The sequence below is a fragment of the Paraburkholderia sp. SEWSISQ10-3 4 genome, from assembly GCF_030464785.1.
GTDB classification, from domain to species: Bacteria; Pseudomonadota; Gammaproteobacteria; order Burkholderiales; family Burkholderiaceae; genus Paraburkholderia; species Paraburkholderia aspalathi.
On record NZ_JALPRI010000001.1, the window covers coordinates 1,264,685 to 1,322,355 of the forward strand.

Annotated in this window: 51 protein-coding genes (2 of these 51 running past the window's edge); 31 read left to right on the forward strand and 20 right to left on the reverse strand. The window is 61.6% G+C overall.

Going from position 1 to position 57,671, the window contains the following annotated elements; genetic code table 11:
* On the forward strand, positions 1-672 hold the 3' portion of the coding sequence (locus M0D68_RS05665; RefSeq protein WP_266223931.1) for a hypothetical protein. 450 nt of this gene lie to the left of the window's left edge; only the last 672 of its 1,122 coding nucleotides appear in the window; its start codon lies beyond the left edge, outside the window; its stop codon occupies positions 670-672.
* Positions 673-722: 50 nt separating this feature from the next.
* Here the strand turns inward: M0D68_RS05665 and M0D68_RS05670 are convergent, their stop codons facing one another.
* The 4 genes from M0D68_RS05670 to M0D68_RS05685 all read right to left on the reverse strand — a co-directional run bounded on the left by M0D68_RS05670 (position 723) and on the right by M0D68_RS05685 (position 2,921).
* Entirely contained in the window at positions 723-980 is a 258-nt protein-coding gene (locus tag M0D68_RS05670) for a hypothetical protein (RefSeq protein WP_093635044.1), read from the reverse strand.
* Positions 977-1,393 (reverse strand): VOC family protein, encoded by a 417-nt coding sequence (locus M0D68_RS05675; protein WP_266223932.1) that lies wholly within the window; start codon positions 1,391-1,393, stop codon positions 977-979. Before M0D68_RS05675 ends, M0D68_RS05670 begins: the two co-directional genes overlap by 4 nt.
* Positions 1,394-1,413: 20 nt before the next feature.
* Positions 1,414-1,848: a helix-turn-helix domain-containing protein gene (locus tag M0D68_RS05680; RefSeq protein ID WP_266223982.1), complete on the reverse strand. Its 435-nt coding sequence runs from the start codon at positions 1,846-1,848 to the stop codon at positions 1,414-1,416.
* Positions 1,849-2,036: 188 nt separating this feature from the next.
* The gene (locus tag M0D68_RS05685) at positions 2,037-2,921 is read right to left on the reverse strand and encodes a LysR substrate-binding domain-containing protein (protein WP_200652468.1); all 885 of its coding nucleotides are present in this window, start codon (positions 2,919-2,921) and stop codon (positions 2,037-2,039) included.
* Positions 2,922-3,208: 287 nt separating this feature from the next.
* Between M0D68_RS05685 and M0D68_RS05690 the strand changes: the two genes are divergently transcribed.
* The 9 genes from M0D68_RS05690 to M0D68_RS05730 all read left to right on the forward strand — a co-directional run bounded on the left by M0D68_RS05690 (position 3,209) and on the right by M0D68_RS05730 (position 12,700).
* Complete coding sequence (locus M0D68_RS05690; RefSeq protein WP_266223983.1) at positions 3,209-3,940, forward strand: ABC transporter permease; 732 nt, start codon at positions 3,209-3,211, stop codon at positions 3,938-3,940.
* 4 nt (positions 3,941-3,944) lie between these two features.
* On the forward strand, positions 3,945-4,991 hold the full coding sequence (locus tag M0D68_RS05695; RefSeq protein WP_266223933.1) for an ABC transporter ATP-binding protein: 1,047 nt from the start codon (positions 3,945-3,947) through the stop codon (positions 4,989-4,991).
* Between the two features lie 30 nt (positions 4,992-5,021).
* Positions 5,022-6,122 carry an extracellular solute-binding protein gene (locus M0D68_RS05700; protein ID WP_266223934.1) on the forward strand — a complete coding sequence of 367 codons (1,101 nt, stop codon included), beginning with the start codon at positions 5,022-5,024 and terminating at the stop codon, positions 6,120-6,122.
* Positions 6,123-6,132: 10 nt separating this feature from the next.
* The gene (locus M0D68_RS05705) at positions 6,133-6,963 is read left to right on the forward strand and encodes an ABC transporter permease (protein WP_266223935.1); all 831 of its coding nucleotides are present in this window, start codon (positions 6,133-6,135) and stop codon (positions 6,961-6,963) included.
* A 58-nt stretch (positions 6,964-7,021) separates the two neighbouring features.
* Positions 7,022-7,510, forward strand: a complete 489-nt coding sequence (locus M0D68_RS05710) for a lysine decarboxylase (RefSeq protein ID WP_266223984.1) — start codon at positions 7,022-7,024, stop codon at positions 7,508-7,510.
* A gap of 106 nt (positions 7,511-7,616) precedes the next feature.
* Complete coding sequence (locus tag M0D68_RS05715) at positions 7,617-8,816, forward strand: porin (protein ID WP_266223985.1); 1,200 nt, start codon at positions 7,617-7,619, stop codon at positions 8,814-8,816.
* A gap of 283 nt (positions 8,817-9,099) precedes the next feature.
* Entirely contained in the window at positions 9,100-10,560 is a 1,461-nt protein-coding gene (locus M0D68_RS05720; protein ID WP_266223986.1) for a trypsin-like peptidase domain-containing protein, read from the forward strand.
* A 169-nt stretch (positions 10,561-10,729) separates the two neighbouring features.
* Positions 10,730-12,187 (forward strand): NCS1 family nucleobase:cation symporter-1, encoded by a 1,458-nt coding sequence (locus tag M0D68_RS05725; protein ID WP_211699728.1) that lies wholly within the window; start codon positions 10,730-10,732, stop codon positions 12,185-12,187.
* Positions 12,188-12,316: 129 nt separating this feature from the next.
* Complete coding sequence (locus M0D68_RS05730) at positions 12,317-12,700, forward strand: hypothetical protein (RefSeq protein ID WP_054034881.1); 384 nt, start codon at positions 12,317-12,319, stop codon at positions 12,698-12,700.
* A 14-nt stretch (positions 12,701-12,714) separates the two neighbouring features.
* Here M0D68_RS05730 and M0D68_RS05735 read toward each other — a convergent pair whose 3' ends face one another.
* The 3 genes from M0D68_RS05735 to M0D68_RS05745 form a co-directional block, all read right to left on the reverse strand.
* Entirely contained in the window at positions 12,715-13,173 is a 459-nt protein-coding gene (locus tag M0D68_RS05735) for a hypothetical protein (protein WP_266223936.1), read from the reverse strand.
* Between the two features lie 214 nt (positions 13,174-13,387).
* The gene (locus M0D68_RS05740; RefSeq protein ID WP_234487823.1) at positions 13,388-15,475 is read right to left on the reverse strand and encodes a TonB-dependent siderophore receptor; all 2,088 of its coding nucleotides are present in this window, start codon (positions 15,473-15,475) and stop codon (positions 13,388-13,390) included.
* 209 nt (positions 15,476-15,684) lie between these two features.
* Positions 15,685-16,713, reverse strand: coding sequence for a questin oxidase family protein (locus tag M0D68_RS05745; RefSeq protein ID WP_234487813.1), 1,029 nt, complete (start codon positions 16,711-16,713; stop codon positions 15,685-15,687).
* Between the two features lie 110 nt (positions 16,714-16,823).
* Here M0D68_RS05745 and soxR point away from each other — a divergent pair, with 110 nt between their 5' ends.
* Both soxR and M0D68_RS05755 read left to right on the forward strand, forming a co-directional pair.
* Positions 16,824-17,312: a redox-sensitive transcriptional activator SoxR gene (gene soxR, locus M0D68_RS05750; RefSeq protein ID WP_266211461.1), complete on the forward strand. Its 489-nt coding sequence runs from the start codon at positions 16,824-16,826 to the stop codon at positions 17,310-17,312.
* Positions 17,313-17,393: 81 nt separating this feature from the next.
* Entirely contained in the window at positions 17,394-17,825 is a 432-nt protein-coding gene (locus M0D68_RS05755; RefSeq protein WP_200617274.1) for a hypothetical protein, read from the forward strand.
* 17 nt (positions 17,826-17,842) lie between these two features.
* Here M0D68_RS05755 and M0D68_RS05760 read toward each other — a convergent pair whose 3' ends face one another.
* On the reverse strand, positions 17,843-18,751 hold the full coding sequence (locus tag M0D68_RS05760) for a LysR family transcriptional regulator (protein ID WP_093635060.1): 909 nt from the start codon (positions 18,749-18,751) through the stop codon (positions 17,843-17,845).
* Between the two features lie 192 nt (positions 18,752-18,943).
* Here M0D68_RS05760 and M0D68_RS05765 point away from each other — a divergent pair, with 192 nt between their 5' ends.
* The 3 genes from M0D68_RS05765 (at position 18,944) to M0D68_RS05775 (ending at position 21,068) form a co-directional block, all read left to right on the forward strand.
* Positions 18,944-19,522, forward strand: coding sequence for a YceI family protein (locus tag M0D68_RS05765; protein ID WP_200652479.1), 579 nt, complete (start codon positions 18,944-18,946; stop codon positions 19,520-19,522).
* 70 nt (positions 19,523-19,592) lie between these two features.
* Positions 19,593-20,498, forward strand: coding sequence for an NmrA/HSCARG family protein (locus M0D68_RS05770; protein WP_200652480.1), 906 nt, complete (start codon positions 19,593-19,595; stop codon positions 20,496-20,498).
* 39 nt (positions 20,499-20,537) lie between these two features.
* Positions 20,538-21,068, forward strand: a complete 531-nt coding sequence (locus tag M0D68_RS05775) for a carboxymuconolactone decarboxylase family protein (RefSeq protein ID WP_200652481.1) — start codon at positions 20,538-20,540, stop codon at positions 21,066-21,068.
* 242 nt (positions 21,069-21,310) lie between these two features.
* Here the strand turns inward: M0D68_RS05775 and M0D68_RS05780 are convergent, their stop codons facing one another.
* Complete coding sequence (locus M0D68_RS05780) at positions 21,311-23,038, reverse strand: tannase/feruloyl esterase family alpha/beta hydrolase (protein ID WP_200652482.1); 1,728 nt, start codon at positions 23,036-23,038, stop codon at positions 21,311-21,313.
* 119 nt (positions 23,039-23,157) lie between these two features.
* Entirely contained in the window at positions 23,158-23,769 is a 612-nt protein-coding gene (locus M0D68_RS05785) for a TetR/AcrR family transcriptional regulator (protein ID WP_200652483.1), read from the reverse strand.
* A gap of 180 nt (positions 23,770-23,949) precedes the next feature.
* On the opposite strand from M0D68_RS05785, the gene M0D68_RS05790 reads away from it, so the two are divergent.
* Positions 23,950-24,984 carry a trans-acting enoyl reductase family protein gene (locus M0D68_RS05790; protein ID WP_266223937.1) on the forward strand — a complete coding sequence of 345 codons (1,035 nt, stop codon included), beginning with the start codon at positions 23,950-23,952 and terminating at the stop codon, positions 24,982-24,984.
* Positions 24,985-25,007: 23 nt separating this feature from the next.
* Here M0D68_RS05790 and M0D68_RS05795 read toward each other — a convergent pair whose 3' ends face one another.
* From M0D68_RS05795 to mug, 5 genes are all read right to left on the reverse strand, one after another.
* The gene (locus M0D68_RS05795; RefSeq protein ID WP_244179374.1) at positions 25,008-26,465 is read right to left on the reverse strand and encodes an efflux transporter outer membrane subunit; all 1,458 of its coding nucleotides are present in this window, start codon (positions 26,463-26,465) and stop codon (positions 25,008-25,010) included.
* Positions 26,466-26,467: 2 nt separating this feature from the next.
* The gene (locus tag M0D68_RS05800) at positions 26,468-29,779 is read right to left on the reverse strand and encodes an efflux RND transporter permease subunit (protein ID WP_093635067.1); all 3,312 of its coding nucleotides are present in this window, start codon (positions 29,777-29,779) and stop codon (positions 26,468-26,470) included.
* On the reverse strand, positions 29,776-32,907 hold the full coding sequence (locus tag M0D68_RS05805; RefSeq protein ID WP_093635068.1) for an efflux RND transporter permease subunit: 3,132 nt from the start codon (positions 32,905-32,907) through the stop codon (positions 29,776-29,778). Before M0D68_RS05805 ends, M0D68_RS05800 begins: the two co-directional genes overlap by 4 nt.
* Before the next feature lie 15 nt (positions 32,908-32,922).
* A complete protein-coding gene (locus tag M0D68_RS05810) occupies positions 32,923-34,176 on the reverse strand; it encodes an efflux RND transporter periplasmic adaptor subunit (RefSeq protein ID WP_200652486.1) in 1,254 nt (417 codons plus the stop codon).
* 557 nt (positions 34,177-34,733) lie between these two features.
* A complete protein-coding gene (gene mug / locus M0D68_RS05815; protein ID WP_200652487.1) occupies positions 34,734-35,315 on the reverse strand; it encodes a G/U mismatch-specific DNA glycosylase in 582 nt (193 codons plus the stop codon).
* Positions 35,316-35,503: 188 nt separating this feature from the next.
* Between mug and M0D68_RS05820 the strand changes: the two genes are divergently transcribed.
* The 9 genes from M0D68_RS05820 to M0D68_RS05860 all read left to right on the forward strand — a co-directional run bounded on the left by M0D68_RS05820 (position 35,504) and on the right by M0D68_RS05860 (position 47,053).
* Positions 35,504-36,469: an ornithine cyclodeaminase family protein gene (locus M0D68_RS05820; RefSeq protein WP_200652488.1), complete on the forward strand. Its 966-nt coding sequence runs from the start codon at positions 35,504-35,506 to the stop codon at positions 36,467-36,469.
* Between the two features lie 223 nt (positions 36,470-36,692).
* The gene (locus tag M0D68_RS05825) at positions 36,693-37,625 is read left to right on the forward strand and encodes a LysR substrate-binding domain-containing protein (RefSeq protein ID WP_093635072.1); all 933 of its coding nucleotides are present in this window, start codon (positions 36,693-36,695) and stop codon (positions 37,623-37,625) included.
* Between the two features lie 217 nt (positions 37,626-37,842).
* The gene (locus M0D68_RS05830; RefSeq protein ID WP_093635073.1) at positions 37,843-39,387 is read left to right on the forward strand and encodes an APC family permease; all 1,545 of its coding nucleotides are present in this window, start codon (positions 37,843-37,845) and stop codon (positions 39,385-39,387) included.
* A 57-nt stretch (positions 39,388-39,444) separates the two neighbouring features.
* On the forward strand, positions 39,445-40,209 hold the full coding sequence (locus M0D68_RS05835; protein ID WP_200652489.1) for an SDR family NAD(P)-dependent oxidoreductase: 765 nt from the start codon (positions 39,445-39,447) through the stop codon (positions 40,207-40,209).
* A gap of 72 nt (positions 40,210-40,281) precedes the next feature.
* Positions 40,282-41,712 (forward strand): aldehyde dehydrogenase family protein, encoded by a 1,431-nt coding sequence (locus M0D68_RS05840; RefSeq protein WP_266223938.1) that lies wholly within the window; start codon positions 40,282-40,284, stop codon positions 41,710-41,712.
* Positions 41,713-41,754: 42 nt separating this feature from the next.
* Complete coding sequence (locus M0D68_RS05845; RefSeq protein WP_234487815.1) at positions 41,755-42,960, forward strand: DSD1 family PLP-dependent enzyme; 1,206 nt, start codon at positions 41,755-41,757, stop codon at positions 42,958-42,960.
* A gap of 53 nt (positions 42,961-43,013) precedes the next feature.
* Positions 43,014-44,192 (forward strand): porin, encoded by a 1,179-nt coding sequence (locus M0D68_RS05850; protein ID WP_200619520.1) that lies wholly within the window; start codon positions 43,014-43,016, stop codon positions 44,190-44,192.
* Positions 44,193-44,883: 691 nt separating this feature from the next.
* Positions 44,884-46,371 (forward strand): catalase, encoded by a 1,488-nt coding sequence (locus M0D68_RS05855; RefSeq protein ID WP_200652507.1) that lies wholly within the window; start codon positions 44,884-44,886, stop codon positions 46,369-46,371.
* A gap of 67 nt (positions 46,372-46,438) precedes the next feature.
* The gene (locus M0D68_RS05860) at positions 46,439-47,053 is read left to right on the forward strand and encodes an ankyrin repeat domain-containing protein (RefSeq protein ID WP_200652491.1); all 615 of its coding nucleotides are present in this window, start codon (positions 46,439-46,441) and stop codon (positions 47,051-47,053) included.
* A 22-nt stretch (positions 47,054-47,075) separates the two neighbouring features.
* On the opposite strand, the gene M0D68_RS05865 is transcribed toward M0D68_RS05860, so the two are convergent.
* From M0D68_RS05865 to M0D68_RS05880, 4 genes are all read right to left on the reverse strand, one after another.
* On the reverse strand, positions 47,076-49,340 hold the full coding sequence (locus tag M0D68_RS05865; RefSeq protein WP_200652492.1) for a molybdopterin cofactor-binding domain-containing protein: 2,265 nt from the start codon (positions 49,338-49,340) through the stop codon (positions 47,076-47,078).
* Positions 49,340-49,789, reverse strand: coding sequence for a (2Fe-2S)-binding protein (locus M0D68_RS05870; protein ID WP_093635079.1), 450 nt, complete (start codon positions 49,787-49,789; stop codon positions 49,340-49,342). The genes M0D68_RS05865 and M0D68_RS05870 overlap by 1 nt, the downstream gene beginning before the upstream one ends.
* A 73-nt stretch (positions 49,790-49,862) precedes the next feature.
* A complete protein-coding gene (locus M0D68_RS05875; RefSeq protein ID WP_093635080.1) occupies positions 49,863-50,174 on the reverse strand; it encodes a high-potential iron-sulfur protein in 312 nt (103 codons plus the stop codon).
* A gap of 16 nt (positions 50,175-50,190) precedes the next feature.
* Positions 50,191-51,189: an aldo/keto reductase gene (locus M0D68_RS05880; RefSeq protein ID WP_200652493.1), complete on the reverse strand. Its 999-nt coding sequence runs from the start codon at positions 51,187-51,189 to the stop codon at positions 50,191-50,193.
* A 157-nt stretch (positions 51,190-51,346) separates the two neighbouring features.
* On the opposite strand from M0D68_RS05880, the gene M0D68_RS05885 reads away from it, so the two are divergent.
* From M0D68_RS05885 to M0D68_RS05900, 4 genes are all read left to right on the forward strand, one after another.
* Positions 51,347-51,781, forward strand: a complete 435-nt coding sequence (locus M0D68_RS05885; RefSeq protein ID WP_200652494.1) for a helix-turn-helix domain-containing protein — start codon at positions 51,347-51,349, stop codon at positions 51,779-51,781.
* A 113-nt stretch (positions 51,782-51,894) separates the two neighbouring features.
* The gene (locus tag M0D68_RS05890; protein WP_200652495.1) at positions 51,895-53,112 is read left to right on the forward strand and encodes an MFS transporter; all 1,218 of its coding nucleotides are present in this window, start codon (positions 51,895-51,897) and stop codon (positions 53,110-53,112) included.
* Positions 53,113-53,186: 74 nt separating this feature from the next.
* Positions 53,187-54,002 (forward strand): AraC family transcriptional regulator, encoded by an 816-nt coding sequence (locus M0D68_RS05895; RefSeq protein WP_266223939.1) that lies wholly within the window; start codon positions 53,187-53,189, stop codon positions 54,000-54,002.
* 40 nt (positions 54,003-54,042) lie between these two features.
* A complete protein-coding gene (locus M0D68_RS05900; RefSeq protein ID WP_234487816.1) occupies positions 54,043-54,330 on the forward strand; it encodes a hypothetical protein in 288 nt (95 codons plus the stop codon).
* 31 nt (positions 54,331-54,361) lie between these two features.
* Here the strand turns inward: M0D68_RS05900 and M0D68_RS05905 are convergent, their stop codons facing one another.
* On the reverse strand, positions 54,362-55,411 hold the full coding sequence (locus M0D68_RS05905) for a substrate-binding domain-containing protein (RefSeq protein ID WP_200652497.1): 1,050 nt from the start codon (positions 55,409-55,411) through the stop codon (positions 54,362-54,364).
* Positions 55,412-55,796: 385 nt separating this feature from the next.
* On the opposite strand from M0D68_RS05905, the gene M0D68_RS05910 reads away from it, so the two are divergent.
* Together M0D68_RS05910 and M0D68_RS05915 are read left to right on the forward strand one after the other, a co-directional pair.
* Entirely contained in the window at positions 55,797-56,933 is a 1,137-nt protein-coding gene (locus M0D68_RS05910; protein WP_234487817.1) for an acyl-CoA dehydrogenase family protein, read from the forward strand.
* Between the two features lie 20 nt (positions 56,934-56,953).
* Positions 56,954-57,671, forward strand: partial view of an AMP-binding protein gene (locus M0D68_RS05915; protein WP_234487818.1) — the start only. It continues 899 nt past the right edge of the window; 718 of the gene's 1,617 nt are visible here — the first part of the coding sequence; it begins with the start codon at positions 56,954-56,956; its stop codon lies beyond the right edge, outside the window.

The window sequence follows — 57,671 nt, forward strand, 5'->3', positions numbered from 1 at the left end:
GATCATCTCGTGATGTACGCGAGTCCTGGAGACTCACCGCCGTTCGTCACGTTCATTTCCACGCTGACACAAACGGTGCTGGTAAAGCTTCCTTTCAACGGTTCGTCGGGGCTGGAAGCATGCACATATGATTCTGCCTCGAAGAGCTTTTTGATCAACAACGACGGGACCGCTGCCAATCCCGAGGGCGAACTTGATGTCATCACGGCCAGCTCCGCGGTGGCGGGAAGTCCTGCTGTCAGCAAGTCGTTTCCATTAGGGAAATGCGGACCGACGGGCATCGTGCTCGGTCCGAATAACGACGTGCTCATTGGATGCGATCCACCCGCCGGCGATCCGCTCATCACGCTGATCCTCGATCGCACGAGTGGCGCAATTCAGGCCGGCCTGCCGTTTGGCGGGGTGGACCAGGTCGGTTACGATCCGGCGTCCAACCGCTATTTCCTGCCGGCCCGGCACTACGTGACGAGCGGGATTGCCGCCGCCTCAGGGTTTAGTCCGCAGATGGGCGTAGTCGATGGTGCATCACGGCAGTTGCTCTTTAAGATTGCGGTGGGCACAGGCGCGCATTCTGTCGCCATCGACAGTTCGCTTGGGCAAGTGTATGTGCCGTTCCAGCCCGGCGCGGCAGGCTTCCCCAACGGCGGCATTTCAGTGTTCTCGACCCACTAGACTTATCACCAACGCCCAGGCAGGCTCAGCTCGCACGATAGGGCCGTTCTTCAGGCGAGCGGCGCCTCCTGGTCTCCAACAGAGCGCTGCGGGCTACGAAGGCTGCGGTCGCGGCTGAAGTACGGCAAAGCAAACAGGTAGAGCCCCGAGAGCAACAGAAGGGCCAGCGGCAGCAGCGGCGCGTAGGTGATCCAGGGCGGCGGGAGACCGCTTCCCCGGGCCATGGCGACAAAGTTGGCGATAACCGTCAGCGTGAAGGCGATGGATATCCACCGGTGAGACCGACGAATCCAGGCGCTGGTATTCATTTCGTGCTCCTCGGCGCCTGGATCATCTTCCAGCCATTGCCGGCAGGGTCGCGGAAACCGGCATCGACGCTGCCGAAGCGGTCTATCGGCTCCTGCGTGAATTCCACGCCGCGGGCTTTCAGCTGGGTGAAGCTGGCGCGACAGTCGTCCACTGAGAGAACCAGGGGCGGCATGGCTCCCTTGGCGACCATGGCGCGCAAGGTTTGCGCAGTAGCGTCGTCGTGGATGGGTGGCCCGGGTGTGAACAGGCCGAGCTGGAACGAGGGCTGATCCGGATGCTGGACCGTGAGCCAGCGGTAGGGACCGTTGCGCACGTCCGTGTGGACGCGGAATCCGAGCTTGTCGACGTAGAACGTGAGCGCTTCGTCCTGGTTATCGACGTACAAGCCCACGACATTTACACCTTGGTTCATGGCACCTCCCTGATTGATGGTCAGAATGTATCTTTGGCCACGCGGCGGCGCTTCTCCAAAACTGCGATGTTGAGGTCGGGGCGCTGCGCGGCCTTGAGGACGCAGGCGGGCACACGGTCGAGCAGAGGCATGTTGGCCCGAGCCTCGAGGCGCAGGGCGCTGGGGCTTTGACCGGTGATGTCGCGGAAGATGCGGCCGAAAGTGCCGAGGCTCTCCCAGCCGGTGGCGAAGGCAATTTCCGTGATGCCGAGCTCGGTGTCGCGCAGGAGGGTGGTGGCCTGCTCGATGCGCCGCGTCAGCAGGTAGCGGTGCGGTGGGAGGCCGAAGGCCCGCTTGAAGGAGCGCGCGAAATGGGCCTCGGAGACGCCGCTGACCTCGGCGAGGCGCTTGACGGGCCAGGCCTCGTGCGAGGCGGCGTCCATGCGGTCCTTGGCGCGTAGCAGGCGGCGCAGCAGGGCCGGGTCTTGCTACGCGTCGGCGCCGACCGGTGCGGCGGACGAGGCAAGCGGCTGGGCGTGATGGTCTTCGCGACGGGGCATGAGGTCCGAGGGGGCCGAAGGTATCCGGCTAGTTTAGGCTCAACACGGGTACCCGCAAAGCGGCGCACTGGCGCCCGCCGATGTGTGTCTCGGCGTATCGACTCTCAGACCTTGGACAACATCCATTCCCGGAACCGCTTCAACCCCGGTTGTGTTTCCATGCGCCCCGGGAAATAGCAGAGATAGTGTCCATGATCGACGTCGATCGGAGCCGTCAGCGGCTCGACAAGCGTGCCAGCGGCGAGATTGTCGCGCACGAGAAAGGCTGGGATGAGCGCTAGTCCCAGACCGGCCTGAGCTGCCTGGATCAGCACGGAGTATTGCTCGAAGCGCGGGCCCGCAAGCACATGCATGTCGCGCACATCGTAGAACTCGGCCCATTGACTCCATACCTGTTCAGCCTGGCTGTGCAGCAGCCGGGGCACGCGCGCGGCATCCTGCAACCGGCGCAACGCATACTTTTGCTGACATTCAGGCGCGCAGACCAACAGAAAAGTACGCCCGTCGATGTAATCGCATTGGACGCCCTCCCAGCTTCCATCGCCATAGCGGATAGCCGCGTCCAGATCCAACGGAAACGGATCGCCGTGCGCCAGGTGCCGGCTGAAGCTGATCGTGAGTCCCGGGGTGCTTGAAAGGAATTCCGGTAGCCGGGGAATCAGCCATTTGGTCGTGAACGTCGGCACGCTCGCGATCGTCAGCACGTCGCTCTGCCCGGCGGCGCTCATGAGTTCGAGCGACGCGTTGCCCAGGTCTCGCAACGGGGTGGCCACGCGCGCGAGGTAAAGGCCGCCCGCCCGGGTGAGCGCAAGATTGCGGCCGTCCCGAATGAAAAGCTGCACACCGAATGAATCTTCCAGGCTGGCGATCTGCCGGCTGACTGCGCTCGGCGTCAGTCCCAGTTCGCGCGCTGCTCTCGAGAAGTTCAGATGCTTGGCGGAGCTCGTGAAGGCGAGTAATTCGGTGAGGTTCGGGTAAAGGTGTTTCATCGTTCTGGCGTCGAAGTATTCCGGATGCGCACAGCGCAATGCGTGTTTTGTACGTTTTTTTCATGACGACGCCATGTCGCATCCGCACACTTGCAAGCAAATCGAAATCTTGCGCCCCGTCCTGTCAGGGCGCGCGGGTTTCCATCCGTTTCACGAGGAAAGCTTGCATGCAAACGCCTGTCGCACCGGTCATCCAGCCCCATGTTCCCGCTCGTCACAGCAGCGGGCGCTTTGCGTCGATCCAGCGCGTCGTCTTTCAGGCCGTAGTGGTGCTCTTCGCGATCTATATGCTGCTGCCGATCGCTCTGCTGCTGATCGGCGCGTTCGGTGAAACGTGGACCAACACAATGCTGCCGACCGGCGTCACCGGACACTGGTTCGCCGACCTTGCCGCCAACGCGAGTTTCCGCCGTGCTTTCGGCGTGAGCCTGATGGTCGCCCTGGCCTGCTGTTGCGCGACTGCCGTGATCGGTTTGCCGCTCGCGTATGCGCTGCACTACCACTCGCTCTCCGGGCGCGGCGTGACCGCGCGGCTGGTCGCGTTGCTGCCGGTCGGGGTGCCGGCGCTCACGCTGGGTTTCGGTTACATCGCCATCTTCAGCGGCGACACGCTGCCCTGGCTCGGATCGTTGTCGTTGCTGATTGCTGCCCATACGGTGCTGACTTTGCCGTACCTCACGCAAACACTGCTTAGCGACTTGCGCCACCTCGACATCGCGCGCCTCGAAGCCTGCGCTGCGACGCTCGGCGCCACGCCGCTGCGGCAGTTCTTCACGATCGTTTTGCCCAACCTCCGGCAGAGCCTGTTCTCGGGACTCGTCATGGTGGCCGCACTGTCGATCGGAGAATTTCAGGTGTCCAACCTGATCGCCGGTTTTCGCTACCGGAACTATCCGGTCGTGTTGCTGCAGGCGTTTTACGGCGCGACCGGCATGGCGTGTGCCGCCACCGTGGTGCTGCTTTGCCTCGCGGTGATCGCGACCCTGGTATCGATCAACACTGTCCAACGACTGAAGTAAAACGATGAGCCTCCATTTCGACAACGTGAGCTTTACTTATCCCGGCGCGCAACACGGTATCGAAGCCGTCACGCTGTCGGTCACGCCGGGAGAACTGGTCGCGGTGATGGGCCGCAGCGGTTCCGGCAAGTCGACGATCCTGCGCTTGACCGCGGGTCTCCTGGACGGCTATCGAGGACGGATCGCGATCGACGGGCGCGATGTGGCGGGCGTTCCGGTGTGGCGCCGCGAGGTCGGCATGGTGTTCCAGCAATACGCGCTTTTCCCGCATCTGAACGTGCTGGACAACGTGGCCTACGGGCTGCGGATGCGCGGCATCGATGCTGCGAAACGCCGGGCTCGCGCGCTCGACATGCTCGAACGGGTCGGTCTTGGCGAACACGCCGCGCGGCGTACGATCTTGCTGTCGGGCGGACAACAGCAGCGCGTCGCGCTGGCCCGTGCGCTGGCATTCGAACCGAAGGTGCTGCTGCTCGACGAACCGCTTGCCGCGCTCGACGCAGGCATCCGCCAGCAGCTACGCGACGAGATTCGCACGCTGCAGCGCGCATGCGGCGCCACAACCCTGCTGGTCACGCACGATCAGGACGAAGCGTTGAGCCTTGCGGACCGCGTGGCCGTGGTCGACGGCGGGCGTGTCTTGCAGGTGGATACGCCTGAACGTCTCTACGAGCAGCCAGTATCGACGCAGGTCGCACGCTTCGTCGGTCATTCGAGCGTGATGCCGGGGCGCGTGATTGCGAACGGCACGGTCGACGTTTCCTTTGCGCTGCTGTCCGCCAATACCCGTGCTTTCCGCCCTGGCGACCAGGTCGAGGTACTGCTTCGCCCCGAGCACGTGCAGCCCGATCCGCCGGCGAACGCGGTCAACCGGCTCGCCGGCCGCCGCGCCGAGGTGCGCTACTTCGGCGCGACGTGCCGCTACGACTTCGTTCCGGATTCCACGCAGAAGCCGCTTCTGTGCGAAGGGCGCCGTCTTGCCGAACACGCTATCGCGATCGACCCCGAGCACCTGCGCGTACTGCCCGCGCGGACCAGTCAATTTTGCTAATTCACCTTCCTTGTTTGACGGAGAACCAGAATGTTTGCAGGGCTTAGTCTTTTGTCGCGAGTCCGCCGCATCGCCACAGTTGTTTGTACGTTGTCGGTACTGACCGCCGCGGCCGGCGCACATGCCGCGCCGGCCGCGCCGCTTTACCCCGGAGAAGACGCGTTGTACGCGAAGGCCGCGGACGAGGGGCTCGTCGTGTCGTTCGACACCGGTCCCGAATGGGCCAACTGGAAGGCGCTGTTCGCCGAGTTCAGAAAGCGCTATCCGAAGGTCGAGATTACGTACAACGATATCGGCTCGGCGGCGACCGTGGTGGCGCTCGACAAGTCGCGGCGGCGTCCGCAGGCCGACACGGCGTACTACTTTGCCGCGTCCGCACTGGACGCCGTCAACAAGGACGTAGTGGCGCCGTTCAAGCCAATCAATTTCGACAAACTGCCGCCGGTGTTTCGCGAGCGCGACGGCCGCTGGTTCACGGTCCATTCATTGAACATTGCCCTGCTGGTCAACCGGAAACTGATCAAGGACGTCCCGCAAGGTTGGGCCGATCTGCTCAAGCCTGCGTACCGTAACTCGGTGGTCTATCTGGATCCGCGTTCGACCGGCCAGGGACAGGTCGCGGTCTTCGCCGCGGCTTATGCGTTCGGCGGTAGCGTCGACAATCCGAAGCCGGGTGCCGACTTTTTCGGCAAGTTGCGCGAAGCGGGCAACGTGATGCGTGTCGAAGGCACCACTCCCTACGCGAAGTTCGTCAAGGGCGAGATTCCGATCCTGATCGGCTACGAAAACGACGGTCTCAAAGCGAAGTACGCCGACGGTATGGGCGACGCCGTCGAAGTCGTGATCCCGAAGGAAGCCACGGTGTCCGCACCGTACGCCATGAGTCTCGTGAAGGACGGCCCGAATCAGAATGCGGCGCGTCTGTGGTTGAACCTCGTCATGAGCGACGTCGGCCAGGCACTGTTCGCGCAAGGGTATGTGCGTCCCGCTGTGGCTGACGTGCAACTCTCCGCGGACATCCGCGCGAAGATGCCCGACGTGCCGCAGATGCATCCGCTCGACGTGGTCAAAGCCGCGGCGAAGAAAGCGGAAGTCGACCAGTTGTGGGCGCAGGCCGCGCTCGCTAAATAAGGGGCGGCAGATGGGGACCTCCTCGATGAACGAAGGGCTGGCGCGGCGCTTCGGCGCGGTTCCGGCGGGCCTTCTTCTCGCCCTGTTCTTCGCGCTGCCGCTCGGCGCATTGCTGGTCTCGGCGGCTGAGGGGAACGGCGCGGCCTTCGTGCGCCTCGCCCATGATCCGCTGGTGGTCAGTGCGCTCGGTCACTCGCTGGCGCTGGCGTGCGCTGCCGGCACCGTGTCGCTGGCGGTGGGGCTGCCGCTTGCGATGGTGCTGGCCGGACAGCCGCCGCGGCGGCGCGGCTGGTTGCTCGCGTTGCTCGGCGTGCCGTTGGCGTTTTCCGGTCTGGTGATTGCATACGGCTTCATTCTCGCCTTCGGCCGCGCCGGCTTCGTGACGAGCATCGTCGCTCGACTCGGCGCCGACCCGGCCACGGTCGGAGCGCTGATCTATACGACCGCGGGACTGGTTGCGGCTTACGCGTACTACCTGATTCCACGCGTAGCGCTGATGCTTTATCCGGCGATCGCCAACCTGGACCGCCGTCCGATCGAAGCCGCGCTGACACTGGGCGCGTCGCCGTTGCGAGCGATCTTCGACGTGGCGTTGCGGGAACTGTGGCCATCGATCGCCGCGGCCTGGTGTCTCGTCACATCGATCGCACTCGGAACCTACGGTACTGCACTCGCGCTCGCCGGGACGCAGATCAACATCCTGCCGCTACTGATGTACCTGAAACTTTCAGACGGACAGACGGATTTCCCGCAGGCAGCCGCGCTTTCGCTGGTGTTGATGGCGGTTTGTACGTGCGTTCTGGCACTAGGAGAATGCCTTGCACGGCAACGACGACACTGAATGGTCCAACGCAGCGTATCTGGCGCTGCAGAGACTTGCGGTTCACCAGACGGGGCCGATGCGGCATGCGATGCCGGTTGGATTGATCGGTCCAAGGGAAGCCACACCGGAACAACTGCAGGCGGCGAGAAGCCTGAGCTACGCGTTAGCGGGAACCGGCATGACGATCCTCTGCGGTGGCAAAGGCGGGGTGATGGCAGCGGCCGCGTTCGGCGCGAAACGCGCGGGCGGCATCGTGGTCGGCCTGCTGCCCGAGGACGATGCGAACGAGGCCAATCCGTTTCTTACCGTGGCGCTGCCGACCGGACTGGGCATCACAAGAAATGCGTTGATTGCGCGCGCTTCGCTCTGTCTCATCGCGATTGGAGGCGGCCTGGGCACACTATCGGAGATGGCGCTTGGCCTGCAATGGAACAAGCCCGTCTTCACCCTGCTAGGCGCACCTTTGGTACGGGGGGCCGAGGTGTTCGACGATGTTGATACGCTCGTCGCCAGTGTGGCGAACTGGCTTGTAGCCGCGAGACAGACGCAAACAGCCAAAGAATGAAACGGAATACGGGCGCGAGTCACCGGCTCGCGTCCGAGGTTCCGATGTAACAGGCATCTCAATCAGTTTGATCACTTCTCTCTAATAAATAGGCATCCTTATCATGATGAAAAAAACCACCGTTACATTACTCGCGATGAGCAGCCTGTCGCTCACCGCACACGCGCAGAGCAGCGTGACCCTGTACGGGATTGTCGATGCGGGTCTTGGCTATACGAGCGGACAACGCGTCGTGCAGACCAAGGGAGCGGCAGGCAAGCCGGCCGTCTACAGCAATGGATCGAGTTATGGGTTTGCGAGCGGTACCTGGTCAGGCGATCGCTGGGGGCTGAAGGGCAACGAAGACCTGGGTGACGGCCTGTCGGCGGTCTTCCAGTTGGAGAACGGCTTTAACATCGGTACGGGGCAGCTCGGTCAGGGCGGCCGCGAGTTTGGTCGTCAGGCATGGATGGGATTGTCGAGCACCAGACTCGGCAAGCTCACGCTGGGTCGCCAGTACGATCCGATCGTCGACTTCGTCGGCACCATCAGCGCGGGCACCTTCCTGACGGGCATGGGCGCGCACCCCGGCGATCTGGATAACATCGACAATCAGGCGCGCGAGAGCAACTCGATCAAGTACACGAGCCCGGTATTTTCGGGGCTTCAGTTCGGCGCACTGTACGGTTTCGGCGGTCAGGCGGGCAGCGTCAAAAACCAGAACACGTGGAGCCTGGGCGGCCAATACACCCATGGCCCGTTCGCCATCGGCGCGGCCTACATGCAGGCAACCAACGCTTACGGGGCCAATGGCGGCGCCTGGACCAGCGCGTATGACGGCACATTCGCTTCGTCGATCAACGAAGGCTTTGCGTCGGCAAAGAGCCAGCAGATCATTGCAGCTGCAAGCACATACCAGATCGGCCAGGTGACGCTCGGCGTGTCGTACAGCAATACGCAATACCAGGCCGGCAGCTTCTCGTTGTTCTCCGGTAAAGAGACGTTCAATTCGGCGGGCGCGACGGTGTCCTGGCAGGCGACGCCGGCGCTGCGTATCGCCGCAGGTTACGACTACACGCAAGGCAGTTCTATCAAGGGTGAGTCGGCGCCGAAGTACAACCAGTTCAACCTCGCCTCGTATTACTTCCTGTCCAAGCGCACGGCACTTTACGGACTCGTCGGCTACCAGAAGGCGAGCGGCAAGACGCTCGACGCATTCGGCAATACGGTCAGTGCGACCGCTTCGGTTGGCGATGTGGGGAACGGAATTTCGTCGGCAAGCAACGTGCAAACACTCGTTCGAGTGGGTATCCGGCAGACGTTCTAAGTGTTCGGCGGCGCGCGTCGCCGCCTCGCCAATCGGCGTCACGTAAACCGGATGTCCGACACGCACTTCAAGCCGAGTCGCGGCGCTGCCGCGACTCGCTGCGCCGGCCGCAACCGGACCCCAGGATTAGCACTCCCTGTAATTTCCCTGGCCTCTCCGCTATAAATCATAGTAGGGGAGGGTCGCGTATTGTCGTACCGGCACGGTCGATACATTCGTGTATCGATCGGCCTGTGATCGCGCGCGCCTGTCCCTGGCATCACGACCGCCATGGAGGTGCATTGTGTTTGCCCCGACTCTCGCGCGCACGTTGCTCCACGCTGCTTTGATAGCGGCGTTTCTCTCCGGTTATCTATGTCTGCCTCCGACGGCGAATGCCGCGGCCGTCGCTCCGCCGCCTGTGAAGGAGAAGCGGGTTCCACCGGCCAGCGCTTCAGCGTCGGTTGACTTCCCTACGATCGTGGAGCGATACGGACCAGCCGTCGTGAATATCAGCGCGACGGCCTCTGAGCAAGCATCGTCGGGACCCGCTCCCGCAGTGATCGATGCTGACGATCCCCTTCTTGCCTTCGTCAAGCATGTGACGCCGAAATCGCAGGCGTCTCAGGACGGTTCGGCGCGCGCCATCACGGGTATGGGCTCAGGTTTTATTGTCACCCCTGACGGCCTCATTCTGACCACCGCTCACGTGGTGGATCAAGCCGACGAAGTGACGGTCCGACTCACCGATCGACGCGAGTTCAAGGCGAAGGTGCTGGCGGTCGACGCCCAGAGCGACGTCGCATTGATTCAGATCGATGCCACGAAGCTGCCGACCGTCAAACTTGGCGACTCGTCGCGGGTGCGCGTCGGCGAATCGGTCCTGGCGATCGGCTCGCCCGACAGCTTCGCGAATACCGTTGCCGCCGGCATTGTCAGCGCCACGTCCCGCACGCTCCAGGATGGAAGCAGTTTTCCCTTCTTTCAAACCGATATCGTGGCCAACCCGGACAATTCGGGCGGCCCGCTGTTCAACCGTGCCGGCGAGGTGGTCGGCATCGACGTGCAGATTTACGCGGACTCGGACAGGTCCCCCAGCCTGGCGCTTGCCATTCCGATCAACATGGCGGCCAAGGTGCGATCGCAGGTGCAAGCCGCGCAAGCGACCTCTCCTGGCGGTCTTGGCGTAGAGGTGCAGGACGTCGGCCCTGGACTCGCCGTGGCCTTCGGCCTGCCGCGACCGGCAGGTGCGCTGGTCAATTCCGTCGCGCCCGGCACAACGGCCGCCGCGAGCGGCCTCAAGCCAGGCGACGTGATCGTCCGGATCGGCGACAAGCCGATTGATCGCTCGACCGACCTCGGCGAGAATGCGGCCGCTTTGCCGCCCGGGACGAAAACCACACTCAAGCTGATCCGCAATCGAAGGCCGATGACGCTCACTGTCATGGTCGGCGTGTCTGCGGAAAGCCCCAAAGCTCGACCCGCCGAAGGCGGTTCAGGGGACCGCCTGGGCTTGAGCATGCATCCGCTGAATGAGGACGAGCGGCGCGCGAACGATCTGGCGGTGGGTCTGATGGTGGACGGCGTTGACGGGGCGGCGGCAAGCGCCGGCATCCAGCCCGGCGATATCGTCCTGTCGCTCAATGACACGCTGGTCGAAACGCAGGCGGACGTGAGCGCGCTGGAAGCAAAGGCTGGGAAACAGGTCGCCGTGCTGATCCAGCGCGGTCGCGCGCGCAGTTTTGTTTCGGTCGCGGTTAGATGACCAGCAGGCTTGCGCCAGCGCGCATTCCAACCAGGGTTAACCCATTCGAAACGAGGCGGCAAAGCACATACAGTTCTGACATACCAGCAGGCTTCAGACGCGGGTAGATCTCCGCCGGGGCGTGTCCGGCGGTGTTTCCTTGGTTCCACGAGATCAAAGGAGATGACAGATGGAAATCCGCGATCCTTCCCCCGGCCTCTACAACGAAGATCTCGCGCCCGCCAGACAGCGCAACTGGGGTGCGTTCAGCATCTTCAACGTCTGGACCTCGGACGTGCACAGCCTCTGGGGCTACTACCTCGCCGCCAGCCTGTTCCTGCTGTGCGGCAGCTTTATCAACTTCGTGCTGGCGATCGGACTCGGCTCGCTGGTGATCTTCGCGCTCATGAACCTGATCGGCTACGCCGGCGAGAAAACCGGCGTGCCGTATCCGGTGCTGGCTCGCGCCTCCTTTGGCGTCTGGGGCGCCAACCTGGCGGCCATGGTGCGCGCCGTGGTGGCCTGCTTCTGGTACGGCGCGCAGACGGCGGCCGCGTCGGGCGCGATGGTCGCGTTGCTGATCCGCAGCGACAGCCTGATGGCGTTCCACAAGGGCACGCAGGTACTCGGCCACTCAGGGCTGGAGGTGATCTGCTACGTGGTCATCTGGGCGCTGCAGTTGCTCATCATCCAGAAGGGCATGGAAACGGTGCGCAAGTTCCAGGACTGGGCCGGCCCGGCGGTGTGGGTCGCGATGCTGATCCTGGCGATCGGTCTGTGCGTGAAGGCCGGCGGTTTCTCGTTCACCCATGGCATTCCGATGGACGTGCTGCTCCAGAAGACCGGCGACGCCGGCGTCAGCGGCGAGCCAGGCTCGTTCTGGGCGCTAACGGCAGTCGGCGCGACCTGGATCACCTACTTCGCGGCCCTGTACCTGAATTTCTGCGACTTCTCGCGCTACGCGAAAAATCGCGACGCAGTGAAAAAAGGAAATCTGTGGGGCCTGCCGGTCAACCTGATCGCGTTCTCGCTGGTCGCCGGCGTGACCACCATCGCCGCCTTCAAGGTGTATGGCGAAGTGCTGCTTCACCCCGAACAGATTTCGGCCAAGTTCGACAGTTGGGTGCTGGCGCTCATCGCGGCACTGACCTTCGCGGTCGCTACGCTGGGTATTAACGTGGTGGCCAATTTCGTCTCGGCGGCGTTCGACATCTCTAACACGTTCCCCAAGCGGATCAGCTTCAAGAAGGGCGGCTACATCGCCGCGGCCATCGCGCTGGTGCTCTATCCGTTCGCGCCGTGGGAAGGCAACGCCGCGCATTTCGTCAATGCCATCGGCGCCACGATGGGCCCGCTGCTGGGGATCATTCTGGTGGACTACTACCTGGTGGCCAAAGGCAATATCAATGTTGCAGCGCTCTACCAGGAGCACGGCGAGTATCGCTACGAAGGTGGCTGGAACGTCAACGCGCTGGTCTCCGCCGCGGTCGGCAGCGTGTTTTCAACTTTCCTGCCTAACTTCACCAATCTGCTGCCCGTCTGGTGGAATACCTATGGGTGGTTCTTCGGCGTGGTGATCGGCGGCGGCATGTATCTGATCATGGCTACGCTGCGGCCGCGAGCGGCGATCGCGCCGACCGGTGCCTGAAGGTTTTCCTGACGCGCCGGTAGGGGCGACTCCCGGCCTCCGGCGCGCGGAACAGGCACGGCAACAATGCTTATGGTTGGCCGTCGCCGGGCATGCTAGGATTTCTCGCAAACAACTCCGGAGACTGCTATGCCGTTCATCTGCGAAAACGTTGAATGTCGCGCCGTGCTGGCCCGCGGGCAGGTTAGATCCATTCACGAGGACGCGGGGTGGTGCTTCTACTGCCCAGACTGCAAAGCGAGGAACGCGTTAAAGGATATCGGTGAGCCGGGCGGTCACGTTGAGTTGGTTCAACCGGAGAGATCCGGTCTCCCGCACAAGGTGATTGCGACGGCTCGACCGCTGGAGGACGGCAAGTACGCGGCGCAATTGCGCGTGCAAAGAGCGCTCGGTATGAAAGGGACTTACGCGGTCGAAGAACACTGGGAACAGCTCGGTGTATTCCCCGACCCGAACCAGGCTGTCGCGCATGCGAAGTCTATTGCGGCAGACCTGTTGGACCGAAAGGCCTAGTCCCGAGCGCAACCTCACGGCGCATCGGCGGGCGCGAGCTTGATAAATAGTTTCGCGGCTTCGTTGCCGTGCGACAAAGCGCGCAGTGCCAGGGAGAGCGCCAGCTGTGCGTCGTGGGCGACCGCACTCCGGTCCTGATCGAAGAGTTTGACGGCGTGGCGCATATGCTGCGCCGCCTGATCGTGAAGCTCAGCCGCCAATGTGTGCTGTTTTGCGGCATTTGTGTTGTCTGCGCCAGAGCCGGTCGATGCCGGTGCGACCGGCGTCGTGTTCGCGCTGTGTGCGCCGGCGTCGTGTGCCTGATCGATCGCGTGCAAGGTGTGACCATGGGCCATCATTGCCTGATGCGCGGCGTGGGCATAGTCTTTACCCGCCTCGAAATGCCGCGACGCCCCGCGGTGAAATCGCGAGGCCTGCTCGTGATGTGACGCTGCAGCTTCAAGATGTTCTTTTTTGTTGTGCTTCGTGCTCATACCGGCTCCTGTAAGTCCATAAGACCAACGCCGATGACGACCGATTCGAAGACCAGTGGCGGGTCGAAAACCACTGGATTCGAATTTACACGCACTTGCACGCCCGGTGACATTTTCGTCGCGCGGAATACTTCAACAACCGACAGCGGGTGAGGGTCGAATACGAATGACCACGGCAAACATGGCGGCAGCCATCGCTATCTATCCTGGTCCCTCAGAACGAGAACGTTGTATTGAGCATCACCAGACGCGCCTCGCCGACCGCAATGATCAGATTGCTGCTGCTTGACGGGTAATACGTCTTGTCGAAGACGTTCTTCACGTTGAGTTGCACACGCGTTGGGATCTTGCCGATCTTCGTTTCGTAGGCGGCGAACAGATCGGCGACGACGTAGCCCGGCAGCGTAAAGCTGTTTGCCGTATCGCCCGGGCGCTTTCCGACCAGCCGCGCACCGCCGCCGAAACGCCATTGCCCCGGCAGATAGGGCAGCATCGTGTCGTACACGGCAAACACGCTGCCGCTATGGCGCGCGGCATTCGCGAGACGCGTGTTGTCTTCGCGGTCGACGGCATCCGTGTAGGCATAACTCGCAATCACGCTGACATGCCGTGTCAGCTGACCGGCGACATCGAGTTCGATCCCGCGTGAACGTGCGCTGCCGATTGTCGACGTCGTATCGCCGACGGTGACCGCGACATTCTGCTTGTCGATCTGATAGACCGCGAGCGTGCCTGTAATGCCGGGCTTCGCTTCGAACTTCAAGCCGGCTTCGTAGACCCTGCCGCGCTCGGGCGCGAGCGGCTCGCTGACCTCCGTGGCGACGTTCGGCACGAACGACTTGCTGAAGTTCGCATAGGCGGACAACGCGGGCGTGAGCTTGTACACGAGCCCGAACTGCGGCAGCCACACTTGTCCGTGCGAGTGATCGGCGATGACGAATGGGCGCCCGACGCCGGAAAGTTGCTGCCAGTTTTCCCAGCGCACACCGCCGATGGCGATCAGGCGGTCGGTCAGGTGGACCGTGTCCTGCGTAAGCAGCGAGTACGTATGGACCTTCGAGAGGCTGTCGCTTTGCGACGCGCTCGCTGTGCCGCCCGTCGAGAGCGTCCCATAGACCGGGTCGTACAGGTCGAATCCGGACACTGCCTTGCCGCGGATCGTGTCGCCACGGAAGGAGCGCTGGCGTTCGTATTCGCCGCCCACATAGACTTCGTGGCGCATACCCGCGAGGTTCAGGTCGCCGACCGCGCCGATCGTGGCGATCTCGTCGGAATCGTTGCGGCCAAGGTTTGCATCCGATGAACGGCTCATGATGCCGGTCGTGCTGTTGAATGCCGTTGCGCGGGTCAGGTACTGATCGTAGCGGTCGCGGCTCCACCCATAGGTGGCACGCATGCGCCACTGATCGGATAACCGGTGTTCGATCTTGGCGCGAAGCGTTTCCTGCTTGCCGGTACTTTGCGCCCATGCTTCTTCGTAACGGGTGTAGCGCAACGCGTCGTCCAGATGACCGTTCACGAGAACCGTCCCGCGGTCGAAGGGCGTCGTGTAATCGACGTACTGGTAGCTCAGATCGATCGAGGTGTTGGCGTCGTGCCACGACAGTGATGGCGCGATTAGCGCGTCGCGCTGCCGTCCGAAGCTGCGCCAGTAACGCGCGGTGTTGTATTCACCGGTCAGCCGGAAGGCTAGCGTTCCTCCCGCCACCTGACCCGGTTGTCCGATCGGGCCGGTGAGGTCGAAGCTGGTTCCGCTGCCACGGTGGCTGGTGTACGTCGCCGATACCGAGCCGTGCAGTTCGTCCTCCGGTTTGCGCGTGATCATGTTGATCACACCGCCCGGTTCCTGAATGCCGTACAGCAGCGAAGCCGGCCCCTTCAATACTTCGACACGATCGATCGTGGCCAGATAGCTGTGCAGGATCGGCGATCGGATGCCGTCGACAAGGATCGAGCCGTCGTTGTTCGAGCCGAAGCCACGCTTGATGAACGCATCGCGTGTTCCGCCGAGCGTGTTGGTCTGGGTGATGCCGCTGACGTTGCCAAGCACATCGTCGAGGCTCCGCGCCTGCTGATCCTGCATCACGCTCGAACTGACTACCGCGACAGACTGCGGAATCTCGCTGATTTTCCGCTCGCCACCGCCGGATATCTGGCTGGTGAGCGGGCGATAACCGACCGTCGGTTCGGGGTCCGGTGCTGCGCGTACGGAAACCGCCGGCAACTCTTTCTCCGTGGGCGTTTGATCGCTGGTGACGTCGGTAGAGGCGCCGATGGCGGAATGCGTCGAAGCTGCGTACATCAGGAAGGCTATGTGCAGACCGAAGCCGAAACGGCGGTAACGACCCGGGAGCGCGGAAATTCGCAGAAAACGCATGTGTCAGGAGACCGCCTGCCAACTCATGCGAGAACGCAGAAAGGTGGTTGTAGCGGTGAGCTAAGGGTTATGAAAGAGATTGGATGTTAATGTAAATGGGAATCGTTATCAATAACGATCAAAAAAATAAGATGTTAGGCAGGCGTTGCGGGTCGGGGCGAATTGCGACGCTGCTGTTTTTCCAGGTCCAACCTGACTATGCGCACCGCTGACGCCAGGTAAAGCGGTGATGGATTACGACGGTCCTCGCAAAGACACGTGTACGCCAACTTGATCGCATGATCGTCGTTTGACGCCACGGCCATCCGGCACACGTCGTCCCAGTCAACGACGGCGTCAGGCGACTCTGTTTCAACGTTCGCAGCCTTGCGGACCGTTGCATACGCCGCGCACAGCGCAATCCACAAACCAGGCAGCAATTGTTTCGCCAACGCGTCAGGCAATTGCGCGAGGAGGATTCGTGCCGCGTGTGTCGCCGTAACCGTGTGAAGCACCGTGAAGTCCGGCGAGCGCCAGTAGGCGTTAATCGTCGCCCGCGCCAGATCATCGAGTAAGGACACAGCGACCGGAGGCGCAAGCACGGCTTGCCTGAACCGCACATCGCCCGCGACGGCGCGCAAACGTGACGTGATCGAGTTGCCCTGTACAACACTGTCGTCTATTGCACGTACGACGTTGTCAAACCCGGCTTCGACGTTTTCCGCCGTGCGGGCCTCATCGAAACGGGCGTCAATCGGCAGATGCGACGAGATTAATGCGGCGAGGCCGGAGGCGATTTCGCCGGGATGTGCCGCCTCGATGCCGTATGCCAAGCGGATAAGCGCGTGAAATGCCTGCGTTGCAGGTGCGAACGGCACCTCTTCCAGCACTGCCGCGATGACCGGGACGGAGCCGGCTTCGGCGATCCAGTCCAGAAAACACAAGCGCAAGGCGCCGAATGCGGCGGCATTGCCGAGCTGCCGCGACCATTCGTGACGGCTGACGATTGTGTCGACAGGCGGCGCGCTTAATGCATATTCGCGTTCCCACATATCGAAGAATTCCTGCAGTCGAGCAGGCGACGCTCCCATCCCGGCCAACGCGACAAGCGCCATTGGACAATGGTTGGTCGTACCTCTGGCCATCAGGTCGAAGCGAGCGTTTGCATCCAGAAGCTTATTCAACTTTTCGTGAGCGGGGTCCTTGCGCATATTGCCGTCTCTCGATCAAAGGAACGAATCCATTCTGAAAGTTCAAGTAGACTTGAAGTCAAGAGAGAATTCGTGGAAACGTGATGAACGAGACGACGATTACAATTGGCGACCTGGCTAGACGCTCGGGCGTAGCGGCGAGTGCGATTCGTTTCTACGAGGAGCAGGGGCTGATCAGCAGTACCCGAACAGAAGGTGGCCATCGGCAGTATCGAAGGGAGGTCCTTCGCCGCGTAGGTTTCATTCGCGCCGCGCAGGCTGTCGGACTGAACCTTTCGGAGATTCGTTCTGCCCTTGAGACGTTGCCCGGGCAACGCACACCGACCAAGCAGGATTGGCAGCGTCTCTCTCGCGCCTGGCAGCCTCTGCTTCAGGAACGCATCGACGGTCTTATTGCATTGCGCGATCAGCTAGCGTCCTGTGTCGGCTGCGGCTGCCTTTCGCTGAAGTCCTGTTCTCTCTACAATCCCGGCGATATTGCCCGACGACGGGGAAGCGGTGCACGATATCTGTCGGGCGACACCGCGCACGCCGTGTTGGCGGACGATATCGCGGATAAGCAGAAAACGTGAGACGACGGAACTGATAACTCATTTGTGAAACGCTCGCACCGGCCTCCTTCGCTGGAGACGCCGCTGAACCCAAAAGGAAGCATGAGACGACTATTCCTCGCTGCGCTCGCAGCCACCTCTTTCGCGACTTGCGTTTACGCGCAAAGCAACGACCCCGGCCCGCTCGTCACGCCTGCGGGCAAACTGCAATTTGAGCGCGTCGACCGTGATTTCGTGGGGACGCTCGACAAGGAAATGTTCGACCGCTTCGGTGCGAACACGCTCTCGCACTTCGACGATGTCGGCAACTCAAATGACACCGTCACCCGCATGCTCGTGCAAACGGATTCCGGCCCGGTGCTGTACGACTTTCGCCACCGTCCGCCGCTTGTGCAGCGTCTGGGAGAGCGCATGACGGTCAAACGCGTGTTCTGGCAAAGCGATGAAGTCGTGATGCAAAGCTCGCAAGGCTGGTTCCGATTCAAACGCGGCGTGCTGACGAAGCTGCAGTCGTCTACGACGACGTACCATTGATTGCGCGCGCACTTCTATCACCCTGACGGGTTTGTCATCGCCTTGTCCAGTTTCTCCAAAAGAAATTCAGCGAAGACCGCCACCGCAGGCGGCACCGGTGGGCGGCTCGTGTAGACGAGCTGCAAGCCGAGGCCGGTACCGGCGCGCCGATAGGTCGGCAGCACGCGCACCAGTTTCCCCTGCGCGATGATTGGTTCAACTATTAACTGCGGCAGCAGCGCAATGCCCAGTCCCGCAATGCAAGCCTGCGCCAGCACGCGCATGTCGTTGACCGCGAACCGGCTGTTGATCGTCACTTCCTGACTACCGCGTGGCCCCTGCAGACGCCACGTGCTGCGACTCTGGCGATTGGAAATCGTCAGACAGTCGTGTTCGGCCAGTTCACGCAGCGTGCGTGGCGCAGCGCGCCGTTCCAGATAGGCCGGACTCGCCGCGAGGATCATTGCGCTCGGCGCCAGCCGACGTACTTTAAGGCCGCTACGGCTCTCAATACCCATGCGCAACGCCAGATCGACGCGCTCGGCGATCAGATCGGTAGGCGTATCGTCGAGCAGAAAGTCGACGCTGATGTTCGGATAGCGCGCGTAGAACTCGACCAACCATTCCATGCGGAAGAATTCGAACAGGCCGGCCATCGCGGTGACGCGAACCGAGCCGGACGGTGTCTGCTCGTCTGCATGGAGCCGGCCGATCTCGAGGATCTGATCAAGCGCCGGCGCATAGCGCTCGAACAGCGCCTGACCTTCCGTGCTCGGTGCGAGCTTGCGAGTCGAGCGATGCAGCAGACGTGTGCCGAGTTGCCCTTCGAGTTGATCGATGCGCCGGCTCAGCGTATTTGCCGGCATCTGCAGACGGCGCGCCGCCTCGGAGAAGCTGCCGGCGCGGACGACCTGAACGAACATCGCCAGATCATTCAGATCGAGCATGACATCTCTCCATAAATGGATGAATCAAATCCAATTTTACCATCTAGTGTGAAGCGTCTTTAATCCCCATACTTGGTGTGTCACGCAGGAAGCGGCCGTAAAAAGCCGTTCTCCCGCTCCACTCTACGGTGGCATTGCATATCCCCGATACCGCGCACGGGCGCGGCAACTTAATGATTCAAGGACATTGATTTGAAGAAGCATCTGATGATTGCGGCTGGTGCACTCGCCGCCTCACTGTCGTTTTCGGCCTTCGCGGACGTATCGACATACCAGCTTGATCCGGAACACACGTACCCGAGTTTCGAGGCCGACCACATCGGCGGCCTGTCGGTCTGGCGTGGCAAGTTCGACAAGTCGCAAGGCACGGTGACGCTCGACCGTGCTGCAGAGACCGGCACGGTTGAAGTGACGACCGGCATTGCGTCAATCCACACGGGTAGCACGAAGCTCGACCAGAACCTGCAGTCGGACCAGTTCTTCGATGCATCGAAGTTCCCGGAAGCAATCTACAAAGGCACGATCAAGTTCAAGGGCGACAAGCCGGCCTCTGTCGTCGGCAATCTGACGATGCATGGCGTGACCAAACCGCTGACGCTGAAGATCGACTCGTTCAAGTGCATGCCACATCCAATGCTCAAGCGCGAAGTGTGCGGCGTCGACGCAGTGGGCGAATTCGATCGCAGCGACTTCGGCGTCGACTTTGGCAAGGCATACGGTTTCAGTATGAAGACCAGGCTGCTCATCTCGGCCGAAGCGCTGAAGCAGTAATTCCATCGGACCGCTGCGCTCGCCGCGCGAGCTAGTACCGTCCCAACAAAATACCCCATGGAGAATAACCATGTCGAACACCCAGAAGCTTATCGCTGTCGTGGGCGCAACCGGCCAGCAAGGTGGCGCCGTTGTGCGCGCGCTGCAGGCAAGCGGTCAATTCAAAGTGCGCGCGTTGACGCGCAATCCGGGCAAGCATCCGAACCTGGGCGACGAAGTCGTTCTGGCGGATTTCAATCGCCCGGAAACGCTTGAAGCTGCATTTGCCGGCGTACACGGCGTTTTCCTGGTGACCAATTCCTGGGAAGCACAAGATGACGAGTCCAAGCAGGCGCTCGCGGCAGTCAACGCGGCGAAAGAAGCCGGCGTACAGCACTTCATCTGGTCGACGCTTCCCAATGTGGAGACGATCAGCAACGGCACGATCAATGTCCCGCACTTTACGGCCAAGGCGAAAATCGAACCCGTCGTGAGTGAAGCCGGATTTCCGTACCACACGTTCGTGATCGCGCCGTTCTATTACCAGAACCTGATAGGCCTGATGGCTCCGCAGAAACAACCGGACGGCGCCTTGGGTTGGGCGCTGCCGCTTGATCCGGAGCGGCGCGTCATCCATATGGGCGACATCACGGAACTCGGTCGCCTCGTAGCCGGCGCGTTCGCGCAGCCGGAACTCGTGGGGCACGGTGAACATTTGGCGCTGGTCGGCGATTTCCTGAGCTTCAACGAGATCGTCTCCGCCCTGAATCAACAAGGAAACACGCTCTCGTTCAAGCAAGTCCCACGCGAGGTTTTTGCCAGCTGGTTTCCGCACGCCGACGGTATCGCGGCGATGCTCGCCTACTTCGAAGCGCACACCTATCTTGGCTCGGATTCGCGCGACGCGATCGCGCTTGCCAACAAAGTTGCCGGAAAGCCGCCGACCAGATTTGCCGAATGGGCCAAGGCGAACTTCGCCATGCCGGCAGCCACCTGAACGAAGTGCACTGATCAAACTACGAACGAGCAAGTACCTATGAGCCGAATTCCTACCCACACAATCGAAAGCGCGCCCGATGCGTCGCGTCCGCTTCTGCAAAAGATTGCCCAGTCTGCGCCGACGGGACGTCCTCTGAACCTGCATGGGCAGATGGCAAATTCCCCGGCGGTGCTGGCGGCGTACGCATCGCTGCGCGCCGCGACTGCCGAGCACGGTACTCTGGATCCGAAGGTGAGCTGGGCACTCAATCTCGCGACTGCGGCCACGATTGGGAACGACTACATGACTGGCATCGCCAGTCGATTCGCCGGCATGAACGGTTGGACCGAAGCACAGATCGCCGCCTTGCGGACAGGCACAACGACGGGCGACACCAAGGTTGACGCGCTGACCAGCGTGGTCAGGGAAGCGACTGCCAATTCGGGAAACGTCACCGACGCCACGTGGAAGGCCGCTCAACAAGCGGGCTGGAGCGATGAAGACCTGACGGAGGCATTCGCGTTCCTGGGGCTGACGATGTTCACGGGATACTTCCTCAACTACGCGCAAACTGATTCGGATATCTGAACAGGCACGTCATCGACGGCGAGCAAAATACCTGCAGAGTGCGCAATGAATGCCGTCATGCAAACTCCGCTCAGCAGCCGCACGATCTCCATCTCGGCTACTACTCGGTGCGTACCCGCCCCGAAGCACTGATCGAGGGCGAGCGCGAAATCGCGTGCATCGGTCGCTCGAGCCCGATCATCGGCTCAGCCTTGCGCGGGTTGCTCCGCGCAAGGCTGAGGGACAAGCCATTGCACACTAGATCACTGCGTTGCGCACGTGAAACTCGACGCAGCGTTTACATCGCCGGAACCGTTATACCTTGGGAAGCTCGGATACTCGCAAAGCGGCCGGGTACGGCCCGGCACACCCGCGGTATCCGCGACGGTCTGCGCAGGCGGCGTCACGCCATTTTCAACCCAGTTTTCCAGCGTCGTGAGTGAGTCCCATGACGCGTTGTACACTGTGCTAACCGCATGCCCATACCCGGGGATCTCGTAGAAGCGCACGAAATTGGCCACGGCTGAGGCGCCCATCGTCGCTTGCAAACGCTGATAGTACTGCTCAGTTGAGCGCGTGCTAACGAGCGCGTCCGCCATGCCGTGCGCCATCAGGATCTTGCCGCCTCTCGCGTTGAACGCGGACAGATCGGTCTTGTTGACATCTTGCAGGCCCGTCAGTTGACTGATACGCGCTTGCAGACTGCCGGGGTTCTGCGGATCGACGGTAAGCGAGTTGTAGTTGGAGTCACGCGTCACGAAGTAGCGGATCCACTGGTCCCAGAACACGCTGAGATAAGGGGCGGTAGTGGGCATCGGCGAGGCCGGTTGCGATGTGCCCAGCGCGAGCGTCGTGACTGTGGGTTGCAAGGCAGATGCATTCGCGACACCAAGGTCCGCGCCGTAAACGTTGAAGCCGGGATACTGCGTCTCACCGCTGGCAAGTGGGTAACCGAAGGTGATCGGTGTGTTGTACACGTTGAGCGCGGAAATCTGTGCGTCCGACAAACAGGTGTCGCCGGTGTCCGCGCCGCCGGCGCAACGTAGCGCTGTACCGTTGACTGTCGCCGTGGCCGGATTGAACGTGGTGTTGCAGGCTGCGACGTTGCTGATCAGCCCGTCGGCGACACCATCAAGCGTATCGCAGGCAGCCAGCACGGCGTTGAGCAGGACTTTGCGCTTGGCTTGATCCAGATAGGCGCCAGGCGCCGCGAGCGCGCGCGTGATGCGGCCGAACTGGAGGTCGAGACTGGCGGCAGCCCAAGCCGGATAGAGGACGATCGAGCCATCCCAGTCTTGCGGCCAGCGTTGCACGACAGCAAGCGCCTCGCGGCCGCCGGACGAGCCGCCCGCGAAGTAGGCGCGTTTCGGCGCCTTGACCGCATAGCGGGCGTCGATCAGATACACGGCTGCGTCGCGGGTCTTCTTCAGCGCGTCGCCGGAGAAGTTTTGAACTGCTTCGTCGTTGACGCCGAACGAGCCGTCCTCGCTGCCCAACGCGTTGGCCTGATGCCCGGAGTCGCTCGCGAATGTCGCGTAGCCGCGTCCGAGCGGAGTGGGTTGCGCCGTGGGGCCTGCCGGCACGTTACCGGTCGGCGCCGGAATCGTTCCGTCATAGCCGCCACCGCCGAACATCATGATTTTATTGTTCCAGACGGTAGGCATCGCAATCTGGAATTTGATTTGGGGCGCAGCCGGATCGACAGGATTGATCGCGCCGCTCACGAGGCAATACTCTCCGGTCGCCTGCGCGCCGGTGCCCGAAGCGGGCATCGTGGTGGCTGCGGTCACGGTCGCGCCGGTGGTGGGCAGGCCAATGGAAGACGCCGGCACGGTCTTGCCGGCAAGCTGTGCACAACTGAGCGGCGTCGCCGCGGGTGGGGCAATGCTGTTGTTACCGCAACCGTTTAGCGACAGCACGGTAAGCACCGATACCACCACTAACGAGGAACCGATGCCGCCGAGTTTTCGGACGGTATGCTTCATTTGCATGGCCTGTCTCCGTTATGAGGGGGCGCGCCCGTCTACGGTTCGTCTGCTTCGCGGATGCAGGTGAGGACGCCACGCAAACTTGAGGCTGCTCAGCCGTCCTGTCAATCCCCCCGCACGGCTCAGCCAGGATTGTCCGCAACCGAGATCAGCGCAAGCGCCGCCGGCACGAGCGGCTGCGCTGCCTCCTTGTTTGCCAACTGCCCATAGACGTACGCGCCGTCGATAAGAAGTGCGATCTGGTTGGCCAGATTATCCGGCCGGGCAACGCCGATTTGCTTCGCTAGCGCACCGAGACGGCGGCGCAGCTCCACCTTATGCCTGAGGGCCACCACCCGCGCGGGATGATCCGGCGCCGGAAACTCCGTTGCCACGTTGAGAAAAGGGCAGCCGCGGTATTTGGGCGCGGCGATGTCGCGAGCGATCCACTTGAGGTGAGCCGTGAGCTCATCTCTTGGCGCGTTCCGGTGGCGCGTCGCGGTCTTGTCCCAGTCGGCCCAATAATTCGCGTCGTCTCGCTCGAGCACCGCAGCGACAAGATCGTCCTTGGTTGTGAAGTGACGATAGAGACTGGTCTTCGCAACTCCTGAGCGTTCGACGACGAGATCGACACCGACGGCCCTGACGCCCTCCTGATAGAACAACTCCGCCGCCGTATCGAGTATGCGTTCCCGGACGCTGCTGGAACTGGCGCTTGCGGCTTCTTTTGCTACGGTAGATGTGCCTCTGCTCATGGCAAGTCCTCTTGAGAGACGGAAACTTTCTGCTTGCCGGTTACTGTACCAACATATCCCTTGACACGCTACAGATCTGTACTCTACTCTTTAAAAAACGCTACAGATCTGTAGCGTCGTTGTATTGCCAAACTGCTGTCTCCCCATGCGAAGAAACACCATAACAACTGGAGGTCTGCAATGCCGTCGAATCAAACCGTGGCCGTCTTCGGCGCCTATGGCCATACCGGCCGCTTCGTGGTGTCTGAACTGCTCAGGCGTGGCTGGAGACCTATCCTTTCCGGACGCGATGCTAGCAAGCTGAACGCTCTCAGCGCGGCTTACCCCGGGCTGGACATTCGGCCCGCATCGGTAGACGACCCGGATTCTCTCGACCGGGCGCTTGCAGGCGCGGCTGCTGTGATCAATTGCGCCGGCCCCTTCGCCAGTACGTCCGCGCCGGTGATCGAAGCCGCGTTGCGTGCACGGATTCCGTATCTGGATGTCGCGGCGGAGTTAGAGGCCAATCTGGATACGTTCAAGCACTACGCTGAACGGGCGCGCGAGGCGGGCGTCGTGATCGTGCCGGGGATGGCATTCTTCGGCGGCCTGGGCGATCTTCTTGCCACGGCGGCAATGGGCGATTGGACGGCAGCGGACGAAATCTGCATCGCCTATGGGCTCAGCAGCTGGAAGCCGACGCTCGGCACAAGAGCGGCAGGCCAAGTCTCGCGGCAGCGTAGAGAGGGGCGGCGCCTTGTCTTTACGAAAGGACAGATGGTGTTCCGCACGGACGCAGCGCCGGTTGGCGAATGGCAGTTCCCTGCACCGCTCGGCAAGCAGCCGGTCATTGGCGAATTCACGATGGCGGATACTGTGACGATCGCGCGCCATCTGAAGACACCCGAGATTCGCTCGTACATGACGGCTGTGGCGGTTAAAGACCTGCTGGAGCCGGATGCGTCGCCGCCTGTCGCGGTCGACGAAAACGGACGCTCCGCGCAAACCTTCCTCGTCGACGTTGTGGTGCGGTCAGGAGGCAATGAACGTCGCATATCGGCAAGCGGTCAGGATATCTACGCAATCAGCGCGCCTCTGGTGGTTGAAGCAGTCACGCGCGTTGTCAATGGGCTGGTCCACGGGGCGGGCGTCTTCACCGCCGGCGAAGCCCTCCACGCGCCTGATTTTCTGGGGTCACTGCGTCGTCAGGAGCATCTGGCATTGGCGATGCCGTGAACGGTGCTCCTGCTCTCAGGCGCTCACTGCGACGCTGCCTGCCGGTCCGGATGCCGCGGATCATGCAACTGGTCCGCCGACCAGCCGCCGCCCAGATCGCCGAATAGCGACGCGGCATCCAGCAAGCGCGTCTCCTGAACATTCAGCGCGGTCTGCTGAGTGGCCAACTGTGTGGCCTGTGCGGTCGCCACGGTCGTGTAGTCCACTGTACCGGCCTCGTACTCGTTGAGCGCGATCTCGGCGCCGCGAGTTGCATCTTGCACGGCTGTATCGAGAACGACCGACTGCTCGGCCAGGATTCGCAACCCGCTCAAATCGTCTTCAACGTTCTGGAACGCCGTCAACACCGTGCCCCGGTAATTGGCGACGGCCGAGTCGTAGGCTGCCTTCGCCGCGTCGACATCGGCGCTGCGCAAGCCGCCGTCGAAAAGCGTTTCGGTGGCGCTGCCGCCGAGCGACCAGACGTAGTTGGCCACTTTGAACAGACCGGACAACGGCGACTGCGTGAGCCCGGCCAGCCCGGAAAGGGAAATCTCCGGGTAGTACGCCGACACCGCTACACCGATTGCCGCGTTTTGCGCAGCCATCTTGCGCTCGGCGACGGCGATATCGGGCCGGCGTTCGAGCAGCGTCGACGGCACGCCGACGGGCACGCCTGGCAGCGTCGGCATCGTGGTGCTGTGCGTAATCGAGAGCTCTTCCGGATTCTTGCCCACCAATACGGCGATCGCGTGCGCGTCTTGAGCGCGCGCCACGCCGAGCGCGATCAGATTGGACTGCGCCGTCTCGAGCTGGGTGCGGGCAGAGATCAAGTCGGACGGCGGGATGGTGCCCGCCTGATCCTGGTCGGACACGACGCTCAGAAAGTGCTGGTAGGCCACGACCGTCTTCTGCAGAAGGTCGATATTGGCGTCACTGGTGCGCAGCTGGATGATCGCTGTGGCCAACGCCACCTGCTCGGCGAGCGTCGCATTGGCGAGCGTCGCTTCGCTCGATTGCGCGGTCGCGGCGTTTTCTTCGATCGTGCGCCGCACCTGGCCCCACAGGTCAGGCGCCCAGCTGACGTTGCCTTCCAGCGAGGCTGAGTTGACCACTCGGGCGGCATTGCCGACCGAGCTGCGCGCCTTGGTGCCCGAACCGGTTACGCCGATGGTCGGGAACAGGCCGGCACGCGCCGCCCGCACTTCTGCCAGCGCTTCCTGATAGTTCGCGTAGTCCGCGCGCACGGTCTGGTTCGACACCGACACCAGCGGTTCGAGCTGGTCCATCAACGGATCGTTGAAGGCCGTCCACCAGTCGCCTTTCGGTTTGTCCGCCGCGGGCTCGGCTTGCGTCCAGCCCGGCAGCTCCGAGTAGGTGGCGGCCACATTGACCTGCGGCCGGTGGTAGTCCGGGCCGACCATGCAGCCGCTGGCCAGCAGGGCCAGCGTCGCGACGGCCAGCGGCCGAAGGTGGCCAAAGCGGTTACGGGAAATCTTCATCGTCATGCCCTCGTATCCGGTTGTCCGGGTTGCTGCGCGTCGCGATTCCATGGCAGGTTGGCGGACCATCTGACCAGCTTGAAACGCAAGCGGTCGAGGTAGAGGTAGATCACCGGCGTCGTGTACAAGGTAAAGACCTGACTCAGGATCAGGCCGCCCATCACCGTGATACCGAGCGGTTGCCGAAGCGACGCGCCCTGGCCAATGCCGATGGCGAGCGGCACCGCGCCGAGCACGGCCGCGAATGTGGTCATCATGATCGGCCGCAGACGGACCACGGCGGCGGAGTGAATCGCGTCCCGCGCCGGCATGCCTTCGGTGCGCTGCAAATGGATCGCGACGTCGACCATCATGATGCCGTTCTTCTTGACGATACCGATCAGCAGGATGATGCCGATCAACGCGATCACCGAGAACGGTGTGCCGAAAATCAGCAAGGCCAGCGTCGCGCCGATGCCCGCGGACGGCAGCGTCGACAGGATGGTCAGCGGGTGGATCGAGCTTTCGTACAACACGCCGAGCACGATATACACCACGCCGAGCGCAGCCAGGATCAGCAGCGGCACCGTCCCCATGGACTGCGAGTAGGCCGCCGCCGCGCCGGCAAACGAGCCGTGGATGCTGGCGGGCATGCCGATCTCGCGGATCGTGTTGTTGATCGCCACGCCTGCCTTGCTCAACGAACCGCCCGCGGGCAGGTTGAACGAAATCGTCGCGGCCACGAGGCCGCTCTGGTGGTTCACCTGGGTTGATGTATGGCTGTTCGAGAACGAAGCCAGCGCTGCCAGCGGCACCATGGTTTCGGCCGCGGTGCTGTCCGCACTGCCGGTCGAACTGCCGCCCTTGCTATTGGCAATGCTGTTGGTGGTCGCGTTGGCTTGCGCGTTCGAGTTGAGCGTGTTCGTGGTCGCACTGGCTTCGGTCGCGACGGTCACGCCCGACACCGTGCCACCCGGCATCTGCGTGCCCGCCGTGCCGGTGGCGTTGCCCGACGCCGTACTCAGGTAAATCTGGTTGAGCGCTTGCGGGTATTGCCAGTAATCCGGCGCCACCTCCATCACCACGAAATACTGGTTGAGCGGGTTGTAGATGGTCGACACCGTGCGCTGGCCGAACGCGTCATACAGCACGCTGTCGACCTGGTTCGGCGCAAAGCCGTAGCGCGCCGCCGTCGAGCGATTGATGGTGACGTAGGTCTGCAGACCGTTTTGCTGCAAGTCGGAGTTCACGTCGAGCAACTGCGCGTGCTCCTTGGCGAGCGCGGCGACGAGCAGCGGTGTCCACTTGAACAGTGCGGCGGAATCGTCGCTGGTGAGCGTGTACTGATACTCGGCGGCGGATTGCCGTCCGCCGATTCGCAGATCCTGCTGTGCCTGGATAAAGAGCCGGGCGCCTGAGACCGCATTGAGCTTGGGCCGCAGGCGGTTCACGACCTCAGTGGCCGAGGCGTGGCGTTGGGCTAGCGGCTTGAGTTCGATGAACACGTTCGCGGTATTGAGCGCGCGGCCGCCCGTAAAGCCGGCTACCGAGGCGACTGCCGGATCCTTCTGCACGATCTCCTGCAATTGCGTGAGCTTCTTTTGCATCGCCGGAAAGGAGATGCTCTGGTCGGCGATGATCTGTCCGATCAGGATGCCCGTGTCCTGCTCAGGAAAGAAGGTGGCCGGCACCAGCTTGAACAGAAACACATTGCCCACCAGCAGACCGATCAACAGCAGGATGACCAGCAGCGCGTGGTCCAGTACGGCCGTGAGCGAACGCGAGTAGGCATTCTTGAAACGATCGAACTGCTTTTCGACCCATATCGCCCAACGCGCTTTCGAATGTCCGGCGTTGTCGCGGCTCAGCACGTAGGCGCACATGGCCGGTGTGACCGTCAGCGAAATCACCAGCGAGATCAGGATGGCGATGGAGAGCGTGACCGCGAACTCATGGAACAGCAGGCCGACCACACCCGGCATCAGCATGATCGGGAGGAACACGGCGATCAGTGAAAGGCTCATCGAGATCACCGTGAAGCCCACTTCGCCGCTGCCTTTCAAGGCGGCCTCTTTCGGGCTGAGCCCCAACTCCATATGACGCACGATGTTTTCCAGCACCACCACCGCATCGTCGACCACGAAGCCGGTGCCGATGGTCAGCGCCATCAGTGAAAGGTTGTCGATGCTGTAGCCGAGCAGGTACATCGGCCCGAAGGTGCCCACGATCGACAGCGGCAGCGCAACGGCCGGCACCAGCGTGGCGCGCGGCGATTGCAGGAAAATAAACACGACGCCCACTACCAGCAGCACGGCGATGAATAGCGTGCGCTCCGTGTCGCCCACCGACGCTCTGACCGACTCCGAACGGTCGATCGCGATGCCCACGTGCACACTGCTCGGCAGTGTCGCCTCGATTGACGGCAGGACCTTGCGAATCTGCGCGACGGTGCTCACGACATTGCTGCCCGGCATCGGATACACGATCACGAGGATGGCGGATTTGCCGTTGAAGAGCCCGGCATTGCGGATATTTTCGTTCGAATCCCTGACCTGGGCCACGTCGCGCAACTGGACCGGCGAGCCGTTGCGGTAGGCGACCACCAGGTCGCGATACGGCGCGGCATGCGTAATCTGGTCGTTGGACGTGACCACGTAGCGCTGGTCGCCCTCGTCCAGATGGCCCTTCGCGCTGTCGGCGTTGGCGGCGCTGATCGCCGCGCGTACGTCTTCCAGACCGATGCCGTAGCTGTTCAGTTTGCCCGGCTGCAATTCCACGCGTACCGAGGGCAACGCGCCGCCGCCGAGTGTGATCTGACCCACCCCCTGGACTTGCGAGAGTTGCTGCTGGATCACCGAATCCGCGGAGTCGTAGAGCTGTGCCTTGGTGAGCGTGTCCGACGTCAGCGAGAGCACCATGATCGGCGCGTCCGCCGGGTTGTACTGGCGATAGCTCGGGTTGCTGCGCAGCGTGGTTGGCAGGTCGGCGCGCGCCGCCTGGATGGCCGCTTCGACGTCGCGCGCGGCGCCGTTGATGTCGCGCTTTAGACCGAACTCGACCACGATCAACGACGAGCCGACGGTGCTGATCGACGTCAGTTCTTCAACGTCGGCAATCGTGGCGAGCCGCCGCTCGAGCGGCTCGGCCACCGTGGTCCCCATGATGGCCGGACTCGCGCCCGCCATGTTCGCCTGCACGACGATGACCGGAAAGGCGATATTCGGCAACGGTGCAACCGGCAGCCGGAAGTAGGCGAGCGCCCCGGAGATCAGGATCGCGACGGCCAGAAGCGTGGTCGCGACAGGCCGCCGGATGAATAGCGCCGAAATGTTCACGGCGTTTCCTCCGCACCGCCAGGAGGCGAACTCTCCGGTTTATTGCGGTTGCGCCAGCGTCTCGTACGCTCGGCCATTCTGTCGAAGAACAGATAGATCACGGGCGTGGTGAAGAGCGTCAGTACCTGGCTTAGCGTCAGACCGCCGATGATCGCGAGACCCAGCGGCCGGCGCAATTCCGAACCCGTGCCGCTGCCGAGCAGCATCGGCAGCGCGCCGAGCATGGCGGCGAGGGTGGTCATCAGGATTGGGCGGAAACGCAGCAGTGAAGCCTCGAAGATCGCCTCGCGCGGCGGCTTGCCGTGATTGCGCTCGGCGTCCAGCGCGAAGTCCACCATCATGATGGCGTTCTTCTTGACGATACCAATGAGCAGCACGATACCGATAATGCCGATCACATCCAGGTCGCTGCCGGCGATCATCAGCGCGAGCAGCGCACCGATACCCGCCGAGGGCAGTGTGGACAGAATCGTCACCGGATGGATGAAGCTCTCATACAGCACGCCGAGCACGATATACACCGCGACCAGCGCCGCGATCAGCAGATAGACTTCGCTCGACAGCGAATCCTCGAATGCCTGGGCCGCGCCCTGCAGCGACGAGGTGATCGACGGCGGCAGGTTCACCGACTGTTCGGCTTGATGGATGGCCTTGACGGCGGTGCTCAACGACGCATCCTTCGCGAGGTTGAACGAGATGGTGACCGATGGGAACTGCGCCAGATGGCTGATCACAAGCGGCGACTTCGTGATCTGGATCTTCGCGATGCCCGACAGCGGCACCTGGCCCGTGCTGCTGGTCTGACTCGGCAGATACAGGTTGCCGATCGACTGCACGTTCGGCAACGATTCCGGTTTGGCGACGAGAATCACGCGGTACTGGTTCGACTGCTCGAAGATGGTCGAGACGATCCGCTGGCCGAGCGCGTCGTAGAGCGCGTTGTCAATTGTCGCGGGCGTAATGCCGAAGCGCGCCGCAAGTTGCCGGTTGACTTCGACGTTCACGCTGAGGCCGTCGGTATTCATGTCGCTTTGCACGTCGGCAAGCGACGGAATCTGCTTCAGCTTTGCTATCAGTTCCGGCACGTACTTCTGGAACGCCTGCTGGCTCGGTCCGCGCAGCACGAAGCTGTACTGGTTCGGCGAGACCGTTGTGTCGAGCGTCAGATCCTGCTCGGGCTGCATGTAGAGCCTGACGCCCGGCACACTGGCGACTTCCTGCTGCAGACGCCGGGCCACTTCTTGCGCGGTGTCGGAACGCTTGTCGCGGTCGCGAAGATTGATCAGGAAGCGGCCATTGTTCAGCGTCGAGTTCGTGCCGTCGATACCCACGTACGAGGTCAGCGAAACCACATCCGGGTCTTTCAGGATCGCATCGGCGAGCGCGCCCTGGCGTTTCACCATCGCGGTGTACGACACCGAGTTGTCGGCCACGCTAATCCCCTCGATCACGCCGACGTCCTGCACCGGAAAGAGGCCCTTCGGAATCACCACGTACAGGATGCCGGTCAGCACGACCGTACCGATGGCCACCACGAGCGTCAGCACCTGGTGATCCAGCACCCAGCGCAACCCGCGCTCATAGGCGCCGAGCGTTTTGTCGAACAGGCCCTCGCTGATGCGCTCAAAGCGGCTCGGATGACGGTCGGCCTGCGCGCGCAACATGCGCGCACAGAGCATCGGCACCACGGTCAGCGAGACGATCGCGGAGATCACGATGGTGACGGCGAGCGTCACCGCGAATTCGCTGAACAGACGCCCGATCACGCCGCCCATGAAAAGCAACGGAATCAGCACGGCAATCAGCGAGATGGTCAGCGACAGAATCGTGAAGCCGATCTGACCCGCGCCTTCCAGCGCGGCTTCGAGCGGTGTCTTGCCTTCCTCCAGATAACGCACGATGTTCTCGATCATCACGATCGAGTCGTCGACCACGAAGCCGGTGGCGATGATGAGCGCCATCAGCGAGAGGTTGTCGATCGAGTAGTTCAACTGGTACATCACAGCCAGCGTGCCGATCAGCGACACCGGCACCGATATGCTCGGAATGAGCGTGGCGGGCACGTTGCGCAGGAATACGAAGATCACCGCGACCACCAGCACGATGGCGAGAATCAGCTCGAACGCCGCGTCGGAAACCGACGAGCGGATCACGCCCGTGGTGTCCGACACCACCGTCACTTTCATACCGGCCGGCAGCGTGGACTCGAGCTGCGGCAGTTGTTTCATGATCTGGTTGACGGTCGCGATCACGTTCGCGCCCGGTTGCCGCTGCACGTTGAGCACGATCGCCGGTGAGCCGTTGTACCAGGCGCCGCGCTCGACGTCCTGAGCGGCCTGACTGACCCGCGCGACGTCGCGCATGAATACCGGGGCGCCGTTCTGGTAGGCGATCACCGTGTCCAGATAGTCCTTCGGGTCGGTGATCTGATCGTTGCCGTTGATCGTGTAATCGAGCTCCGGGCCGTCGAAATTGCCCTTCGGCTGACTGACGTTGACATAGCTGAGCAACGTGCGCAGATCGTCGATGTTCAGACCGTAGGCGGCCAGCTTGTGCGGGTCCGCTTCCACACGGATTGCCGGTACATTGCCGCCGCTCGTCGTGACCACGCCCACGCCCGACACTTCGGAAATCTTGGTGCCGAGACGGTTGTTGGCGACGTCTTCAAGCTGGGTCAGCGACATCGATTTCGACGTGACCGCGAGCGTCAGGATCGGCTGGTCGGCCGGATTGACCTTGGCATATGTCGGCGGCGCCGGCAGACCGGAGGGCAGGTAGCTGTTGGAGGCGTTGATAGCCTGCTGGACGTTCTGCTCGGCGATGTCGAGGTTCAGCGAGAGATCGAACTGCAGCGTGATGACCGATGCACCGTCCGAGCTATACGAGGTCATCTGTTGTAAGCCGGGGATCTCGCCCAACTGCACTTCGAGCGGCGCCGTGACCGTGGTGGCCATCACGTCGGGACTCGCGCCCGGATAGAACGTCTGCACCTGGATGGTCGGATAGTCGACGTTGGGCAGCGACGAAACCGGCAGCACGCGCATGGCGACGAGGCCCACCAGCACGAGTGCGATCATCAGCAGCAGCGTGGCTACCGGTCGAAGAATAAACAGACGGGAGATGTTCATCGGCGCGTGAGCTTGCTACGACGAAGCAGCATTAGCCGACGCCGCTGCTGGCGCGGACCCGGCAGCGGGTTCGGAGGCGGCAGGCTCCGCGGCGGCGCCGCTGGCCGACGCACCAGCCGCCGCGGGCTTCGGCTTGGCCGGCTGGATTTTGGCGCCGTCGTTCAGGCGGTCTGTACCGTCCGTGACCACCTGGTTGCCTTGGGAGAGGCCGGACAGGATGACCGTGTTCTTGCCGTCGCTCGGGCCGAGCTTGACCTTATGTACTGAGACGGTGCTGTTCGCGTTGACCAGATAGACGAAGTCGCCCGGCGCGCCGGTTTGCACGGCGGGGGTCGGCACCAGCACGGCATTCTGCATCGTATCGACCAGCAGCTTGACGTTGACGAACTCGTTGGGGAACAGCGCTTCGTCGTCGTTGGGAAAAGTGGCGCGTAAGGTGACGGTGCCGGTCGATGTGGCCATCTGGTTGCTGACGGCGTAAAGCGTGCCTGTGGCAACCTCGCGCGCGTTGTCGCTGGAATACGCGGTGACCGGCAAGGTGGCGCCGCCGTTCAGGCGCTGCACGATGGAGGCCAGCGCGTCTTGCGGCACCGTGAACTGCACGGTAGTCGGCTTGATGGTGGTGATGACGACAATCCCCGTCGACGATGACGCCGTCACGTAGTTGCCCGGGTCCACGAGGCGCAGGCCGACCTTGCCGGCGACCGGCGCGGTGATGTAGCAATAGGCCAGGTCGAGGTCGAACTGGGCGATGTTGGCGAGATCGGCCTGGACTGCAGCCTCGTCCTGCTGCACGAGGAATTGCTGATCCGCAAAGGTCTGCTGGGCGATCGACTTGCGCTCGTTCAATTGCGTGAAGCGGACCAGATCGGCACGCGCCTGGGCCAGCGTCGCGCGGTCTTTGGCGAGTGTCGCCTGAGCCTGCTGCTTGCTGATCTGATACTGGCGCGGATCGATCTGGGCGAGGAACTGGCCTTTCTGTACTTCCTGGCCTTCGTGATAACCGACGGCCGTGAGGTAGCCGCTTAGCTGCGGCAGCACGGTCACGGTGGCGGTCGGCGTGACCGTGCCGAGTTCGCTCAACGTGACAGGCATCGAACCGAGTGTGGCGCTCGCGACAGTGACGACGATCGGTGCGACGTCGCGCGTGGGTTTCTTCTGGGTCAACAGGTGGACAACGACAAGCGCGACTAGCGCCAGCACGACAACCGCAAACAGAATGAGCCCGCGTCGGGAGCGCTTGGGTTGCTTGGACACGGCTTCGCTCATAGGTATCTCCGAAAACAGATGCTGCCGTTGATAGTTGGACGGGGAGTCATTCTCTGCCGGGATGTTGGGAACATGCCATGGTTCTCGTGCGTTGTCACAACCCAACGACTGTTTGGACTGCTGTTATCTAATTGCAAGCAAAGCGGACTGGGCAAAATGCTTAAGGCCGTGACCGGCACAGGGCGACGTTATGGCCTGGTGACTGGATCCGTAGCGATGAATGCGCTTCGTAATTGGCGGTAACGTTTTATCAAGGTCGCCTCGCGAAATAGCGCGTGCGGCGAATCGCCGACTACCGCGAGGGCCTTGCTGACAGACCGTGTGTTGCTCATGTTCGCCTTGGTGGAAGCTGGTGGACAACGATTGAGACGAGGCATGGCGTCAATGTACCAGGGGCGCGCAAGGCTTGAGTTACCGGAGTGATACATGTTGAGGTTTGAAAGACTCCGTCGGATGTCTTTCGGCTTGCAGCTCGCGCTGACGAACGGTTGATCGTTGAGGTTTTCTTTGGGCGGTGGTCGTCGCGAGCGGGAGTGCGCGATGAAAGCTTGTTGAAATTATTCAAGCCGCGATGAGGGAACAGGTCTGCGCGTTGAAGGAGAAAGCGCGCCCCTGGCCGGCGCAACGGCAAGACGAAGTTCCCGGTAGGCGATCACTAGCGCGTCGAGGCTGAATGTCCGGTTCAGTCCGCTGGGATTGGGCAACACCCATACGCGGGCGCCGCCGAACGTTGTCGGTTGCGGGCCCCAGTCGATGTCGCGTGTGCCCGACATCGCGGAGAGCGCCATCTTCCCGAGGAAGGCAACACATTGCGGCGCATAGCGTTCAATCTTCTGTTCGAATTCCGTCGCCGCCGCTTTGAACTCGCGGGGCGATAGTTCGTCGGCTCGTGCGGTTGGACGCGAGACCACGGTCGTCAGGCCACAACCGTACTGCAGGAGCGTGTGATCGTCGTCAGGAGAAATCTGTTCAGGGGTGAAGCCCGCCAGATGAACGACCCGCCAGAACCGATTGCCTCTGCCGGCAAAGTGGCGGCCGGTCGATGCCGCAAGAACGCCCGGATTGATTCCGCAAAACACCACCGACAAACCTGGTTCAAGAATGTCAGGAAGACTTTGCAGAGGATCGGAGTGAGTCACGGACGGTGTAATCCTTTATTGAGGAGAGGCTCCCAGGAGAGCAGCAGTTTGGGCTACACCGTCACGGCGGACAAGCTACAGCCTTGAGTTCCTCCGCAACCGTCTTTGCATGAGTCCAGACCGTATCGGCATTGGCCAGCCGGATTCCGCCCCGCTATGTTAGGGAGTTTCAATGCTGCGAGGCTTTCATGTTGATCATTCCGGAGCAACAGGCGTCCCAACTCGTGTCCGTCGAGGACGCGATCGACGCCGTCGGCGATGCCTTTGCCGCGAGCTACGCGGGCAATGCCCGATCGTATCCCGTCGTGCGGGAACAAACTGGCCATGCCGACGCCGTATTCGGCGTGAAAGCCGGCTTTGATGCGTCGCTGCCGGTGCTCGGTCTCAAGGCCGGCGGTTACTGGCCGGGCAATGTAAAAAGGGGGCTGGGCAATCACCAGTCTTCAGTACTTCTGTTTGATGCAGACACCGGTCGCGCAGTCGCCCTTGTAGGAGCGAACTATCTCACCGGCATTCGCACTGGAGCGGCCAGCGCACTTGCGACGCGTGGTCTCGCGTCCCCGGACGCGTCGATTCTCGGTATCGTCGGCACCGGCGCACAGTCGATCCATCAATATCGCGCGACGTGCGCTGTACGTCCGATCACGCATGTGCTGGCGTGGGACCCGAATCCGGACAACCTGCGCACGTTGCGCGACCTGGTCGAGGCGGACGGTCTGCGATTCGATGCGTTGTCCCTCGAGGCGGTCGCGCGTCACGCCGATGTGCTGATTACGGTAACGCCGTCACATATGCCGCTGATCCGCCGCGAGTGGATTCGCCCAGGCGTCCACATCAACGCAATGGGAGCCGACACAATCGGCAAGCAGGAACTCGAGGTGGAACTGGTGGCGGCAGCCAGCATCGTCGTTGACGAGATCCAGCAGGCGATCTCGATTGGCGAATGCCAACATGCGTACGCCCGCGGATTGCTCACGGCGGAAAAACTGAGCCTCACGCTCGGCGGGCTGGTGAGTGGCGCCCAGCAGCGCGGCGCAGCCGACGACATCACGATCTTCGACGGGACCGGCACTGCGCTGCAGGATCTGGCTGTCGCAGCGCTCGCCTATCGACGCGCGCAAAAAGAAGGACTGGGGTTTGCATGCGATTTTTGATCGACAGGCGGCCACGTTGATCCACGTGTTTATGCTCATTTATGGTGCATCAAGTTCCTTTCACACCGGCAGCGTCGCGCGTGTGCACCACAATGGATCGTCGGCATTCCCTATGTGACGTGTTTCGCCCGGCACAGCAGTTGCTTCGTTTTGTATCTGCCTTCGCCGGGCACGACTTCATCGGCGTGGGTGTTTTTTCGACTGGAGCGGCTGATTTCTGTCCATGGAACTGAAGTGGCTTGAAGATCTTTTGACGCTGGCGGCCACGCGCAATTTCTCGCGCACCGCCGAGTTGCGTTTCATGACACAGCCGGCGTTCAGCAGGCGCGTCAAGATGCTGGAAGAGTGGGTCGGCGTCAGGTTGCTCGATCGCAACGCGCAGCCGATTGCGCTGACCGAAGCGGGTGAACGGTTCCGCGACATTGCCGAGGAGGTGGCCCGGCAACTCTATCAGGGGCGCGACGAATTGCGTGCGGCAGCGGAGGGACTCGCGAGTACGGTCAAGTTTGTCGCGACACACAGCCTTTCGCTGACGTTTTTCCCCCAGTGGATCAGCGCTTCTGAAAAAGCGGGGGAAGTGCTGAAGTTCCGGCTCGATACCGGGCATGCGAATGCGTGTGTGCAGATGATGCTCCAGGGCACGAGCCACTTCATGCTGTGCCACACACATCCTTCTGTCGATATTGGCCTCGACCCCAAGCAGTTTCTTGTCTATCGCGTTGGCTTCGACCGCTTGTTGCCGTTGTCGCGGCCCGGCGCCGACAATGAGCCGCTCGACTCTCTCGACGGAGCGCCTGCGCATCACTGCCGGTACCTTGCGTACGCCGAAACGTCTGCCATCGGTCGCGCGGTGGAGAACCTGTTGCGTACCTCGCCCGCAGCCAATCGGCTCGACCGCGTCTTCGTCTCGCCGCTCGCCGGCGTGCTGAACTCGATGGTGCGCGATGGGCGCGGACTTGCGTGGCTGCCGCAGAGCCAGGTTGGTCGCGAGCTCGAATCGGGGGAACTGGTCCGCGCGGGCTCTTCCGAATGGGATCTCGACGTCGACATCACGCTGTTCCGTCCACGTGCTCGCTTGCCCAGCAGCGCCGAAGCATTCTGGGAAACGCTAACAGCCACTTCCGCAACCAATACGGTTCAGCCGGCTGCTGCCTGAGTCGCTGAAAGCGCAAGCTGCCGTTCAAGTCGCCGCAATACCTCATCGCAATCGGCAGGTCTGGTCGCGAAGTCTCTGTTCATCCCCATCCGAATAAGTCATACGTATACGCCATAGCGCCATGCTCGCTTAGCATCGCGCGATCGAATTTCGGCATTGGATTGCAATTTTGTGGCCACCTACGATGCGCTCAAGTTGACCTGACTGGAGCAATTCGATGACTACGAAAGAGGTGAGCGCAAGTGCAGAGGCCGATGGCCTCAAGCGCAACGCGTTGGGATTGATCAGTGCGATGGGCATGTCCCTCGCGTTCATCTCGCCGACCATCGGCGTGATGTTTATATCGGCGTTGATCGGCGGCAAGGCCGGCGTGTCTTCGCCATTTGTGTTCGTGCTAGGGACCGCTGGCATTGCGCTCATGGCATTGACGATCGCGGAATTCGCCAAGCGCGTCACGTCAGCGGGCGGCTTCTACAAATTCATTACGCTGGGTCTTGGACCCGAAGCCGGTTTTGCAGCCGGGATGCTGATGCTGTTCGCGTACGCGCTGCAAAGCCCGATCAATACCAACCTGTTCGGCGGTTTTCTCAGCAACGCACTTCGGAATGACTTTGGCATCACGGTGCCGTGGTGGGCGTTGATGATCGGCGTCGTGGTCCTGGTCGGTATTCTCGCGTGGTATTCGGTCCATGCGTCGATGCAATTCGACGTCGCGCTGCTGATTGCCGAAGTCGTGGTGGTGGGTGGCTTGTTGATCGTCATCGTGTTCAAGGGCGGCGATGCGGGTCAGGTGCCGGAAAGTTTTTCGCCGATGCACGCGGATCAGGGATTCGGCGGTATCGGGCAGGCATTCGTCTTTATCGTCATGGCGTTTTTCGGCTTCGAATCGTGCCTGACCGTGGCGGAGGAATGCCGTAATCCACGTCGCAATCTGCCGATCGCGCTGATTGGGTCGGTGGTGCTCGCTGGCTTGTGGTTCACATTCGCGATGTATTCGATCGTGGTGGGCTACGGCTCCGCGCACATGGACAAGCTGGCCAACTCTCAGGAGCCGATTCACGACCTCGCCGTGCGCTACCTTGGGCACATGTACGGCAATCTTGTCGATCTCGCGGCCGTCTCTGCCATCGTCGCCGTCGTGCTTGCCATTCATACCGCCAATTTCCGCGTGTTGTATTCGCTGGGCCGCGATGGGCTGCTTCACAAGGCGCTCGGCCGTACTCATCCGAAGCACAAGACGCCTCACGTCGCGATTATCGTGTACTCGATCCTGACCCTCGTGGTGGGTATTGGTGCGGGGTTCTGGTGGGACCCGATGTCCGCGTTCGGCAATCTCGGCTATCTGTCGTCACTCGGCATGCTGCCCATCCTGATTCTCACCAACGTCGCATTGCCTGTATTCATGTGGAAACGCTATCGCGCAGAGTTTTCGCTGGTGCTGCATGTCGCGTTCCCCGTTATCTCCAACGTCATTTTCCTGGCAGCGATCTGGCTGAATGTTCATCCGTGGCCTGCCGCGCCGTTGACCGCGTTCCCGTGGATTGTCGTGGCCGTGATCGTGCTCGCCGCGTTGTGGGGTCGGCGACTGAAGCGTCGCGGCTCGCCGGCGTTCTATCGCCTGGGCGCAGTGCTCTTCATTGAGGGCGATGCGATTCCGGAAATGGTGGACGTCGAAATCGAATCGCTCGATGAACTGCCGCATGGCTCGGCAACCATGCATGGCGCTGATAAGGCACTTGGCTACGGCAACGAAGCAGCTTGAAATTTTCTTCGCCACGTAGAGGTGTGTGCGTGGCGTGTAGCAACCAACCAGAGAACTATGATGGGCAGACTGAATGGTAAGAGCGCGCTGATTACCGGCGGCGCGTCAGGCATAGGTAGGGCGATTGCGCAATTGTTCGCCGAGGAGGGCGCCCGCGTCGTGATTACCGACATCAACACGGCGGCGCTTACTGCGGCGGTCGACGAGTTGGCGCAATACGGCACAGTGTCCGGTTGCACAGGCGACGTGCGTTCGATGGCGGATGCCGGCTACATGGTTGGGCACGCTGTCGATGAGCATGGCGGCCTCGACATCCTCGTATGCAATGCGGGCATTACCAGCGTGATGCCGATCGAGCAACTATCCGAGGACGAGTGGGACGCGGTTCTGACCACCAACGTCAAAGGCATGTTCACGATGGTCAAGCACGCCGTACCCAAGATGATCGAGCGCGGCGGCGGCAAGATCATTACGCTCGGCTCGGAGATGGGCATCGTCGCGGTCCCTGAGTCACCGGCATATAACGCCAGCAAGGGCGCGGTAATGATGTTCACAAAATCGATCGCGCTCGACCTGATCCGCCACAACATTCGCGTCAACGCGTTGTGTCCCGGCATTACGCGTACGCCGCTGTTGCAGGCGGAAGTCGACAACAGCCTCGACCCGGCGAAGACCGCCGCGGCTCAGGCATCGTGGGCGCCGATCATGCGTGTCGCCGACGCGCGCGAAATCGCCTACGGCGCACTTTTTCTGGCCAGCGACGAAAGCTCGTTCGCGGTCGGCACCAATCTCGTGCTCGACGGCGGCTTTACCGCGCGTTAGGCATCCCAGGCATTCCCGCAATGTTCGGCCGCTCATGCGGCGGCCGGATTACGCCCCTACAGGAGTCACACAATGAAACAGACGGCAGCCTTTATCGACTCTGAGTCGGTCGAAACACTCAACACGGCTGCGGTGCTGGACCCGTCCAGCGGCAAGGCGATCGCCCAAACAGCGGATTGTGGTCCCGACGAAATCGATCGCGCCGTGCGCGCGGCCCGGCGCGCGTCGCGGCAATGGCGCAGAGTCGCGGTTGCCGAGCGTGCGCGCATTCTGCGGCGCATCGCCGAACTGATCAAGCGTGACGAGGCGGATCTCGCGCGTCTCGAAGCGTTGCAAACCGGCAAGCCGTTGAAGCAGGCGCGACGCGACGCGGAACTCACCGCCCGGTATTTCGACTTCTACGCCAGTGCGGTGGAAACACACTACGGTTCATCGATTCCGCTGAATGCGGACACGATGATCTTCACGGAGTGGGAGCCGCATGGCGTGACGGCGCACGTGATCCCGTGGAATTACCCGATGCAGATTTTCGCGCGCACGATTGCGCCGGCGCTCGCGATGGGCAACTGCTGCGTATTGAAGCCCGCGGAAGAGGCGCCGTTGACCGCTGTGCGGCTCGCGTCGCTCGCATTCGAAGCAGGCCTGCCCGCGGGCGCTCTCAATGTCGTAACCGGGTACGGTGAGACCGCGGGTGCGGCATTGACGGGTCACGACGATATCGACCACATCTCATTCACCGGCTCGGTCGAAGTGGGGCGCATCATCGCCCACGCAGCGGCGAACCGCGTGATTCCCGCGACGATGGAACTGGGCGGCAAGTCGCCTAATATCGTGTTCGCCGATGCGGATCTCGAACGCACGGTGCCGGGTGTGATCAATGCGATCCTGCAAAACGCAGGTCAGACATGCTCAGCCGGCTCACGGCTGCTGGTCCACGAAAGCGTGCACGACGTGATGGTGGCGCGCATTGCGCAGGCCTTCGGCAACGTGGAGATCGGTCCCGCGTTGAACGACCCTGCACTGGGTCCGCTGATTTCGAAGACTCAGCGCGGCCGCGTCATGTCGTTCGTCGAACGGGCTCGCAGTCACGGCGCAAAAATCGTTGTCGGCGGCGATGCACTCAACGGCGGTGTGCTGGGCGACGGCTTTTTTTTCCAACCGACGCTGATCGACAACGTCGATCCGTACAGCGCGATCGGTCAGGAAGAAGTATTCGGTCCTGTGCTGGCCGTCACGCCGTTCCGCGATATCGAAGAAGCCGTGCGTCTCGCGAATGGTACCGACTACGGTCTTGTCGCCGGCGTATGGACGCGCGACATCGGCACCGCGCACCGGATGATCCGGGAAGTGCTGGCCGGACAGGTCTTCGTCAATACGTATGGCGCATCCGGCGGCGTCGAGCTGCCGTTCGGCGGCTTCAAACGCTCGGGCTACGGCCGCGAAAAAGGGGCGGAGGGGCTGCGTAGTTTTGCGCAGATCAAGACCGGTGTCGTCGCGCTGTAAGTGCGTTCACTTCTTTCTACATTCCGACTCATGACCAGCATCATGCCCGCACCGCGCTTGCGCGGTGAGCCGACTACTGTCGGCGATTCGCAATACGTTCCTGTTGCTAGCCGATCAATCGAACATCTGGCTACGCCGGCGCTACTGCTCGACGAAAGCCGGATGGCCCGCAACATCGCCCGTCTGCGAGGGCGGCTCGCGGGGCTCGGTGTCAACCTGCGTCCGCACCTGAAAACGGGGAAGTCGCTCGACGTTGCTCGCCGTGTCATGGATGGCCCGGCCGGCCCCGCAACGGTGTCGACGTTGCGCGAGGCCGAGCAATTCGCGGAGGGCGGCGTTCGCGACATCCTCTATGCCGTCGGTATCGCGCCGGGCAAGCTCGAGCGCGTGACAGCATTGCGCCGGCGCGGGGTCGATCTGTCGGTGGTGGTCGACAGCCTGGATGCCGCCCACGCGGTCGCGAAGCAGTCACGCATCAGTCGCGATCCTATTCCCACGTTGATCGAGATCGACTCCGACGGTCATCGTGCTGGCGTAAGCCGCAAAGCGTCTGAGCAACTGGTGGCTATCGGTCGCGTGCTGCATGAGGGTGGCGCGCTGTTGCGCGGCGTCATGACCCATGCGGGGGAATCGTACGCGTGCGACACCGTCGAAGCGATCAGCGAGATGGCCGAGCGCGAACGTGCGGAAGCGGTTGCGTGTGCAACCGTGTTGCGCGACGCGGGTCTCCCCGCGCCGGTAGTGAGCGTGGGGTCGACGCCGACGGCCCACTTCGCGCGTGATCTGAGCGGTGTTACGGAAGTGCGCGCCGGGGTGTTCGTCTTCTTCGATCTCGTGATGGCGGGCCTCAACGTGTGCACCGTCGATGACATCGCGCTCAGCGTGCTCGCGACCGTGATCGGCCATCAACCCGACAAGGGCTGGATTCTGGTCGATGCGGGCTGGATGGCGATGTCGCGCGATCGCGGCACAGCATCGCAGAAGCTCGATCAGGGCTACGGCGTGGTCTGCGATGTGAATGGTGTGCCGTACCCCGGCCTGATCATGGCCCAGGCGAATCAGGAGCAGGGCATTCTCGCGCTGCGCAGCGGGGCGGACGCGCAGTTACCGCAACTGCCCATCGGCTCGCTGGTGCGCATTCTTCCCAATCACGCGTGCCCGACCGCCGCCCAGCACGATCACTACAAGGTCATACAGACTGGATCGCGCGAGATTGTCGACCAATGGTCGAGATTCAGGGGATGGTGAAGATGCAGCCACATTGGACAGACGCAGTTTAAATTCAACGAAGAAGAGATCAGATGAAGATAAAACTTCTGGCGGCGCTTGCCTGTAGCGCGTTGGCCAGTGCCGCACAGGCGCAGAGCAGCGTGACGCTGTACGGCACGCTCGATACCGCCATCGGCTACGTGAGCAATCTGCCGAAAGCGAATGGCGGGACGGGCAGCGCGTTCCAGATGATAAACGGGACGCTGAGCGCCAACTCGTGGGGCTTGAAGGGCACGGAAGACCTGGGCGGCGGACTCTCCGCGGTCTTCAGGCTCGAAAACGGCTTTGTTCTTAGCAACGGTGCCCTGAACAACAACGGGCGGGAGTTCGGTCGCGTGGCAACTGTCGGTCTGGCGAGCGTTCCGCTTGGCACTGTCACGCTCGGCCGGCAATTCGATCCGCTGGTCGACCTCATCGAACCGCTGACGGAAGACGCGATATTCGGGTCGGCGTTTGCGACTCCGGGCGATCTCGACAACTACGACGAAAGCCTTGGCGTCAACAATGCCGTGAAGTATGTGAGCCCGAGTTACGCGGGCTTTCAGTGGGAAGGAATGTATGCGCTCGGCGGAGTTGCGGGCAGCGCGTCGAGCGGTCAGACCTATGCGCTTGCAGCGGCATATGCGAACGGTCCGCTGAATCTTGCCGCCGGGTACCTTCACGCGAACTTCGCGAACGATTTCGTGTTGACCAGCAGCGGTGTGTCGCTCGCACCGGGCGCCAGCGCGCCGACAACCGACAACCCCTATTTTTCGAGTATCAATCGCGGACTGTTCTCGGCGAAGTCGGTGAGCATGATTCGCGCGGCCGCGAGTTATCAACTCGGCTTGTTCCAGTTCGGCGCGGCATACAGCAATGTCGCATACGGAGAAGGATCGCTGTCGGCCGATACCCACTTTAACAACGCTACGGTCTATGTGAACTACAAACCGGTTCCCACGACGACACTGGGCGTCGGCTACAACTTCACCAAGGGCGACGGCGGTGCGCAAACCGACGCGACCTACAATCAGGTTAGCCTGGGCGCCGACTACACTTTCTCGAAGCGTACGGACGTCTACGCACTCGCTGCATATCAGAAGGCATCTGGTCGAACGGCTGACGGCACGGGCGGCAGTATGGCAGCTACCGCATCGATCGGCTCCTATGGCCTCGATTCGGGTAAGAACTCGGAGACGATGGTACTGCTCGGCGTGCGGCATCAGTTCTAAAGCGCAGCGCTCTCGCTTGCGTGGCTTTCGCGATCGTGAACCCACGCAAGCGCTTTGTCGCGTGAATGATTATTGATAACGCTTCAATTCACATTCGAGACGAGTGATGAAATCAGGAAAGACATCGCCAATTATTGGCACGCATGCCCACACTCCTGATTTAATTAACGCTATTCCACACAAAGATAAGGTTAAGTTAAGGTTGTTTATAAAATAAAAAAACGTTTTTTGGATGTGCTGGATAAAAACATATCATTCATAAGGGTATGCGAAAAAATAATAAATTCAGTTGAAATTATTCGAACTGGATAAAGCGTACACGGCGCCACCACGCACGGGGCGTACGCAAGGCGCTGCAAGCGTGGCACGGCGTCATTGTTGAGAAAAGCGCAATGCCGCAAGACCCACGGCAGATTTTCCCCACGAAATTCAGAACGATCTTTCAATTCACATTTCCGTCATTGAATCTGCGATTTCCTGTCGAATAAATTCGCGTCAATTGTCAACTTTATTTTTGTAATTTTTGTTGTCTAAGTGAATTCAGTGACTATTGAAATGATAGAAAAAAGAGATTGGATAATCGAATGTCTGAGTAATAGGATTCCTCCGGTTTCCCCCCATGAACCAGGAATACAACGTGAAAATACTGAAGACACAGATTGCAGCAAGCATTTTCTCGATCGTCTCCGCCATGGCGATCGCTCAACCGGCGTTTGCCGTGGATATGACCCAGGATAGCGGGTCCCCTGTCGGCGACAACCAGAACTCCCAGACGGCAGGCCCCGAAGGTCCGGTGCTTTTGCAGGACTCTCATCTCATCGAGAAGCTGCAGCGCTTCGACCGCGAGCGCATACCCGAGCGCGTCGTGCATGCGCGTGGCACAGGTATCTATGGCGAGTTCGTGCCGACTACAGACATCAGTTCCCTCACCTCTGCCCAGGTGTTCACGCCTGGATCGAAGACGCCGGTCTTCGTCCGATTCTCGACGGTGATGGGCTATCGCGGCTCGCCCGAGCAGGCACGAGACCCGCGCGGTTTCGCTATCAAGTTCTATACGCAGCAAGGCAACTGGGACATGGTCGGCATCAACTGGCCGATCTTCTTCATTCGGGACGCGATCAAGTTTCCTGACTTCGTGCATGCGAACAAGCCATCGGCGGTGACTGGCGTGCAGGATCCGAATCTGGCGTTTGACTTTTTTGCTCATTCGCCCGAAGCGACGAACATGCTGACACACCTCTACACGGACGAGGGCATGCCGGATTCGTATCGCCACATGGACGGCTACGGCGTGCACGCTTTCAAGTTCGTCAATGCGAAAGGGGAAGTTCACTACGTGAAGTTTCACTGGAAGAGCCGGCAGGGTGTCGAAGGCATTCGTCCCCAGGATATCCCGCATTCGATCGGCGCGGACTGGAATCTGATGACCAATGACCTGTACAACTCGGTCAAGGCGCATTCGTATCCACAGTGGGACCTTTACATCCAGGTGCTCTCGCCGAAGGATCTGGACAAATTCGATTTCGATGCGCTGGACGACACGAAGGTGTGGCCGTCTTCCATCCCGGAGCAGAAGGTGGGCACGATGACGCTCAACCGCATTCCGGACAACTATTTTGAGTCCACGGAAGAATCGGCATTCGCGCCGTCGCGGCTCGTGCCGGGGATCGAGCCTTCCGAGGACCGGATGTTGCAGGGTCGTCTGTTCTCCTACGCCGATACGCAGATGTATCGCCTAGGCCCGAACTACAACCAGTTGCCGATCAATCGCCCCGTCGTCCCGGTCTATAACAACAACCAGGACGGCTTCATGAACGAGGGCGATCGAAAGGGCGAAGTGAACTACGAGCCATCCGGAGTCGCCGAAATCTCGCAGCAGGACAAGTACAAGTCCGTGCAGACGCCGCTGAAGGGGGCAACCCAGCAAAGAGCGATCCACAAGACGCTCGACTTCCGTCAGGCCGGCGAGTATTACCGGACGCTGTCCGAGACCGGCAAGACCGATCTGATCACGGCGCTGTCGGGCGACCTTGGCCGCGTGACCAACGACGCGAACAAGTACGCAATGCTCTCGTACTTCTATAAGGCTGATGCCGACTACGGTACCCGTCTCGCGCGTGCGACCAACGCGGATGTCACCCGTGTGAAGGATGCGGCCGCACACCTGAGCGATAACTGAAGCATGCACGGAAGCCTGCGCAAGCAGGCTTCCCGACTGATCAGACAGGCTTTTTACGGAGAACGTAATGCGATGCTCTTTCACTGCCGGGCGCCTTGTTCGGACTGTGGCGGTCGCGGCCTTGGCCGCACTGTTGACGGCGAGTTGCGCACAGCATGTGTATCAACCGGGAACGTATTCGGCCGCGACGGACACCCCGCGTTTCACAGAAGACTGGTTTGTCGCGGCGCGTGCGGGACGCACGGATATCGTTCAGGCATTGATCGACGCGCATTTCCCGCTCGAGACAACGACGCCCGAAGGCTATACCGCGCTGATCCTTAGCGCGTATGACAACCACCCGGAGACATTGAAGGCCCTTCTTTCTGCAGGCGCCAACGCTTGCGCCGCCGATCGGCATGGCAACACAGCACTGATGGGGGCGCTCTTCAAAGGCGAGACGAATATTGCAACGATGTTGCTCGACACGCATTGCGACATCGATCAAACCAACAACGCGGGGGAAACGGCATTGTCGTTTGCCGCGCTATTCGGCCGGCTCGATATGATTCCGGTGCTTGTCGCGCACGGCGCCAACGCGAATCATGTCGATGCGCGTGGCGGGACCGCGTTGCAAATGGCGATCGCACAACACAACCCGGCTGCGGAGGATGCATTGCGACACGCCGGCGCGACACAATGAGACGTGGTCGATAAACCGCCGTTCACGCCCGCTTCAACAACGCGCTATCCACCGGCAACGCCCGAACCCGCGTGCCTGTCGCATGGAAGATTGCGTTGCTGATCGCAGCCATTGTCGGCGGCACGCCCGGTTCGCCAACACCACCGGGCGGTGCAGCGCTCGGCACGATATATACGTGCGTTTCCGGCACGGAGTCGATACGGGCGACACGGTAGTCGGTGAAGTTCGACTGGTCGGCTGCACCCTGACTGAACGTCAGTTCGCTGTATAGCGTGTTGCCGAGCGCCATCACGACAGCGCCTTCGAACTGCGCGATCACGCGATCGGGATTGACGATACGTCCGCAGTCGACCGCCAGATCGATACGTGTCACGCGCACCGAGCCATCGTCGGCAACTTGCACCTGCGCGACCGCGGCGACGTACGACAGAAAGCTGCGATGAACAGCGATGCCGCGTCCATGGCGAGCGGGCAACGCGGCGGACCAGTTCGACCGCACCGCCGCCGCGCGGACCACCGCGGCATAGCGTGCGGTATCGATCGGATACTCGTCGATCGACGCGCCGTAGTTCGGATAGTCGGCCCCCAGCGCATGCAGATCGACATGGCGCGGACTGCCCAGCAGCGCGAGCAGATGCTGCACCGGGTCCTGTCGCGCAGCGGCGGCGAGCTCGTCGGCGAACGAGCCCAGCGCGAAGCCGTGTGGGATGTTGTACACGGAGCGATACCAGCCGATACGTGTATGCGCGGGCGCCGCTCCGTTTTCGCACTGCACGTTGGCGACTTCATAAGGCATGTCGGTCACACCCTGACCGAGCTCGCCCGCCGAACCATAAACCACGTTCGGCGTGAACGTCGAACCGATCGACGGAAACACGCTGCGGTGCAACCACGCTATCGTCTTGCCCTGCGCATCGAGTCCGCCCTCCATGTGCTGCGCACACACGGCATGGAAGTAGTCGTTTCGTATGTCGTCTTCGCGTGTCCACGTCAGCTTGACGGGTACGCCGACTTCGCGCGCCAGGAACGCGGCCTCGGCCACATAGTCCGGTTTCGACTTGCGGCCGAAGCCGCCGCCGAGCAACGTAACATTGATCGTCACGGCTTGCTCCTGCAGGCCGAGCACCTGTGCGACGGTTGTCCGCGCCTGCTGCGGGTTTTGCGTCGCGGTCCAGACCTCGATCGCGCCGTTCGCAAACGATGCAGTCGCAGCCAGCGGCTCCATCGCCGCGTGCGCCAGATGCGGCACGTAATAGTCCGCCGACACGTGTCGTGCAGCGTTTTTCAGCGCGCCCGCGGTATCGCCGTTATTGCGCACAACCTTCCCAGGCTGCCGCGCGGTGTCCTCGAGCGCCTTGCGATACGCGTGGCTATCGTAAGTGCCGTTCGGCCCGAGGTCCCATTCGAGCTTCAGTTTCTGTCGCCCTTGCTGCGCGGCCCACGTGTTGGTCGCTATCACCGCGACGCCGCCCAACGGCCGGAACCCGGCGGGCAGCGGCGTGGAAGAAATGCGCACCGCGTGCAACACGCCGGGCACCTTCATCGTTTCGGTCGAGTCGACGCTTTTGAGCGTTGCACCGTACACGGGCGAACGTTCGACCGACGCATACGTCATACCGGGTAACACGACATCGATGCCGTACGTCGCACGGCCGTGAACAATGTCGTCGAGATCGACGATGGGCATCGACTTGCCGATATAGCGCCACGTGTCCTCGTTTTTCAGGTGCAGCGTGTCGCGGCCGGGTACTGGCTGACGCGCCGCGGCCGCGGCCACCGCGCCGTATGAAAGGCGCCGCCCACTCGCCGCATGCACGACATGACCCAGTTCGGTCCGGCAACTCGCCGTGCTCACGCGCCACTGCGCAGCGGCGGCCGCCATCAACATCTGCCGCGCGGAGCCGCCTGCCTCGCGCAGTGGCTGGAAGAACTGGCGGATGCTGCGCGAGCCATCGGTATTCTGGTCGCCGTACTTCGCATCGCCTTGTGCCTGCACGACCTTGACGGTGTTCCAGTCGGCATCGAGTTCGTCGGCGAGGATCATTGCGAGGCTGGTGCGGATGCCGGTGCCCATCTCGGAGCGATGCACGACCAGCAAGATCTCGCCCGACGGCGCGACCGATACATAGACGTTCGGTGCAAATACCGTTTTGGTGCCGCTTGCCGAAGCGAGCGGGCTCGCTGCAAACGCCATGCGTGCGCCGCCGACTTGCAGGCCCAATACCACCCCGCCCGCCAAGGTACCCTTCAGCACCCGGCGCCGGCTCAAATTGACAATCTCGCTCATTACGCCTGCTCCGCCGCTGCCTTGATGGCAACCTTGATGCGTTGATAGGTGCCGCAGCGGCAGACATTGCCGGACATCGCTTCGACGATCTGCTCGTCGCTCGGCTTCGGCGTCTGTTTTAGCAGCGACGCAGCCTGCATCATCTGGCCAGGCTGACAGTAGCCGCACTGCGGCACATTCGCGGCTTTCCACGCTCGCTGCACGGGATGCTCGCCGCCTTTGCCCAGGCCTTCGATCGTCGTCACGGGCTTGCCCTGCACATCGCTCAGCGAGGTGACGCACGAACGCACGGCCACGCCATCCAGATGTACGGTGCAGGCGCCGCATGCGCCCACGCCGCAGCCGAACTTGGTGCCATGCAGCCCTAACAGGTCCCGCACCGCCCATAGCAGCGGCATGTTCGCGTCGGCGTCGACGTTGTGATGCACGCCATTCACAATCAGTTCCATCGGTTCACTCCTTGTTGTCGACGCAAGCCACACCCGTCGGCGCTGCCTGGCATCGTCTATCTGCGCACGCCGTTCATGCCCTTGCCTGATAAGCGTTGCACCATCCGGTACCGCTCACTTGCTTCGCGCCGAACAGCGCACAAAGCGCGCTGGCGTCGGTCGGCTTGCCCTGGAAGAACTGGCAGTTCGTGCAGCGCTGGTTGTCGTTGAAACGGGGATATTTTGTGCGGTCGACATGGGCCGCATCGGTCTTGTACCCGAGTGCCTGCGCAGCGGGATCGCTCTCCTGAAGCTGCGGGGGCGCCGCCCAGACGGAGCGTCCGCTGATCGCGAGCGCTGCCGCGCCGATTGAATGGAGCATGAAGGTGCGTCGATGGGTTCGCATGGTCGATGGCTCCCTGTCATGCTACGAGCACGCGTTCCGGGGGCGCCATGAATTCCGGCCCAACGGGATCCTTGACGAACTGCGCAACAATCGCGTCAATCTGCTTGAACGCCTTCTCGTCGAGGCGCCAGCCGAATACGTCTTCGATCCCGTCCAACTGCGCCGGGCGACGTGCGCCCCACAGCGCGATCGTTGGGCCGCGGTCGAGCACCCAGCGCACCGCCAGCGCGAGCACCGATTTATCGAAGTTATCGCGCGCGAACACGTTGAGTGCTTTCACGGCCGCGACATACTGCTCGCGACGCGGCTCGCGAAACTTCGGGTCGCGCTGGCGCAGATCGTCGCCCTCGAAACGCGTCTCGACACCGATGCGCCCTGCCAGCAGCCCGCGGCATAGTGCCCCATAGGCAAGCGCGACGAGCCCATGCTGTTTTGCATACGGCAGCACGTCATGATCGATATCGCGCTCGAACAGGTTGTACGGCGGTTGCGTGGTTGACAGCGGCGCCACGCGCCGGAATGCATCCATTTGCGCAGGCGAGAAGTTGCTGACGCCCAGCGCCCGCACCTTGCCTTCCTTGCGCAGATCGTCGAGTACCGCGGCGGTCTCTTCGATCGGCACCAGCGGATCGGGCCAATGGACCTGATACAGATCGATGTAATCTGTCCGCAAGCGCCGAAGCGTATCCTCTACTTCTTGACGAATGCGCGCTGGCGACGAATTGCGGAACACCGCACCGTCGTGCCATTCCAATGCGACCTTGGTCGCGATGACCGCCTTGTGCCGATACCCATCGGCCAGCGCCTTGCCGACAATCTCCTCCGAAGCGCCGAAGCCGTACACCGGCGCTGTGTCGATCAGATTGACCCCGCTGTCGAGCGCCCGGCGGATCACCGCGATCGAGTCTTTCTCATCGGTGCCGCCCCACATCCATCCGCCGATCGCCCAGGTGCCAAGGCCGATGCGTGAGACGGGAGTCGTTAAACCTTCAATTGCGATTGTTTCAATAGTCATGTGAAGCTCTCTAATCAAAGCACTACGTAAAGCACCGCATACGGGTCGAATGCGATCTGACTAACGGCGACTTGCCCATCGGACGGGCAGGCGAGCCGATTATTTCAGCGGCATCCGGCGATCACAAGAAGGCACCTGACGGTTTCATACTTTCCCCATGGAAACTAATTGCTACGACGGCGCTTACGCGCACGACAATCCGCAAAAAAAAACCGATGACCTGGCGCGGAACATCATCGAGCAGATCGCGGACAAGTGGACGATCCTCGTCATCGACGCGCTCGGTACGCACGGCGAGATGCGTTTTTCGCGGCTGCGCGAAGTGGTGGAGGGCGTGAGCCAGAAAATGCTCACCAAGACATTGCGGCAGCTCGAGCGTGACGGCCTCGTTACGCGCTACGTGCATCCGGTGATCCCGCCGCGGGTCGACTATCAGCTGACGCCATTGGGGCGGAGCCTGCTCGACAAGATCTGCGGGATATGGGATTGGGTCGAAGTCCACATGAGCGAAATGGAATTGGCGAGGCGCGAATTCGACCACGGCGAAAAGCGGGCCGATCACCTGCGTCCGCGTGATGTGCCGATCGCTTAGCGCATCCGTCGTGATGTGAGGCCGAAGCTAAGCGCCACTGTCGAGCCGCCAGCAAGGCCGTGAGAAATTGCCCATAATTGCGCGCAGTCTTCGAGCAACCGTTGGGACGTTTCATGAAAGCAGCTTCTGTCACACCGCAATCCCCGATCGCATTTCTGGCTGTCGCGTTGGCGTTCGCGATCAACATGATGGGTACAACGCTACCGACAGCAATTTATCGGTACTACCAACTGCAGTATGGTTTTACACCGACCATCATCACGGTGATCTATGCCTCGTATGCAATCGGGGTACTGGGTGCACTGCTACTGGTCGGCAACTGGTCCGATCAGCTCGGCCGTCGTCGCATGCTACTGGCCGGACTGTTTGCGTCGGCTGCGTCAGCGCTGATGTTCCTGCTCAGCGACGGGTTGGCGCTTCTGATGCTCGGCCGCCTGCTGTCGGGAATCTCCGCCGGCATCTTCACAGGAACTGCCACCGTCGCTGTGATCGAACTCGCGCCGCCTGCGTGGCGCGGCAAAGCCATGCTCGCGGCTACGGCGTCCAATATGCTCGGGCTGGGTTGTGGTCCTTTGCTAAGCGGCATCCTGGTCGAACTATTCCCCTGGCCAACGCGCTTGCCCTATGCGGCGCATCTCGCGTTGGTGGGCGTCGCCGCGCTAGTCGTTCTTGGCGTGCCGGAGACCGCTACGATTCCTGCGCGCGTGAAGCTCGGCATCCAGAAAATTTCGCTTCCTGCCGAGGTACGCCGTGCGTTTATTCCTGCCGCGCTGGCGGGCTTTGCCGGTTTCGTCGTGGTGGGCTTCTTTGCGGCTGTCGCCCCGCAACTGATTCGGGTCGTACTCGGCTTTCACAGCGGCATCGTGACCGGCGCGATCGTGTTCCTGCTGTTCGCGTGCTCCGCACTCGGGCAAATCGTGCAGACGGTCATTGCTGCCCGATGGAGGCAAGCGGCTGGCTGCGTTGGACTCGTCGTGGGACTGATATGTGTTGGTTTGTGCGTGCCGGAGCGCTCGCTCGGCGCGCTTTTGCTCGGCACCGCCCTGGCAGGAATCGGGCAGGGCATCAGCTTCCGCGCCGGGTTGGGCGAGATCGCGTCCGCCGCGCCGGCGCACAGACGAGCGGAAGTCACGTCCAGTTTTTTCGTCGTGCTTTATGTGGCGATCTCACTACCTGTGATCGGCCTTGGCATCGCCGTGCAACTCGCCGACATTCAACGCGCGACGTTGCTTTTCGTTGGCTTGACGATAGTGCTTGTGCTTATCGCGCTGCTCCTGCTGATGCGTGAGCAGGCGGACACGGGGCAAGATGCGCAAGCGATCGGTGACTGAACGCGAAGCCGCTCGATTTCGGCAGCGTTATGCTTTACTGACGTCCGCCAACACGTGCCATCGCTCCCTGTTCAATGACTGAAAATGTCCAGTTCCAACAAGTGTCCGAGATACCCGGCCTGGTGCTGAGTACCGCACACTTTGCGGATTTCAGTTTCGACCGCCATTTTCACCTCGATTTCCACGTCGGGCTGGTGACGGACGGGGTTCAGCGTCAGCGAGTTAACGGAAAGACCGTAATGCACGCACCCGGGACTGTCGTTCTGATGCCACCAGGCGAGATTCACGATGGAGTCGTGGATGATGGCAGCCAATCCACGCTCAAGACATTCCGCCTTTCGCGCGAACTCGTCGCAAGCGTGGCGGAAGAGATCAGCGGCCATCATCGCGAGCCGGAATTCGCCGGAGCCTTGCTTGAGGACCCGTTGCTCGCGGGCCATCTTCTTCGACTGCACGATGCGATGCGACGGCGCAGCGCCGCGAGTGGTCTTGAGATGCAGACGGAATGGCTCACGTTGCTGGAATGCCTGTTGAGTCAAGCGCGCGCGATCGTGCCTGAAACGGTGCCGGGCTCGCTCTCGCGTATTCAGTGGGAACGCGTCAAGGACTACTGCTTCAGTCATCTCAGCGACAAGATCACGCTCGATGAACTGGCCGCGTTGTGCTCACTCGGCAGGTTCCAGTTCCTCAAGCAATTCAGGCAGACCATCGGGATGACACCCCACGCGTGGCTGCTGCGTCTTCGTCTCGAGCGCGCTTGTGCGCTTTTGTCGCGAAGCTCGCAAGCGATCGCAACAGTTGCTCAGGAAGTCGGGTTCTACGATCAAAGCCACTTCAACCGCGCTTTCCGGCAGGCATACGGCGTCGCGCCGTCGTCCTACAGGACCTAAGCCGCGCAGTCGCCGGCAGAGCACGGGGTTCAGCGCCCGGTTGCGCAACGCACGCCAGGCCAACAGCGCCGCGCAGCACCTGAGCCGGGGGCTTGCAGGGTTGAGCGGCGTTGAGGTTCTAGGCGCAACCGAGGCTAACATCCTCTTTTGCCGATTGCCTTCCCCGGCCATTCAATCGCTGCTTCAGGCGGGGTTGGGGTTCTATCACGATCGTTGGGAGCAAAACGTTGTCCGGTTCGTGACATCCTTCTCTACCACGATTGAGGATGTCGACAATCTGCTGGCGCATGTGGCGCGCGCGGTCGGTGGCCATCAATCCGACAATTGACGGCAGGGGGCATGACGAGGCGACCCGGACGCTATCTTCGCGCCGCAGCACGGCCCCTTTTTTCAGTCGACAACCGCGGCGAACCGTCAGAAGAGCGCGGAATAAAATCAGGAGACCACACCTCCTGAAGTTCATTGACCGGAGTGCCGTCCAGCTGCGCAAGTAGCATCTCGGACATTCGCTTTCCCGCCTTCAGAGTTTCCGCGGAAAAGGTCGTCAACGCGGGAGACAGCAGGGTGCCGAAAGGGTGGTCGTCTCCCCCGATCACGGCTATGTCACGGCCAGGGACCAGGCCACGCTCAGTGATCGCCCGATAGATGCCGACCGCCACCAGATCGTGTCCGCTAATGATTGCTGTGGGCGGGTCATCGGCCTCCAGCATTTGCCGCGCGGCTGCGAGTCCCCCTTCCTCTGTCATATCTGCTTCGATGTACAGCGTTTCGTCAAATGGAATGCTAGCGGCACGAAGCGCCCCCTCATATCCTAGTCTTTGGTGGTGACTGAACATCAGGGTGTTCGGCGCATTCACGAGACCAATCCGGCGATGCCCGAGCGTCACGCACCGCGCGCAACCCTCACGTCCGACCACGGTGTGATCTATGTCCAGATATGCAAACTCTCCCGGCGTTTCACTGCGGCCGAAAGCCACAAATGGCACTTTGCGTTCCAGCAGATATGCAATCCGGGGGTCCTGGCGAAGCGTGCGGCCGAAGAGCACGCCATCCACTTTTTGCACTTCTACCAGACGCTTGAGCACTTGCATTTCATGCTCGGCACTTCTCGCCGATGAAACGACCAGTTGATAGCGTGAATGCTCAAGATTTTCGTCGATGCCCATTAACATGTTTAGAAAGAATGGATGGGCGAAATGCGCCTGAGGCGCTGACAGCACGAACGCGATCAGATCGGACGTTTGCGTGCGAAGCCTCCTCGCCGCGGCGTCAGCCGAGAACCCAAACTGCGCGGCGGCATCGAGGACACGCTGGCGAGTCTTTGCATTGACGTCGGACTTGCCGTTGATAGCTTTTGATACGGTGCTGACGGAGAGTTGTAAGTGCGCCGCCAGTTCTTGAATGTTCATTCCTGCCTTCCCACGGGCACGCCACGATTGACGCGCATCGAAAACGATTTTTGTGATTCTACGGCAAACGGTCGTTCGCAAGATTGACGAAGCGTTGCCGCCGCAAAAACGATTTCGGACTTGCGTCGCGCGGTCGCCGAGTTGACGGGCTGATCTGTCCGATCAGTGTTTACCCTGAAACGGACGCGTTGTTGAAATCGACACCCGGCAGATATGCCTCTCCGTAGAGGCTTGTGCCGCTTGGGATTTGACGTTGCGGCACCGCAGCGGGCATTTCGTTAGATTTCGAAAACGATTTCGATTTTATTTTGACACGTCTTGAAAGTTGCGATCCGGCAGAGTATCTTCATTCGAAATCGTTTTCGAAATGACTCGTGAGGATCGCATGAACAGTGAAGAAATTGAAATGCTTCGGGCGACGACGCGCAGGTTCGTGCGCTCGCGTCTAGTCCCGTTGGAAGAGCAAATCGAAGCAGCGGACGATGTCGACGAAGCACTGCTCGCGCAACTGCGCTCCGAAATAGCTGCGCTCGGACTGTATGGTTTCAACCTGCCTGAGTCGATCGGAGGCCCTGGTCTCAGCGCTGCCGCAAAGCTGGCGATCCTCGAGGAGATGACCTACACGTCCGTTCCCTTGAGCGAAGTCTTCGGCCACCTTCCGCTTTCCCTCAGCAGATGTAACGCCGAGCAGCGCGCTCGCCTCCTGCCAGATGTTCTGTCCGGCAAAAAGATCGTTACGTATGCCTTGACCGAACCTAACGCGGGTTCGGACCTGAGCAATCTGCGCACGCGTGCTGAGAAAACCGCTGGCGGATGGTTGCTGAATGGCAGCAAGCACTTCATTTCCCATGCGGAAACGTCGAACTACATCATCGTGCTTGCAGTGACGGATACCAACGCATCGCTCAAGCGCAAGCTGACGACGTTCATTGTCGAGCGCGACAACCCGGGTATCGTCGGCATGACCCGATATAAAAAAATGGGTTGGCGCGGTTACCACCTCAACGGCTTCTCTTTGGAGAACTGTTTTGTGCCGGACGCCGACGTCCTCGGCGAACCAGGTGACGGCTTCATGAGCATGATGGATTCGATCAATCACGACCGGATTCTTTCCGCGTGCCGGTCGACCAGTCTCGCGGGACGTGCCCACTCAATGTCGTGCGACTACGCGAAGGAGCGCTCGGCCTTCGGCACGCAACTCGCGAATCATCAGGCGATTCAATTCATGGTCGCAGACAACGATGTCGAGATTGAAGCCGCGCGGCTTCTGATCCAACGCGCGGCCGAACTCGTCGAGGCCGACGTCCCGGAGGCGCGCATCGCTACCGCGCGAGCCAAGTTGTATGCAAGCGAAATGGGTTGTCGTGTCGCGGACCGGGCTCTGCAGATATTCGGCGGCATGGGATACATGTGCGAGCTTCCTATTGAGCGCTTTTACCGCGACGCGCGAGCATTTCGTATTGGAGAGGGAACCTCCGAAATGCAGCGTCTGCAAATTGCGCGCAATGCGCTATCCGTTTAAGCACAAATCGAAAGGTCGTTATGCTGCACAGCTCTTCCCCTTCGGACTCGTCGCCCCTCGCACAGGCGTCGAATTCATTCCTGCAACGCGATGGACAATCCGAAGCGTATGGATCGATCCGGGCGTTTCGGGATATGTTGACGCACGCCCCCGAACTCCCTGCCTGTCACTTCGGCGAATTGTCTTTCAGCCGCGGCGAGCTCGCTGCGGCGGCCGGCGATGCCGGCAACAAGCTGTTGGCATCCGGCTTTAAACAAGGTGATGTGCTCGCTGTGTGGCTACCGGACAGTCCTGCCTGGTTGCAGCTACTCTTTGCGGCGGCTGCGATCGGCGTGATTGTCGTACCGGTGAGCACCCGCTACAAAGTTGCGGAAGCAAACTATGTGATTCAGCAGAGCCGCGCGAAAGGGCTGGTCGTCCCGGCCAGGTTTCTTGACTATGACTATCAGGCCGCGGCGGACACGCTCAAATCAGACAACCCGGCTCTCGAATATGTTCTGAACGTCGATATCGATGCCGGGTTTATCCGTCACGGGATTTCGAAAACTGGTCTTGTGCCGGCGGCGCCCCTCCAGCTCCCGTTCATCACGTTCAGTACTTCTGGAACGACAGGCAACCCGAAGCTCGCCTTGCATAGCCAGGAGGGAATTGCAAAACATGCGCAAAACGTCTCGCGTGCGCTGGATGTTCGTGCGGGCGACGTGATGCTTTGCGCATTGCCGCTGTATGGCGTGTTGG

Bases quoted from the DNA above. Each gene is read 5' to 3' on its own strand.
- M0D68_RS05895 (WP_266223939.1), top strand. From the start codon at position 53,187: ATGACTGAAAATGTCCAGTTCCAACAAGTGTCCGAGATACCCGGCCTG.
- M0D68_RS05780 (WP_200652482.1), bottom strand. From the start codon at position 23,038: ATGCAAATGAAGCATACCGTCCGAAAACTCGGCGGCATCGGTTCCTCG.
- M0D68_RS05735 (WP_266223936.1), bottom strand. From the start codon at position 13,173: ATGAGCACGAAGCACAACAAAAAAGAACATCTTGAAGCTGCAGCGTCA.
- M0D68_RS05730 (WP_054034881.1), top strand. From the start codon at position 12,317: ATGCCGTTCATCTGCGAAAACGTTGAATGTCGCGCCGTGCTGGCCCGC.
- M0D68_RS05700 (WP_266223934.1), top strand. From the start codon at position 5,022: ATGTTTGCAGGGCTTAGTCTTTTGTCGCGAGTCCGCCGCATCGCCACA.
- M0D68_RS05810 (WP_200652486.1), bottom strand. From the start codon at position 34,176: ATGAGCGAAGCCGTGTCCAAGCAACCCAAGCGCTCCCGACGCGGGCTC.
- M0D68_RS05830 (WP_093635073.1), top strand. From the start codon at position 37,843: ATGACTACGAAAGAGGTGAGCGCAAGTGCAGAGGCCGATGGCCTCAAG.
- M0D68_RS05870 (WP_093635079.1), bottom strand. From the start codon at position 49,789: ATGGAACTGATTGTGAATGGCGTGCATCACAACGTCGACGCCGACGCG.
- M0D68_RS05695 (WP_266223933.1), top strand. From the start codon at position 3,945: ATGAGCCTCCATTTCGACAACGTGAGCTTTACTTATCCCGGCGCGCAA.
- M0D68_RS05675 (WP_266223932.1), bottom strand. From the start codon at position 1,393: ATGAACCAAGGTGTAAATGTCGTGGGCTTGTACGTCGATAACCAGGAC.
- M0D68_RS05845 (WP_234487815.1), top strand. From the start codon at position 41,755: ATGCCCGCACCGCGCTTGCGCGGTGAGCCGACTACTGTCGGCGATTCG.
- M0D68_RS05790 (WP_266223937.1), top strand. From the start codon at position 23,950: ATGCCGTCGAATCAAACCGTGGCCGTCTTCGGCGCCTATGGCCATACC.
- M0D68_RS05910 (WP_234487817.1), top strand. From the start codon at position 55,797: ATGAACAGTGAAGAAATTGAAATGCTTCGGGCGACGACGCGCAGGTTC.
- M0D68_RS05755 (WP_200617274.1), top strand. From the start codon at position 17,394: ATGAGACGACTATTCCTCGCTGCGCTCGCAGCCACCTCTTTCGCGACT.
- M0D68_RS05840 (WP_266223938.1), top strand. From the start codon at position 40,282: ATGAAACAGACGGCAGCCTTTATCGACTCTGAGTCGGTCGAAACACTC.
- M0D68_RS05890 (WP_200652495.1), top strand. From the start codon at position 51,895: ATGAAAGCAGCTTCTGTCACACCGCAATCCCCGATCGCATTTCTGGCT.
- M0D68_RS05690 (WP_266223983.1), top strand. From the start codon at position 3,209: ATGCTGCTGCCGATCGCTCTGCTGCTGATCGGCGCGTTCGGTGAAACG.
- M0D68_RS05785 (WP_200652483.1), bottom strand. From the start codon at position 23,769: ATGAGCAGAGGCACATCTACCGTAGCAAAAGAAGCCGCAAGCGCCAGT.
- M0D68_RS05850 (WP_200619520.1), top strand. From the start codon at position 43,014: ATGAAGATAAAACTTCTGGCGGCGCTTGCCTGTAGCGCGTTGGCCAGT.
- M0D68_RS05775 (WP_200652481.1), top strand. From the start codon at position 20,538: ATGAGCCGAATTCCTACCCACACAATCGAAAGCGCGCCCGATGCGTCG.
- M0D68_RS05855 (WP_200652507.1), top strand. From the start codon at position 44,884: ATGGCGATCGCTCAACCGGCGTTTGCCGTGGATATGACCCAGGATAGC.
- M0D68_RS05820 (WP_200652488.1), top strand. From the start codon at position 35,504: ATGTTGATCATTCCGGAGCAACAGGCGTCCCAACTCGTGTCCGTCGAG.
- M0D68_RS05670 (WP_093635044.1), bottom strand. From the start codon at position 980: ATGAATACCAGCGCCTGGATTCGTCGGTCTCACCGGTGGATATCCATC.
- M0D68_RS05760 (WP_093635060.1), bottom strand. From the start codon at position 18,751: ATGCTCGATCTGAATGATCTGGCGATGTTCGTTCAGGTCGTCCGCGCC.
- M0D68_RS05685 (WP_200652468.1), bottom strand. From the start codon at position 2,921: ATGAAACACCTTTACCCGAACCTCACCGAATTACTCGCCTTCACGAGC.
- M0D68_RS05705 (WP_266223935.1), top strand. From the start codon at position 6,133: ATGGGGACCTCCTCGATGAACGAAGGGCTGGCGCGGCGCTTCGGCGCG.
- M0D68_RS05710 (WP_266223984.1), top strand. From the start codon at position 7,022: ATGCGGCATGCGATGCCGGTTGGATTGATCGGTCCAAGGGAAGCCACA.
- M0D68_RS05905 (WP_200652497.1), bottom strand. From the start codon at position 55,411: ATGAACATTCAAGAACTGGCGGCGCACTTACAACTCTCCGTCAGCACC.
- M0D68_RS05740 (WP_234487823.1), bottom strand. From the start codon at position 15,475: ATGTACGCAGCTTCGACGCATTCCGCCATCGGCGCCTCTACCGACGTC.
- M0D68_RS05825 (WP_093635072.1), top strand. From the start codon at position 36,693: ATGGAACTGAAGTGGCTTGAAGATCTTTTGACGCTGGCGGCCACGCGC.
- M0D68_RS05715 (WP_266223985.1), top strand. From the start codon at position 7,617: ATGAAAAAAACCACCGTTACATTACTCGCGATGAGCAGCCTGTCGCTC.
- M0D68_RS05880 (WP_200652493.1), bottom strand. From the start codon at position 51,189: ATGACTATTGAAACAATCGCAATTGAAGGTTTAACGACTCCCGTCTCA.
- M0D68_RS05860 (WP_200652491.1), top strand. From the start codon at position 46,439: ATGCGATGCTCTTTCACTGCCGGGCGCCTTGTTCGGACTGTGGCGGTC.
- M0D68_RS05865 (WP_200652492.1), bottom strand. From the start codon at position 49,340: ATGAGCGAGATTGTCAATTTGAGCCGGCGCCGGGTGCTGAAGGGTACC.
- M0D68_RS05795 (WP_244179374.1), bottom strand. From the start codon at position 26,465: ATGAAGATTTCCCGTAACCGCTTTGGCCACCTTCGGCCGCTGGCCGTC.
- M0D68_RS05805 (WP_093635068.1), bottom strand. From the start codon at position 32,907: ATGAACATCTCCCGTCTGTTTATTCTTCGACCGGTAGCCACGCTGCTG.
- M0D68_RS05885 (WP_200652494.1), top strand. From the start codon at position 51,347: ATGGAAACTAATTGCTACGACGGCGCTTACGCGCACGACAATCCGCAA.
- soxR (WP_266211461.1), top strand. From the start codon at position 16,824: ATGAACGAGACGACGATTACAATTGGCGACCTGGCTAGACGCTCGGGC.
- M0D68_RS05835 (WP_200652489.1), top strand. From the start codon at position 39,445: ATGATGGGCAGACTGAATGGTAAGAGCGCGCTGATTACCGGCGGCGCG.
- M0D68_RS05770 (WP_200652480.1), top strand. From the start codon at position 19,593: ATGTCGAACACCCAGAAGCTTATCGCTGTCGTGGGCGCAACCGGCCAG.
- M0D68_RS05725 (WP_211699728.1), top strand. From the start codon at position 10,730: ATGGAAATCCGCGATCCTTCCCCCGGCCTCTACAACGAAGATCTCGCG.
- M0D68_RS05875 (WP_093635080.1), bottom strand. From the start codon at position 50,174: ATGCGAACCCATCGACGCACCTTCATGCTCCATTCAATCGGCGCGGCA.